Genomic DNA, 57,671 nt, shown 5'->3' with positions numbered 1-57,671 from the left:
TAGATATGCAACTGGCTGATCTGGGTACTGTCAGCGTGTCGGGTAACATGCACACCGCAGGTTTTGGTAACCTTGATCAGCGTGTGAATGAACGCTTCCGTGATAACTACCTGCAGTACGACGCCGCCGCTAACCTCGACCTGGGAAAACTGTTGCCGAAGAAAGCCAGTCTCTCCATTCCAGTTTACGCCGGTTATTCACGGGCAGTCAGCAGACCGGAATACGATCCATACGATCTGGACATCAAACTGAAGGATAAGTTAAGAATGGCCCGCAGTGCGTATGAACGTGATTCCATCCGCAAAGCGGCTGAAGATTTCACCGCTATCAAGAGTCTCAACTTCACGAACGTGCGCCGAATGAACCTGAACAGGAAGAAGAACCACCTCTGGGATATTGAGAACTTTGATATCAGTTATTCTTATACACAAACCTCCAGTCATAGTCCGATCATTCAAAGTGACGAGCTGACGAAACATCGTGGCGGCCTGGGATATACCTTTACCGGTCAAAGTAAGTTCATTACGCCATTCAAGAAATTGTTCAAGGCGAGAACGCCATGGCTGGACCTGATCCGTGACTTCAACTTCAACTATATACCATCGCTCATTAGTTTCAGGATGGACATCACCCGCCAGTTCGGTGCTACCCGTATCCGTAACGTGGGAGGAGATGGTACGTATAAACTACCGGAGACTTTTAACAAGTACTTCACCTTCGACCGGTACTATGGCCTGAAGTGGGACCTGTCAAAGAGTCTCAGTATTGACTTCAATGCAGTAAACAACGCCCGTATTGACGAGCCGAGAGGCCGCCTGGATACCAAGGAGAAGAAAGACAGTGTATGGAACAATTTCTTCAAACTGGGCAGAACCACCAATTACTATCATACAGCCAACATTACTTATACACTACCGATGGGCAAGCTGCCTTTGCTGAACTGGACAAGCATCGCCATCGGGTATTCAACTGACTACCGCTGGACGGGTGCTTCCCTGCTGGCAAAGTATCTGGGTAATGCCATTGAGAACTCCAATCAGAAAACGTTGGTCGCGGAGTTCAAGTTCTCGGAGCTGTATAGTAAATCGGCCTTCCTGCGTGCCATCACGGGGGTACAACAGAAGAAGAAGCCACAACCTAATAATAACAACAGACCTGGTACGGCAGGCAATCAGCCGAATAAAAAACAACCTGCCAAGCAGGACAACAATCCGGAAATATCGCCTATCCTGAAAGCAGTGCTGAAACCGTTGTTGTCACTGAAACGAGTTAGTGTAGACTATTCTGAAAATGGCGGTACCCGCTTACCAGGTTATATCGACAGTACCAAAATACTGGGTATGAACTGGGCCAGCTGGGCGCCGGGTGTACCATTCGTGTTTGGTAAACAACCTGATAAGGCATGGCTGGACAACTTTGCGAAGAAAGGACTCGTTACACCTGACACTACTTTCAACATCCAGTTCCAGCAGCAATTCACACAGCGCTGGCAGATACAGGCACAATTGGAACCAGCGAATGATCTCCGGATCGATCTGAGTATGACCAAGTCATTTACCAAGACGCATACGGAGTTGTTCAAGAACCTGTCTGATTCCGGTTTCCAGCACCTGAGCCCTTATGACGCGGGTGGATTTGAGATCTCTTATATGGCTATCAAAACCATCTTCGGCGGTATTGATGCAGAATCAGGTACTACCAAAACCTTCAGGGATTTTGAGCGTTACCGTCAGACGATCTCCAACCGCCTGGGAGCGGCGAACCCATACAACAGCGATCCAGGTGTGCCGACCAACAACCCGAAAGATCCGACTTACCGCTATGGCTACGGCCGTTATGCACAGGATGTACTGGTACCAGCATTCCTGGCAGCATATACCGGTAAGGATCCTGAGAAGATCGGCCTGCTGAAAAACGCCGGCTTATCCAATGTGCGCAGCAATCCATTCAGTAACTATATCCCTCGCCCGAACTGGCGTGTGGCTTATAACGGATTGACAAAACTGGAACCATTCAAATCCATCTTCACCAACGTATCGCTCACACATGCTTACGTAGGTAACCTGAGCATGAGCTCTTATAACTCAGCGTTGCTGTATGAAGATCCGCGTCTGGCTGGTTATCCGGGATTTGTGGACACCGTATCGGGCAACTATATTCCATACTTCCTGATACCAAACATCACGATGACCGAACAATTCGCGCCATTGCTGGGTATAGATGTGACCTTCACCAATAGCCTGAACCTGCGTGTGGAATTCAAGAAGAACCGTTCACTCAGTCTCAGTCTGATCGACTACCAGCTGACGGAGCTCCGTTCTACAGAGCTGACCCTGGGAGGTAGTTACCGTCTGCGTAACGTAAAATTCGCGTTCCTTGGACAGCCTCAGGATGGCAAGAAGGTGCAGAATGACATGAACTTCAGGCTGGATATGAGCTTCCGTGATGACCGAACGGTGAATAACAGGTTGGATGCTGACCTGGTGATCCCGACGAGTGGTCAGAAAGTGATCGGTATCTCGCCGTCCATTGACTACGTGTTGAACAACCGTCTGAACCTGCGTTTCTTCTACGACCGCAGGCAAACCATACCTGTTATTTCCACGGCATATCCGATCACCAGTACGCGAGGCGGATTGACATTGAGATTTATGCTGGCACAATAACAGCGTTTCAATATTATTTTCAGAAGGGGTGTCTCAAACAGAGGCGCCCCTTTCTGTTTTTATGCCCCTGGTACTTTGGTGACCATATACTCTCGGTCAAGTACCGCTTAGATACCTCTTATCCTCCCTTAATCCTCCCTTCTAAAGGGAGGATTAAGGGAGGATAAGAGGTATCTAAGCGGCAAAGAAGGGGCATATGAACAGGATATGACTTGCATATGATCAGGATATTCCTCCGTTTTTAACGGAAGAAGAACGGAGGAATATCCTGATCATATGCAACTTTGGAGCAACCCGGAAGGAAACTAGGATCTCCCGGGAACATGATATAAATCATTTGAAATTGGTGGATTGATGACCTATTTTTGCAGCCAATGAGATACTTTTTCGTCATATCAGTATTCCTGGGCCTGCTGTTGCAAAACTTCAGCCAGGTAGTGATTATGGTGAAGTATAAGATCGATCAGGCATATATCGCACGTGTATTGTGCGAAAACAGGGATAAACCTGATATGCACTGTAATGGTAAATGTTATCTCAGGAAGAAGCTGCGCCAGGATGAACAACAGCAGCAAAATGGCACTACAGGCAAGGAAAAGTATGAAGTGTCTTTTGTAAATGCGCTGCAGGAGTTTGATTTTACCCCGATAGCACCTTCTTCAAAACTCATCGTCTATTATCAGGATCCTGAACTGCATACTCCTTTATTCTCTTTCTTTCACCCACCTCAGGCATAAGTACCACCACAAGTACAGCACATTTATTGTGATGCAATTTCATATGAGTTGATGACACGGCATGCAGCTGTGGTCAATCTCATTGATCAGTTATTCCTTCTATTTACCATTTGAAAACTATTGCCCATGAAGGCAATTGTACAGGCAGTGATATTATATCACCTGTCATGCAGTTGCATGCCCTATTGCGGCAATTGAACTTATTGCACCCATGAGATATTTAATACTGATAATAACAGGAGTATTGTTTTTTGTACAATCACATGCGCAGATGCAGGGCCGTGTGATTGACGCGCAGACAGGAGAAGTATTGCCAGGCGTAACCGTGCAGCTGATGCATGCAGACAAAGGTTGTCTGACCGATGCCGCCGGACGTTTTGCGCTGCAGAGCAACAAAGCGGATGATTCTATCAAGGTATCTTTTGTAGGATATCGGCCACAAAAACTGGCAGTAAAGACACAGGAACCATTCATTGTTTCGCTGACGCCTGACATTGCCAGCCTGAATGAAATAATAGTTACCACCAGCCGCGACAAACAATCCCGTACAGATGCACCAGTGGCCATCAGTACCATCTCCACACAGGAGATGAGGGATACAAAGGCTACTTCCCTGGAACAGTTGCTGAATAAGGTCAGCGGGGTATACATGGTAGACCTGGGCAATGAACAGCATACCATGGCAATCAGACAGCCGATTGGTTACAAGAGTTTGTTCCTTTACCTGGAAGATGGTATTCCTATCCGCACGATCGGCGACTTTAATCACAATGCGCTGATCGAAATCAATATGGCGGCATTGCGGAATATTGAAGTCGTGAGAGGACCCGCATCTTCCTTATATGGTAGTGAAGCGGTAGGAGGAGCAGTCAATTTTATTACTACAGCGCCATCCCTGAAACCTACCGCCAGGATTCAGGCAGAGATCAGTGACAGGGGATATAAGCGTACTGATTTCAACGCTTCCAGCACATTTAACAAAGTAGGTATCAGCTTCGGCGGTTATTATGCAGATCAGCGCAATGGTTACATGGACCACAGCGATTTCCATAAACTGGCTTTTACATTGCGGGCAGATTACCAGATCAATGAACGGACGAAATGGATTAACTCAGCTACACTGACCGACTATTATACCGACCAGGTGGGAGGATTGGATAGCGCTCACTTTTACGGAAAAGATTACCGCAATTTCCAGACGTTCTCTTATCGTAAGGTCAATGCATTCCGCTACAGAAGTACATTGGAACATAACTGGAGCAGCACCGACAGAACTACGGTGACTGCATTCTTCCGCAATAACAGCATCGGACAGAATCCATTTTATGCCATTAAAAACAACTTACAGAATCCGCTGAAAGCTACCGGAGAGATCAATGATGACAGCTTTAACAGCTACGGATTGATCATACAACATAAGAAACAATTCCCCTGGCGACATGCATCTTTAATTGCAGGTGTGAGCGCCGATTACAGCCCTGCTGCTTATTATTCAGAGTTTATAGATATCACCCGCGATGCCGCAGGTTATTATACAGGTTACACAAAAAGAGATTCATTACTGACAGATTATAATGTAGGTCTGCTGAATACCGCTGCCTATGCACAGTTTGATATGGAACTGCTGCGTGGCATGAAACTGGTAGCAGCGCTCCGTTACGACAGGATGGATTATGATTTTGATAATCATCTTACACCTTCTGCTTTCACAGGTGCTCCTGATGATCGTAACAACTTCAATGCACTGACACCAAAAGTTGGACTGACATACGACTTCGGTATGAACCGCGGATTATACGCCAATTACAGTGTTGGTTTTGCACCGCCTAATATCTCTGAACTATACAGAGGTGTGAAAGTACCGGTGCTGGAGCCTGCTACTTATCGCAACTATGAAGCAGGCGGTTGGTTTGGATTCGCGAATGACAAAGGTTATGTGGATATAGGTGTATATAACATGCAGGGTACAAATGAGATCATCAGTGTGAAACTGGATGATGGCTCTTATGAAAACCGTAATACAGGTCGTACTACACACCGAGGAATAGAATGGAATGTGCGTTATGCACCACTACGTTCAGTATGGATCCGTTGCAGCGGTCAATATGCGGAACACTTTTTCAATCGGTATGTGGAGAAAGGCGTGAGCTATAATGATAACCAGATGGGTGGTGCACCTAAGGTGATCACGAATACAGAGATCACCTGGAAACCTGCATTCCTTCACGGTTTCCGTCTGGCAGGTGAATGGCAGCACGTAAGCCGTTATTATATGGATCCGCAGAATACACGGTACTACGGTGGGTATGATCTGTTGAACTTCCGCACTGGTTACAGCTGGCAGAAATTCGAGTGCTGGCTGAACTGTCGCAATGCTGCGGATGCGATCTATGCTACTACTGCAGAGAAAACAACTTACAGCACTACTTACAGACCAGGACCGAAACGTACTTTCAACATAGGCGTTGCTTATACATTTAATGGTAAAAACTAATGACGATGGGGATAAGACAATGGATGATATTATTGACGATGTGCACTGTCGCGTGTAACAGTCAGGAGAAGAAGATACAGGTATTGTCGCATGCTGCGCAGGATGCTTCATGTCCATATCTGACAACTACTGCCGATGGTAAAACAGTGATCAGTTGGGTAGAGGCTTCAGCCGGCGCTGATACAGGCACATTGTATTATGCAGTATCTGACGATAAGGGGAAAACATTTTCTACTCCGCAACAGGTACCTACCGCCAATGGCATATTACCGCATGCGGAGAACATGCCTAAAATGGTATTTAAGCCCGATGGAGAGATCATTGCTATCTACGGAGTAGAACAGAACGACCCACGTAACAAATACGCAGGAAGGGTATTTTATACGCGTTCTTTGAACGGTGGAAAAAACTGGTTGCCTGCACAAGCGCTGGTAACAGATACGGGCAGTTATGATCAGCGGTATTTTGATATCGCCTTATTACCTGATGGTGAAGCAGCTGCTATCTGGCTTGATAACAGGAAAGATGTGGATGCAGAAGGTTCGTCTCTCTACTTTGCTGTTACCGCAGGTCATGATGGTTTTAAACAGGAGAAGTCATTGGCGGAAACAGTTTGTCAATGTTGCAGAACAGATCTTTATACCGATGGAGATGGTGGTATCCATATCGCTTTCAGGGATATTATCAATGATTCTATCCGCGATATGGTACACATGGTATCTACAGACAGAGGCGCTTCTTTTTCGACCATGAACAGGATCAGTGCTGATAACTGGGTAGTGAGAGGTTGTCCGCATACGGGGCCAGCGATGGTGAAGAACAAAGACGGAATGCACTTTACCTGGTTTACGATGGGAGGAGGAGAAGGGGTGTATTATTGCCAGTCGGCGGATAATGGTCAGACTTATACCCATAAGCAGAAGGTAAGTTCTGTACCACTTGCCAAACATCCGCAAATCACAGCGTTGGCAGACAATAAGATCATGCTGGTGTGGGATGAACCGGTAAAGGTGAAGAATGCGTTTAACAGCCGTGTCGGTTTTCAGTTGAGGGATGGCGCAGGGAAGGTGCTGGATACAGGATTATTGACGCCTGATTCGGTGTATGCGAGTTATCCGGTGATAAAGGGATTGGATGGGAATACGGTGTTGGTGGCGTATACGCAAAGGGAAGGGGAGTTGCAGCGGGTGTGTTGTATGCGGATGAGTGAATAAGGACTTCATAAACAAAGGCGAATGATACAGCTATGAAGAATGAAGCAGCCTTAATAAATCAATAATACCGCATAAAAAAATCCCGCCGGCTTACACCGGCGGGATTAGATTCATTTCTCAGTAACTAAAAGCTCCGGCCCAATCCTGGCGAGTTGCCCAGCGACCGTAGTTATTTCTCTTAGTTCTGTCGGAGTAGAAGCGCCATTCTGCTTTCCACCTGGGATAGTAAAGGCGCAACAAATACAGTGTTGCAAATGTAAGCATAGGGATATGGTTTTTTAGGATAGATAGTCGGCATCATCAAAACGTTAAAATAGTTAGTTAGTGTCACCTCCGCGTGGAGGTATAAAGCAGCACTCCTCAATTACTTACAGCACACTTGGTCCTCATATACGTTAATTGTTTCAAATATAAATACAAATAGCTTTATTCGAAATAACATCTAAGTGTTATATGAGCATTTTTTACTCTTTATCAAAGTAATATGCGTTCGCCTGCTGTACACAAGTCATCACCAGATCGTTGATGCATACATGTGGGGGTAGGGTAGCGCAATAGTAGATGGTATCTGCTACATCTTCGCCTGTCAGCGGCTGGAAGCCTTTATAGAAGTTATCCGCCTTTTCCTTGTCGCCTTTAAAACGTACTTCTGAAAACTCGGTAACTGCTGCTCCGGGATGTACGGCCGTTACTTTAATACGGTGGGGAAGCAGGTCAATACGCATGCCCTGTGAGATGGAATCTACGGCAGCTTTGGTGGCGCAGTATACATGTCCTTTGGCATAGACCTGCTTGGCGGCAGTAGAGCCCAGGTTAATGATATGCCCTTTACGCTGTGCCTTCAGCCAGGGGATCACCACTTTGGATACATAGAGCAGCCCTTTTATGTTGGTGTCGATCATAGTGTCCCAATTGGATACATCATCGTCTTCAATGGAGCTCATGCCAAGGGCCAGGCCGGCGTTATTGATAAGGATGCTGACAGCCTTCCAGTTGTCAGGTATATTACCAAGGACGGTATTAACCGCCTGCTGATCTCTTACATCAAAACAAAGGGGGAGTACGGCAATCTTGTGTTCCTGCTGCAGCTGTTCCTGTAATGCTGTTAATCTTTCCTGTCTTCTTCCGGTGATAATTAAATCATACCCATTCGCTGCGAACTTCTTTGCGCACGCTTCACCAAAGCCAGACGTAGCTCCGGTAATTAAAACTATTGCCATAATCCGATTTTATTTCACCAAAGTTACAGTGCCTTTCTTTAAAATGCTTTTACCGGTTAAATCTTTTCCGGCCAATATCCAGATATAGGTGTCTACTGGTGCAGGCATGCCTTTGATGGTACCGTCCCATCCCTGGCGGAAGTCGGTGGAAGAATACACTTCCTGTCCCCAGCGATTGAAGATGCGGAAGTATTCGTATTCCGTGATCCCTACGGGGATAAAGCGGAAACGGTCGTTCTGTCCATCGCCATTGGGGCTGAAGGCGGTGGGGATATATACTTCCGGACCAACGTAATACTTCACGTTGATGGAGTCATAGCCGAAACACCCCTGGGAATTGGAGACTTTCAGGAGATAAGTGATGTCCCTGTTACCGCTGGCAACAGGATTCGCAACATTGATATTGTTTAAACCGTCGGGTGGCGACCAGGCATAGAATTCCCCTCCTGTGGCATTCAGTTGCAGGGATTGCCCTTTGGCAAGGATGGTATCATTGCCAGCGAACGGATTCACCTCGTAAACGGTGATCTCCTTCGAGATGGTTGCACTGCACGATCGGTCGGTAAGCAGGGAGAGGGTGACTGTATACTTGCCTCCGTCGTGGTAGATATAATTGAGTTGAGTGCTGACAGCACTGGTTGGCTGTGGCGCATCCGGTATACCAATATCCCAGCGTCTGCTGGTAATTTTGCCATAGGTATAGGAAGAAATATCGTTGAAGAGGATCGGTTCTCCACGACAGAGACCCTGTACTGTAAAATCGGCGTTTAAGCCCGGATAATTGTGCACAAAGCCGGTTACACTATCCGTACAGGAGAGGCCCCGGTTTACGACCAGTTTCAGCTCGTAAACGCCCGTATCGGGGTACAGGTGATTGAAGACAGTCTTGTCGAAGGTAATAGTGTCTGTACCGTCGCCAAAATCCCAATAGTAGCTGGAGGTAAAACCTGCATTGCTGTAGTTGGGGATGGTCACACTCAGTTCAGGACTGGCCACACAATTCATCAGTACAGAAGGGAAGCCGGCCTGGATATTGGTCTTACAGTTGAAGACCGTCAACAGCAGATCTTTCTGGTGAGTGCCCAACAATATTTTGGTACGGCGATCATATTCACTTACGCAAACGGAGATCACGTACTTACCTTCACGGTTAGGCGTACCTCTGAGTATGCCATGATTGTCTATAGATATCTGGGGGGCGCCCCCCATGGGATTAGCCCCCGAATATGGGGTGACATAATTGACGATGGAATTGTAGGGTGGTGGATTGGAGCCTACACCTTCGCTGCGTGTAGAGCCACCTGTAAGCGCATTACACAGGTTGTAGGTAAGGCTGTCCCCATCAGGGTCGTAGGCGGAATAGTCAAAGGTAAAAGGCAGGCTGTTACAAATGACGATCGCACCGTCGTGTTTAAAATAGACGCTGCTGTTGGTAGGCCTTTTTTCCGAACCTGGGATGACGGTATAAAAGGTAGACCCTTCATGTTCTGAATCGTAGATATTGGCCAGCTTTTCCCCGCGGCAGCAACGCTGATAGGTAACGTAATATCCTCCGTAGCTGGCTGGCAGTTCCACCGTATCGCGGTAATAGGCTACTTCCAGGTTTTGTGTACGGGGAGCCAGGCAGGGATTTTTAAGCGTATCGCGCAGCGGTTTCGTTTCGCGGATATACAACTGCCGGGCGTTCATAACACGGAAACCGCTGGCATTATAGATATTGACAGGAACAGGATTCTCGAAATGATCGAGACATCCCTGTATGGGGCCACATGTAAAATCGGCATCCCTGTATAGCTTGAGGACGATCTCGTACCTGAATATCCCATCCCCTGCAGTGCCGAGGTACGCATAGTAAATTTCGCCGCCAATTATATGGTAAGCATCTGCTCTAACGTGGACAAAGGTGCAGCAAATAGCCAGAATAAGGAACCTGTACATTCAAAGGGGCGCGTAACTGTAAAATGACTTTCGTATAGGAATTTACAAAAAAATCCACCGTTAATAAAATCATTTTTTCCAGTGTTCATGCGACTTTGGAAGTACCTGTACAGTAGTTCATTACAGTTGATAGTATGTAATTAGATGAAGTATTTTCTATCTGACGAGTGTTACTGTTCCTTTTCTTTGTACGGTTTCGTTGTTGATGTTTTTACCTTGCACCACCCAAACGTAGGTGCCTACTGCTGCCGGCGATCCGTTATAGTAACCGTTCCATCCCTGCAAATACTTTGTGGTGCTGTACATCAGCTTTCCCCAGCGGTCATACACACGGAAGAACTCCATCTCTATGATACCTACGGGTAGTGGGCGGAAAATGTCGTTTTGCCCGTCGCCGTTAGGAGAGAAGCCGGTCGGTACATAGATATCGGGACCCGCTATAAAACGGATCTTGATATCGTCCTTGCCAAAGCAACCTTCTTCCGTATAGACAGTAACGGTATAGGTAATATCGTGGTTGATGGTAGTGACAGGGGTGTCGATATTCGGATTATTCAGTCCGTCCACGGGCGTCCATACGTATTTAACGCCGCCGGTAGCCTTCATCGGGAAGGGACGGTTCAGGATAGCGATGGTATCGTTGCCTGCAAAAGCGGGGACTGGAGGTACTACATTGACCAGTACGGTGTCGGAAACGGGTTTCGGACAACCCTTTATATCCCTCACGGTGACGATATATGCCGTGGAGTCTTTCGGACGGGCAATAGTAGTGGCGCTTTGCGGAGCCGTCAGTGTTGCCGCAGGCGTCCATTGATAGTAAGTGCCTCCCGATGCGTTCAGTGTTAGCTGGTCACCATAACAGATGGTGGTATCTTCACCGGCATAAGCCACCGGCGGATCTACTAACTTCAACGTAGTACTATCCTCACCGAAGCAGTCGCCAAGGTCTCCCCGTACCCTGTAAGTTGCCGAAGGGGCGGGAGGAACGATGGTCAGGACAGCACCACTGCCTACTACCGTATTGGCGGAATTGTACCAGGTAAGCGGATAATTGCCGTCAGGGAATGCCCGGATATTCACTTCGTCGCCTGTACATATAACACTGTCCGGTATCGTTTTCACAACCAGCACAGTCCTCACGTCAATGGCAACCCGTTTGCTGTTGGTGCAACCTGTTCCATCTGTGAAGGTGACAGTATAAGCGGTATCCAGTCTTGGGAATATTGTCGGATCGGGCGTATTGGCGTTATTGATGTTATATGACGGCGTCCATGTATATGATCCATTTACTACATTCCCGTCCACAAGGCTTTCTGCGTGTAGCTGAATGGAGTTCAGGATACACAGTAGTGTATCTGGCGTAGTGGCCAGCGGCGGTTTATCATATATAATAAGGTCTGCGGTGTCAAAACGTTCACAGCCCCGTTCTGTTTTCAATTGCAATACTACCTGGTAATTACCTGGTCCCGGGTATTGGAAGCGCGGATTTTTCACCAGGGAGGTATCATCTTCGGAAGTTTCAACGCCAAAGTCCCAACGGTAATAATTGATATTATCGTTAAGGCCGGAGGTGGTGGAATTGTTAGTGAACGTAGTAGTTGTATTGCTACAAAGTCCGGCGAAGCTCATATTTGGGCGCAGCAGAGGATACACATAGGCCGTAGCGGTCGCGCTGTCGCCACAGTTACTGTATCTGTCCACCCATAATTTAACAGTATAAGTGCCTTGCCGGGTGTAAGTATGCTGTATCGGGGCCGTACTGTTGGTATGCATCGTGTCGCCGTCTCCAAAGTCCCATTCATAGGGTTTACCTTCAGTACTGTTATTGAGGAAGGTAATGGTGTAACCAGAGCAATCGTTATACTTGTCTGGCATGGAGGCGACGACTAATTTCACGCAGGTCGTCACTGTCAGGTGGAAATCTTTTCGATGGATGCCCAGTAGCACGCCGTTCCTGTATTCAGAGGCACAGACGGTCAGCACATATTTTCCCGGACCGGGTGCAATGCCGGAAATAATGCCCGTTTTCGGGTCTATGGTAGCTCCGGCTCCCAACGGACTGCTACCGGAGTAAGGACTTTTATAAGGCACCGTTCCGTAAGGGGGGGCAATAGCGGGAGGTGGTATACTTCCCTGTGGGGTGGTCTCTCCGCCACCATAAGCATCACAGAAGGAATATACGATCTGGTCGTTGTCGATATCGGTTGCAGAAAAATCGTAAACGAATTTTTTATTGGCACATACCAGCACTGCCTCATCTTTCGTAAAAGTAGGGCTTGAGTTATTCAGTATGCCGTTCAGACCTGGTAGCTCTGTAAAATAGGTTGCGCCATTTCCTGGCCTGCCTTGTTCGTTGTTCGGATCTCTTGTGTCGATGAGATTGTCTATGGTATTATCGCGACAGCAACTTTGGAAGGAGACGGTATATCCCATTGAACTGACAGGAACAGTAATATTCTGCACATATATACCTATCTGGAAACAAATATTAGGAGGATTGACAATACATGGATCGACCTTTCCCAGGTCCCTTTGTTCTTTACTTGCGCGTGGTACACGTATAGGGGCGCCATATGCCCCATTGTCGGCCTTACTGAAAAGAGTGAAATAAACCGCCTCTGGTAATTCTGCTATATTTCCCCCGCTTTGACAAATACGGAATAGCTTCAATGTTACCTGGTAAGTCAGGTTGTCACCATCGCGGCTGATGTACTTATACGACATTTCTCCTCCGATGATATGGGAGGCGTGTGTCGCGTATCCTAGGGAAAGAATAATTAGCAGTAGAAGGGTTCTTTTCACGTTCAATATTGTTGGCAAAAAAGAATAAACTGTTCCAATAGTTGTTCGCTGGCTTCCGGCACCTCCCACATACCCATATGTCCGGTTTCTTCAAATATGTAAATGCTGCTGATGCGCGGCAGAGATACTTGTGGCAGCACATTCTGCATGGGTACGGCGGTATCATCTTTGCCAATCACAAACAAAACAGGTACGGAGATAGATGATAACACTGCAGTCCGGTCAGGGCGTTGCATCATGGCTTCATAATAAGCCACCTGGGATGATTGCGGGCATTGCAAACACATTTGAATATACGACTCAATTTGTTCCGGATGTTGCTTTTTATAGGCGGGACTGAACATATTAGGCATTGTCTGTTTCACAAAGGCCTCATTGCCATATTGCTCAATCATATTAATAGATTTCCGGCGGGCTTCTTTTTTTTCTTCGTTGTCTGGCGCGGCGGTAGAATGGAATAATCCCAGTCCCTGTACAAGGGAGGGATACTTTTCTGCCAGCGCCAGGGCTACGTAACCACCCATGGAATGACCTATCACGACTGCTTTTGAAATGTCTTCCGCTATTAAAAGATCCTTTACATATTCAGCCATGTTCTCCATGCTCAGCGTGCCTGTTGCCGGCGTATTGCCTGTACCGGGAAGGTCAGGCGCTATTACATTGAATTGTTCGCTCAAGGCTGTCAGCTGTTGCTGCCATATCTGGTTGTTCTCAGAAAAACCATGTATCAGCAGTACTGCCGGTTTGCTCTTTAGATCAGTATTTTGGGTAGAAGGTTTAGTGGCCACGTGAAATAATTTTTGAATCAGGAATTGGGCATTGAAAATCTGAATTTCAGATAGAAACTATATAATATCATCACAATACAGAAAGCAACGGCCGCTTTGGATATAAGATCCCCAAACCGTACGTAGAACGTAAATGTATTGCCCGGTGTTACATTTGCGTCAATAACTCCTTCTTTCCAGTATGGTAATGGCTGCTGTATGTCGCCCATAGGGTCAATGATACAGGAAATGCCGGTATTCGCGCTGCGTGCTACCCAGCGCCGGGTTTCAATAGCCCTCAGGCGGGCATATTGTGCGTGCTGCCGATGGCCTTCCGTATCACCCCACCAGCCATCGTTGGTGATGACAAAGAGCAGATTGGCGCCCCGTCTTACATTTTCTGCTACAAACTCGCCATAGACGGACTCATAACAGATAGCAGGCAATACCTTAATGTGTGTACGGGTGTCTTCCAGTAGTTCAACACCGGGCGTCACTCCATATCCTCCGGTAATACCACCAAAATCCAGGGCCAGTTTTTTCATAAAGGACAGATACCGCGCATAAGGTATAATTTCCACACCCGGCACCAGCCTGGATTTATGATATATCTGGGTTACGTAAGAAGTGTCCAGCTGGATCGCCGAATTAAATGCGTCATACCTGAGCGTTCCATCTTCTGTGCTGCGGGCCATTTGGGGGGCTTCATCTGCTACATCATAACGTTTCAGGGTAGTAGCGCCGCTGACCAGCGTAGCCTGTGGGTAGCGTCTCAGGAATTGCCTGATCAGCGCTGTTTCGTCCTCATACGCCAGTTTGTTTTCCCACACGCCATGTGTAAATAACGCGGTTTCCGGCCAAATAATATATGCGGTGGTACCGTTGACTTTCTGAGCGGATAAAGCCAGTAATTTATCCAGCTGCATCCTTTCATGCTCTTCGGCAAATTTATCGTAAGGGTCAATATTGGGCTGCACCACCACCACCCTTACGGTAGGGCCATCCGGCGCCTTGAAATTATATTGTACCAGGGAACTGAGTAAGAAAGGGATCACCACAACCGCCGCAGGCAACCAGGCAGTTTTCCACAAAAAGGTACCCAGCGGAACCGGGTATTGCTTACGCAGCAGCCAGGCCTGGTAGATCAGGATATTACTGAGCAGGACCCAGAGGGTACCACCGCTTACACCGGTGTATTCATACCATTGTACCCAGGAAGGATGCATGGCAAAAACATTCCCCAGACTGAGCCATGGCCAGCTGAATTCCCAGTTAAGGTGGATGTATTCAAACGTTAACCAATATACTATCAAGGCAAAATAACCCGCTGTCTGACCTACCCGTGCCCGCGTGCGGTGATATCCCAGCAGGGGAATACTCATCAGCAGGGTATTGATCAGGTTCGCTGCCACACCGCTGATAGGTACGGTTGTATTACCCACCCACCAGGTAGTGGCCACATTCCAAAGGAACAGTGTCAGGAAGATACAGCCGAAGTATTTACCCCGATGCGGTACGAGGTCTGCTATCCGCAACAGGGGGATAAAAGCAATGAATATCAGGAAGGTAAGGGGAGAGGTTGGCCATGCGGCCCATAACAGCAATGCACCGGCAAGGCTTAGTAGTATGGGTAACCAGCGGTTCATAGTTCATTGATTTTGTAAACAGTTATCCATAGATGGATAACTGTAATATGATTTGTTAGTTCGCCCGGTTTGACGGACTAGAAAGAGCGAATATAAAAGTAGTACAGGAAATAAATTATTAAATAATAATAAAAGCCCCCTGGCGCTGTTGCAGGAGGCTTTTATCATTATGTTTGGCAGTGATGAACACGCATCAGTACGTATCGTGTATCGTCAGCTGTTGCCGGTTATTATTGTTGCTTGCCGTACTGTTTATCAGCGGATAATTATCTGCTGTAGTTCGGTGCTTCTTTAGTGATCACCACGTCGTGCGGGTGGTTTTCTTTCACTGTAGCCGGAGAGATCTTGATGAACTGTGCCGCTTGCAGCGTCTTGATGTCTTTGGAACCGGTGAGGCCCATACCTGCACGCAGACCGCCAACGAATTGCTGGATCACTTCAGACAGCAAACCTTTATAAGGTACGCGGCCTACGATACCTTCCGGTACCAGTTTCTTGATATCATCTTCTTCCTGGAAATAGCGGTCCTTGCTACCTTCTACCATTGCTTCCAGAGATCCCATTCCACGATAAGATTTGAACTTACGGCCTTCGTAGATGATCGTTTCTCCGGGGCTTTCTTCCACACCTGCAAAGATGGAACCTGCCATGATGCTGGATGCGCCTGCAGCGAGGGCTTTTACCATATCGCCTGTGTAGCGGATACCACCGTCAGCAATTACCGGTACACCTGTTTTCTTCAGTGCTTCTGCTGCCAGCAATACTGCGGAAAGCTGAGGGAAACCAGCACCTGTTACTACGCGGGTAGTACAGATGGAACCGGGTCCTACACCTACTTTTACGGCGTCTGCGCCTGCATTAGCCAGTGCCAGTGCACCTTCGCCGGTAGCTACGTTACCAGCTATCACTTCCAGTTTAGGGAATGTTTTCTTGAGTTTCTTGAGACTGTTGATAACAGCGATGGAGTGACCGTGTGAGCTGTCGAGACAAACCACATCCACACCTACATTGATCAGTGCCTGTGCCCTGTCCAGTACATCAGGGGTGATACCGAGAGCAGCGCCTACCAGCAGACGGCCATAGGCGTCTTTTACAGCATTTGGATAGCTGGATACCTGGAGGATGTCCCTGTAAGTGATCAGACCTACCAGTTTACCATTCTTGGCAACTACAGGCAGTTTCTCGATCTTATTCTGCTGAAGGATCTTTTCTGCTTTCTTCAGGTCAGTGCCTTCAGGAGCAGTGATCAGGTTTTCGGTGGTCATTACTTCACTTACCAGGCGTTTGTGGTTTCTTTCGAAACGCAGGTCGCGGTTGGTGAGAATGCCTACCAGTTTGTTGGCATCATCTATAATAGGAATACCACCGATGCTGTTTTCTTTCATCAGGCGGAGTGCTTCTCCTATGGTAGCATTGGCATGCAGGGTAACCGGGTCGAGTATCAGGCCGTTTTCACTGCGCTTTACTTTTCTCACCAGTTCTGCCTGTTTTTCAATGCTCATGTTTTTATGCAGAATACCAATGCCTCCCTGACGAGCCAGTGAAATGGCCAGGTTAGCTTCAGTAACAGTATCCATGGCAGCAGACACCATCGGTATGTTAAGGCGTATGTTTTTGGTAAGTTGCGTTGAGATGTTTACGTCTCTGGGTAGAACTTCAGAGTAGGCTGGAACCAGGAGTACGTCATCAAAAGTAAGTCCGTCCTCTACAAATTTCGGTTTCGATTTTCCGGCAGGCATGTTGCAACTATTTGTCAGTTATTAAATAATTGCACGCAAATGTACACCTATTTGAGCAAATAGAAAAATGTTGATGAAACAGTCAATGTGAAGATTACTTTAACACTGTTAGTAAATAACTGCTCAGCAGCCCTGTCATGATGGCGATGAAGAAGCTCAGGAAGGTGCCTATCACCACATATTCAGTTAGTTTGGTCTCTTTGGGTGCTTTCAGATCTCCGAACCTGAACACAGATTTCGCGGCCAGCAGGAAACCAACTCCCTCCCATCTGCCCAGTAGTATAAATGTTAATATCATCAGTCGTTCCAGGAATCCGATCCATTCGCCGGCATCTTCCAGTGACTCTATGGTTGATATGTGCTGACCGGGAGTACTGTTGGGCGTCCAACGGGATATCATGTTTTTCGTAATAATGGATGCGGGTTTCAGCACAAACAGGACGGCAATGCAGATGATAAGACTTTTGACAGTAATGAGGTCTGTATAGTGCCATGTTATCTTTTCGTGAAATGCCCAGATGATACCGATAACAAGCAGGTGCGCCAGCTGATCTCCGAAAAACCATGCTCTTTGATATGCCGGTTGCTGGAATTGCAGTTTTATGCCATCTATCAGCAAGTGGGTAAGCATGATCAGGAAGGCTATCTGCCAGTTATCAAAATTCCAGGTCACTAGCAATATGAGCCAGAAATGAATAAGGATGTGTATATAGAGGTAAGGAGAACGCCATTTCAGTGCTTCTTTGTTGCTCACCCATTTGTTGTTCTGCAGGAAAAAATCACCCAGGATATGTGCTAAAAATAGTTGCAGAAAGAGTATCATATCATGTATGTGTTTTTGAGATACAATCTTTAATACATTTTCGGTAGAAACTCTCCAATGCCATTATTTCCTCATAATGAGCCCTCTTCTGGCCCTCACTAATGGTAGATTGGGTACGGCCGATCTGATCGCCCAGCTCTTTCTGTGAAAGTTCACGGTTCGCAATAGATATGGCTACAAGTTGTGCCGTGGCAGGCGTCCATTTATCCAATGCAATGGAGGCCAGCCGGAACATCAGGTTTAACTCCGTATCCAGTTCCGGCCACGGGCTGCTGATACTTAAACGTTGCTTTTGCTTTTTTAATGCTTCAAACGTTTCCCCCGAATAAACAAAAACCGGTCCGTTTGATTCAGTAATATGCGGCGCGCTGTAATTTTTCTCACCTATACCGATGCCCATCCGTACATCCAACGTATCTATCGACCTAATACAGGCCTTAATACGAATAGCTGCCATTAATGCCTTCCAGGGTTTACTGACCTCCAATTGGAAGCTATCTCCTCTGAATATCTCCCATGTTTTGGGCGCCTTACCCCATTCTCCCAGCAGCTCTTTTAAAGGATGCAGCCAGATACCCGGATCGCTCTGACCCCGTGAGTTGATAATATCGCCTGTAATGATACTGGTCATACTATAAATATCGGTTATTTAGCCGATATTTTAAAATATCGGTCCATTTGCCGATAATGAGTGTATCGGTTATAAAGCCGATAATTCGAAATATCGGTTAATTAACCGATCGAAGTGTAGACATCTCCTCCTTTCCTGGGATAGATTAAAAGAACAGGAGGGAAGAGGCTGCTATATTAAGCAGTAAAACAAGCTGAGAGAACAAGCAGAGAATAAGCAGAGAAGACGGAGAGAACAAGGAGAGATGAAGAAGGTACAAAAATGGGACAAAGAAGCTTATCTGAGAAACCCGCCTTGATATCAACGCTCTGGTAGGAGCGCCGGGTTTATAGCCCTGATTTTCAGCCCGGGGAGCGTGTGGAATCCCCCGGGAGAACACAGGACGGCGAAGCGTCGAACAAGCATCGAACTAGCATCGAAGAAGCGACGGCGAACATCCCTCAATTTATCACCTGGTATTTCTGTCCGGGCAACCCTCTCAGCACATGCTGCATTTCCAGTTTTAATACCAGGGAAGCGACCTGACTACCGGGCAAATAACTCTCCCGGCGAAGCTGATCGATATGTTTTTCATCATTCCCGGTAAAAAGTGTCAGGATGTGGCGCTCTGCCTCATCCAAGGTCAAAAACAATCCCAGTTGAGGATCCGCTTGTACTTTAGACGGATGGTGGTGGTCCCATCCCATCACCTGTACGAGATCCGTTGCACTGGTGATCAGCATGGCCTGATTCGTTCTGATCAGTTCATTGCAGCCGGCAGCATGTGGATCGCCTATCCGGCCGGGAACAGCAAAGACGTCTTTGTTGTAACTATTGGCAATATCCGCCGTGATAAGCGAGCCTCCTTTCAGGCCACTTTCTACCACAATGGTGGCATCGGCAATGCCGGCCACAATACGGTTGCGCATAGGAAAATGCTGTTTGTCGGGCTGTGTCTCGCTGAGGAATTCAGTGAGTAATCCGCCGTTTTCAACCATTGCCATAGCGGTGCCTTTATGCTGTGGAGGATAGATGCGGTCCAGACCATGTGCCAGCACGCCAATGGTGGGGATGCCATGCAACAGTGCCTGTCTGTGGGCTATAATGTCTATACCATACGCCATACCGCTTACCACCATTACATTGTGTGCAGCCAGGTCTTCCACCAGTTTTGCACATATGGTCTTACCATAATCTCCCGGCGCACGTGTACCCACAATACTGACTATCCTGCCGGCATTGAGATCAGCATTACCCTTGTAATATAGCATCACAGGGCTGTCTGCGCAATGCTTCAGCCGTTTCGGATACTGTGCACTGGTATAAAAGATAGGTTGTATATCGTACTGTGCTATGTATTCAATCTCTTTGTCTACCTGTTCATAGTCGTCGAATTCCAGTATGGCAGCAGCCCTTACAGTGCCAATGTCGGGAATATGCTCCAGCTCGTGTTTACTGGCTTTAAAAACAGCACTGGCTGAATGGAAGTGTGCGAGCAATTTTTTGGCGACAATATCTCCTATCTGTGGAATTTGCGTAAGCGCAATCTGGTGGCGTAATTCCTCCTGCATATTGCATATTTTTGCGGTTAACGTGTCTAAGTTAAAACTTCTTCTGTTTACTCCCATGCAATACAAAAACATTTTACTCACATGTGCATTGCTTGCAGGAATGATTGCCTGTAAGACTACACAGCCGCCTGTTGCACAGGGGCCATCATCTACGACTGTTCTGCAGCCTTATGGTCCTGCCTGGGCTGCCCTCTGGCAGCAGAAAGCAGCGGAATACAAAGCGCTATGTTTTCAGGCTTACAACATTGCAAGAATGAGGTTGGACGAAAGCCTTACGCAACCGGCTACACTACCACCTGCAGTTGTTACAGACATCGATGAAACTGTGCTGGATAACAGTCCATACACAGTGCATACTGCTTTAAGAGGAGAAGGATATGCTGATAAAACATGGATGGAATGGACTTCAAAAGCCGCTGCTGATACAGTGCCTGGCGCTTTGTCCTTCCTGCAGTATGCCGCATCGAAAGGTGTAGAGGTATTTTATATCACTAACAGATCAGAAACAGAACGTGCTGTAACCTTACAAAACCTGCAACGCTGGCATTTCCCCAATGCAGACAATGAGCATCTGCTGCTGAAAACAACCACCTCCGGCAAGGAAAGCCGCCGCCAGCAAGTAGCACAGGCACATCACATCCTGTTATTGATGGGAGATAACCTGAGCGATTTTGCGGCCATCTTCGATAAGCAACCAGTTGCCGAACGTGAACAGGTTACACAACAATCTGCAGCCGATTTTGGTAAACGGTTTATTGTATTGCCCAATCCAATGTACGGCGATTGGTTACCGGCGATGTTCCAGTATGATTATAAGCGGCGGCCAGGGGAGATTGATTCCTTGCTGCGAGGCCAGATGAGGGATTATAAATGACGTCAGTGATTGAAAAAAAAATCAGGAATAACACAAGCCATCCGCTGCATTATTCCTGATTTTTTAATTTGTATTTGCTGTCGCTACAGCTTCAATATCTTGAATTCCGTTCTTCTGTTTGCGGCCCTGCCTCCCGGCGTATTATTCTCTGCTACAGGCATCGTTTCTCCATAGCCTTTTGCCTGCAATCTTTCAGCTGATACTCCTTTATACACCAGGTATTTCACAACAGCCTGTGCGCGGCGTTCAGAGAGGATCATATTATCCTTGTCATTACCGATATTATCGGTATGTCCGCTGATCTCTACGATCAGGGTTGGATTTTCCTGCATCAATCCTACGAGTCTGTTCAGCTCAATTTCAGAACCTGGTTTAAGGTTGAATTGTCTGGTGTCAAAGAAGATGTTGTACAATACCATTACAGCGTTTGTATCCAGTGGTACGAGCGGAATATCACGCACGAACATGGAATCGTCTGTTTTATTTTTCAGCGAGAAATTATCGGAGTAGAACAGGTAGCCTTTACGGTTTACGTTAAAGGCATAGTCTTTCCCGATAGGGAGTGGTATCAGGTAGTTGCCTATTCTGTCGGTACGTACTACAGCAGCTGTTTTTCCTGTTTCCAGGTCAGTCAGTTCAACATTACCTATGAGGCGACGTTTGGTCTTGGCATCATACACATAACCTCTTACAAAGAGTGTTCTCTGCGGACGTGCTTCCGGGTACAGTTCGAAGCTGTAGATGTCCAGTTGTCCGCGGCTGTCAGATCTGTCTGATGCGAAATAAGCAGTTTTACCGTCCGCTGCTACTATCAGGCTGGCGTCTTCGTCTACAGTGTTGATCGGGTAACCGAGATTGACTGCCGGGCCCCAGCTGCCATCAGGCTGACGGCGGGAGAAGAAGATATCCATATCGCCAAAACCCTGATGGCCATTGGAGGCGAAATACAGGGTCTGGTTATCGGGATGTATGAAAGGAGTGGTTTCACGACCGGGTGTGTTGATGTTCGAATCCAGTCGCTCCGGGAATCCCCATTTGCCATTAGGCTGCAATTTGCTCATGAAGATCTCTGAACCGGCATCCGCAGTTTCACGGGCAAAGTACAGGGTTTGCCTGTCGGCAGATAGGCTGGGCTGCGATTCCCAGTCGCGGGTATTGATAGGAGAGCCCATGTTCATCGGTTCCACCCACAATCCTTCTTCTGTTCTGATAGTGTAGTATATATCGCAGCTACCTCTTCCCCCGGGGAAGTCGCAACCGGTGAACACCAGCATATTCCCGTCCTGCGAGATATTCTGTGCACCTTCGTTATTGGCCGTGTTTACGGGAGACCCGAAACCATAGGCAGGCAGCCAGCACCCAAGACTATCGTCCTTTTCAGAGACATAGAAGTCTTCATTTTTGTTGTTCACACGTCGGGTGAAAACGAGTGTCTTACCATCAATGGTCAGGGATGGGAAATATTCCGGGTCCTTGGTATTGATGCTGTCTCCCAGGTTGCGTGGTTTGAAAGGAACTGGTTTGGCAGCTGCGGCGGCAGCGAAAGTGTATGCTTTCTGGAGCGCTTCCGCTCTTGCACTTTTAGTTTTGTTGGTCTGAATGTATAGGGTAACTGTGGCCAGTGCTTCACTGAATCTTCCTTCGCCCGCCAGCGCTTTGGAATAAGATAGCATAGCAGGTCTTGTGGAAAGACTGTCAAGCCTTTTCAGCGTTTCGTAGTTGATAATGGCTTCCTTATACTGTTTCATCTCAGCATACGTGATGACCATCTGCCCGTAAGCATCTGTAAATCCAGGTTCTTGTCTTACAGCATCTTTCAGCAGGTCGATAGCATCCGTCATACGGTATTCCCTTACTGCCATCTGGGCGTCATCAAAAGTTTTCTGTGCTTTTTTCTTCGCGTTCTCATACGTTATGACCTGGGCGCTCAGTTCCAGGCATAACAGGAAACAACTGCTCGTCAATAGGAGGACTCTTCTCATAACTTTAGATTGGCTAGGCCGCCAATATATGAAAAAAAGCACAAATGTAAGGCCTTAAAATGATGTAGGGAACAGGCTTTACGGTACGTTAATGTACTTATGCACCTGTAGGGAAAGCTGCCATTGAGGATTTTCCTTGATGTAATCGATGATCAGGGGAGTGATCTCCGCTGCACGGTCCCATTCAGGTTGCAGATAGAGTTTGCAATGAGGACCTGCCAGTGCGGCATATTTTTCCGCCCAGGCGAAGTCAGTTTTGTTGAATATGACCACCTTCAGTTCATGTGCCAGCCCACAGATCTCCGGGAGAGGAGCTTTGAACTTCTTGGGGGAGAGGGTGATCCAGTCCCAGTGCCCGCTTAAAGGGGAGGAGCCGGAAGTTTCCATATGGGTACGGAAGCCTTCCTTGTGCAGGGCGTCTGTCAGCGCATCCAGGTTGTGCATAAGGGGTTCTCCACCGGTGATCACGGCAATACGGCCGGGATGTACGGCTGCATCTTTGACCAGGTCACTGATAGCGAGCAGCGGGTGACGGGAAGCGTCCCAGCTGTCTTTTACGTCACACCAGTGACAGCCTACGTCGCATCCGCCCAGGCGTATGAAATACGCCGCCTGGCCCTGGTAGTTGCCTTCACCCTGCAGGGTGTAGAAACGTTCCATTACAGGAAGCTGAAGAGATGTTGCGATATCGGCTGTTGTTGTTGACATTTTGCAAAGGTACGTAAATGGGGGCGATTCACTGACGGATCGGCTCCCCGGAAATGCAGAACGCTTAACACTTTGTACCGTACAAGACACAAAGTGTTAAGCGTTTTACAGGATATTCTTTAGTTCATGTTTACTTTCTGACCCAGAGAGGCATGGTAGGTGTTTTTCAGCAATGCTGCGATGGTCATAGGACCAACACCGCCCGGCACCGGAGTGATAAAGCTGGTTTTAGGCGCTACAGCGTTGTAATCCACGTCGCCTACCAGTCTGAAACCGCTCTTTTTAGTAGCATCCTCGATACGGTTGATACCTACGTCGATCACAACCGCTCCTTCTTTCACCATGTCCGCCGTCACGAAGTTCGGGCGGCCAATGGCTGCCACGATAATGTCGGCCTGCAGACAGAGCTCTTTCAGGTTGGCTGTCTGTGAGTGCGTGAGCGTTACGGTGCAGTTACCGGGATTAGTATTCCGGCTCAGCAGGATGCTCATTGGCGTACCCACAATGTGGCTGCGTCCGATCACTACTGCATGTTTCCCTTTGGTAGGGATGTTATAGTGTTCCAGCATCAGCATAATGCCGTAAGGAGTGGCGGGAATATAAGTAGGCAATCCTGCTACCATTTTACCGACGTTCATGGGATGGAAGCCATCTACATCCTTGCTGGGATCAATGGTGTTGATCACCAGTTCTTCGTTGATATGTTTGGGAAGAGGAAGTTGTACGAGTATACCGTCAATATCTGCGTTTTCATTCAGCAGTGTGATATTGTCCAGTAAATGCTTTTCAGAGATCTTCGCATCGAAGCGTAAAAGAGTGGAGTGAAAACCGATCTCGGCGCAGGATTTTACCTTGGAGGCCACATAAGTTTCGCTGGCTGGATTGTTGCCAACCAGGATGGCTGCCAGGTGGGGGACTTTTTCGCCCAACGCTTTCAATTCAGTTACCTTATCTGCCAATTGGGCTTTAACAGCCGCTGAAACAAGTTTACCGTCTAAAATTTGCATGCGCAAAGGTAGGATTTTCCTTTCAAGTTCCGCAAAACAAGTTCCCTGTCATCAATAGTCAAAATAATGATAGGTTACTTGTTTTGCGACAGGTACAGCCTGCATCGGTGAACTTGTATTAAAGTAGTGGAAATTTTAAAGGCGTGGAGAATGCCAATATAGCTAAATTCTTGGAGATGCAGATAAAATTTCCGGCGTTGCCTGATCGGCATATTTCTCAAAGTTGTGTACAAACTTGTGTCCCAGCGCAATAGCCTGTTTGTCGTATGCTGCCTTATCGGCCCAGGTATTACTTGGGTCCAGCAGTTCTGCCGGTACACCCGGACATGATTCGGGGATGGAAAAGCCAAATACAGGATGGTCCTTGTACGCCAGCTTGTCCAGCTGTCCTTTCAGGGCAGCAGCTACCATAGCGCGGGTGTAGGACAGTTTGATACGCTGTCCGGTACCGTATGCGCCTCCTGTCCAGCCGGTATTGACCAGCCATACTTTCGCTTTGTGATGACGTAATTTCTCTCCTAGCATAGCGGCATATTTTACCGGATGCAAAGGCAGGAAAGGTGCGCCAAAACAGGTACTGAAAGTAGTTGTAGGTTCGGTAATACCTGCTTCCGTACCGGCCACCCGGGCAGTATAACCAGAGATGAACTGGTACATGGCCTGCTCCGGCGTCAATCTGGAGATAGGTGGCAATACGCCATATGCATCACATGTCAGGAGGAATATATTTTCCGGAATGCTACCTATGGATGGTATCAGGGCATTATCGATGTAATGCAGGGGGTAAGACACACGTGTATTTTCTGTGATACATTTATCCGCATAGTTCACGTCGGCAGTGCCCGGGTAACAGATCACATTCTCCAGCAGCGCACCTTCACGGATGGCATGGAAGATCTGCGGTTCCTTTTCTTCACTCAGGTCTATACACTTGGCATAACACCCGCCTTCGAAATTGAAGACGTTGTCTGCAGACCAGCCATGTTCATCGTCGCCGATCAGCTTACGATCCGGATCTGCGCTGAGGGTGGTTTTGCCGGTACCGCTCAATCCGAAGAAAATAGCCGTATCCCCATGTTCTCCCTGGTTGGCCGAGCAGTGCATGCTCAGTACACCATGTTCATGCGGTAGTATATAATTGAGGATGGTGAAAATACCTTTCTTGATCTCGCCGGTATAGGCAGAGCCACCGATGATGATCGTTTTCCTGGTGAAGCTGACCATGGCGAAATTCCCCTGGCGGGTATCGTCTGTGGCAGGATCTGCCAGGAAACCCGGCGCCTGGATGACGGTCCATTCCGGATGCATGTTTTCCAGCTCCTCTTCTGTAGGGCGGAGGAACATATTGTAGGCGAACAAGCTGGCCCAGGGCGTTTCTGAGATCACTTTGATGTTCACCCGATAAGCCGGATCAGCGCAGGCATAACCATCTCTTACCCATACATCCTTACCTGTAAAGTAACGGGTGATCTTGTCATACAGCTTATCAAAGCTGGCAGGGTTAACCGGAATGTTGAAATCATTCCAGTTAACAGTCGCCGCTGTGAGCTCATCTTTAACAATAAATTTGTCTTTGGGAGACCGGCCTGTAAACTGACCGGTGTTGACGGCAAGAGCGCCGCTGCTGGTGATGACGCCCTGTCCTGCAGCTACTGTCTGCGCGATCAGTTCTGCTGGCTCCAGTTGATAATAAATGTGGTTGGGTTGCCGGATTCCTAGCTCTAGTAGGTCGGCAACAGGATTCCTTACACTGCTGACTTGCATAGTAAGATTGTTTTGGTGTAGTAAGCAAATCTAGTGATTTTTTGATATTATCAAATTAAAGGCTGCAGAATTGTCCAAATTTAGAAATTGTACCTGCTAAATGGATACTTGTTTAATAAATATCTAAAATGGATCTGGTTGTTTTGCAGGAAACGGTAAAGAATTAAGAGGTTACTATACACTTATTCTTACATCGTATAATGGTATATTTCATTATATTATGTTTTTACCGGTATAGAACAGGCAGCCTTATCACACGATGTAAGGGGACAGGCCTCCGCCTATAAAAGACAAGGTGGCGCTTATTGTGAAATTTCAGTAGGTTTGACGCTCTTTTTGCATACACCAACGTAAACTAAGAACATGAAAAATTTACCATTAGACTCTCAGATCTTTATAAAGAATCGTCAGCGCTTTATTGCAGAAATGCAGCCTCAGTCCATCGCTATCATCAATTCCAACGATGAATTGCCTACCAACGGAGACGCATTTCACAAGTTCCAGCAGAATGCAGATCTGTATTGGCTAACCGGTATAGAACAGGAGGATACGATGGTTATATTGTACCCCGACAACCCGGACCCGAAATACAGGGAAGTGCTGGTATTGGTACGCCCTAACGAGCTGAAAGAGAAGTGGGACGGTCACCGTTTAAGAAAAGATGAGGCTTTCGCCGTTTCCGGTATCTCAACCGTAGTATGGCTGGATTCCCTGGATGCTTTGTTGCAACCCTGGATCCATGATGCTACCAATATTTACCTGAACACCAACGAGAATAACCGTAAGTCTAGCCTGGTGCCTGTAAGGGATTACCGCTACGCAGAAGATCTGCGCAGCCGGTACCCGCTGCATAATTACCTGCGTGCCGCCGTTATATTCAAGAAACTGCGTGCCGTTAAGTCTGCTGAAGAGGTAAAGGTGATCCAACAGGCAATCGACATTACGGAAAAGACCTTCCGCCGCTTGTTGCAGTTCATCCGTCCCGGTGTATGGGAACATGAGATCCATGCCGAGATCCTGCATGAATTCCTGCGTAACAGGGCAGATGGAGAGGCGTACGGTTCGATTATCGCCAGTGGCGACCGTGCCCGTATCCTCCATTACATCTTCAATAACCAGGAATGTAAGGACGGGGAGCTGATACTCATGGACTTTGGGGCAGCCTACGGTGGCTACAATGCAGACCTTACCCGTACCGTACCGGTAAACGGGAAGTTCACTGCCCGTCAGCGGGAAGTATATGATGCCTGCCTGCACCTGCACAATTATGCGAAATCTATCCTCAGACCAGGACTGACTATCGCAAAATACCATGATATGGTAGGCGTGGAGGCTGGAAAGCAGTTTGTAAAGCTCGGTCTGCTGAAGGAGGAAGACGTCAAAAACCAGGACCCTGAAGCGCCTGCTTACCGTAAATACCTGTATCATGGTATCTCCCATCACCTGGGAGTAGGTGTGCATGACCTGGGACCATCCTTTTTCCAGCCTATTCCGGAGAATTCCGTGATGACAATAGAACCTGGTATCTATATAGAGGAAGAAAAAATGGGTATCCGCATTGAGAACAATGTCTGGCTGACCGCAGGTGGAAATGTGGATCTCATGAAGAATATTCCTATCACTGCTGAGGAGATAGAATCGTTGATGAAGAAATAGTGTATATATTTACTAAATATTTAATGCTAAAAATGTGCGATCGTCTATGGATCTAATTTCCATAGGCGATCGGCTTGAATACAAATGAAGCAACTACCTAACATCCTTACGCTCAGCAACCTTTTTTGCGGCGCCCTGGCCGTTATTTATATCCTGCATGCTCCGCAGTATATTGCGGAGTTCAACGGCGTAGAGTATACTATCACCAACCCGGAGCCTGTGTATTGGGCGTCTGCCATGGTGGTGCTGGCCGCTTTGTTTGATTTTACCGACGGACTGGCAGCGAGATGGCTCAAATTACAGTCGCCCTTCGGCCGAGAGCTGGATTCCCTGGCAGATGTGATCAGCTTTGGGCTGGTACCGGGCCTGATGTTATTCCGCCTGTTGCGCAGCGCTTATATGCGTATGCCGGATGTATTCGACGTTTCTTATATAAACCTTGCGCCAGCCTTGCTGGTGCCCTGTTTTGCCGCTTACAGGCTGGCTAAGTTCAACCTGGACACCCGGCAGTCGGAGAATTTTATTGGTATTCCCACACCTGCAGTAGGATTGCTGGTAGCGTCTTTCCCGCTGATCATATTGTACAATCCGTTCAACCTGGCCCACTGGCTGCAGAATATATGGGTGCTGTATACTATCATAGCCCTTTTATGTTACCTGATGGTAGCAGAAATACCTATGCTTAGCCTGAAGTTTAAAAGCCTGCAGCTCAAGCCTAACTGGGCTCGTTTATTGCTGGTGGCATTGTCGGTAGCAGGCATTCCTGTGCTGAAATTTGCTACCGTACCTTTTGTCTTTATCTGCTACGTTCTGCTGTCTATTGTGTCAAAACCTTCTACCGGTAATGCCGTTAAGTAGTTGTTTTTTGCGATTTAAATCTTAGGTTTGCGTCAAAATTTTTAAAAAATGACGTTTACTGCACATATTAATGTGATGCCGCTGAAAGAATTACTGGACCCTCAGGGTAAGGCGGTAATGAGTGGTTTAAAGAACCTGGGCATCAACAATGTACACGACGTAAGGATTGGCAAACATATTACCTTGCAGATAGATGCTGCTACCAAAGAAGAAGCTAAACAACTGGCTGAAGTAGCCTGTCAGAAACTGCTGGCTAACCAGGTAATGGAATCTTTTGAAGTAAGCATCCAGTAAAAAAAACAGCAATTACGGATTACGAATGTCGAATTAGGAATGAGCCCGTAGCATCTATGATCATCGCTGCATGTCATTCGTAATTCGTAATTTGTAATCCGTAATTGTATGAAGTTATATCTTGTTCCTTCTCCCATAGGCAATCTGGCCGATATCACCTACCGCGCAGTCAAAGTACTTGAAGAAGCGGACCTGGTGCTGGCGGAAGATACCCGCACCTCCGGGGTGTTATTGAAGCACTACAACATCAATAAGCCCATCACTCCCTACCATCAGCATAATGAACATAAAATACTGCAACACCTTGTACAGCAGTTGCAGGCTGGTAAGACCATGGCCCTCATCACCGATGCAGGTACGCCCGGGGTTTCCGATCCGGGATTTCTCCTGGTACGTGAATGTAACAGGGCAGGCGTGCCCGTAGAATGCCTGCCAGGTGCTACTGCCTTTGTACCGGCACTGGTCAACAGCGGTATTCCGATGAACCGTTTTGCCTTTGAAGGATTTCCGCCCCTGAAAAAAGGACGGCATACGCTGTTTACCCAACTGGCTACGGACGAGCGTACACTGGTATTTTATGAATCTCCTCAACGGCTGGTCAGAACACTGGCCGATCTGATCGAATACTTCGGGGCAGACCGCCAATGCTGCGTTAGCCGGGAACTGACCAAAATGTTTGAAGAAAATAAAAGAGGTACCTTACAGGAAGTACATGATTATTTCAACGAAAAAGGAGTAAAGGGGGAAATCGTCCTTATTGTAGAGGGTAAGTCATAAAACCCGCTTGTTCGGTAACGTAAACAAGATCAGCATAAACTAAGCTTAACGTAACTCAAATTCAGAATTTAGGATGAAGCAACCGAGCATAAAAAAAAGCCTGCTGGCATGTCTGCTCATCGCCGGCTGGCATAGTACACAGGCGCAGTCTGACCGCTGGCAGCAGAGAGTAAAGTATGTAATGGACATCGATATGGATGTCGCTACTCACCGTTTCAGCGGCAAGCAGAAACTACAATATACCAACAACTCTCCTGACACACTTTTTAAGGTATTTTATCACCTCTACTGGAATGCGTTCCAGCCTAACAGTATGATGGACGTTCGCAGCCGCGAACTGGGCCAGACAGTGTTATTCCGAGATAAGAACGGTAATGAAAGACGTGACTGGGATGGCCGTGTGACCGACCGCATTTCAAAACTGCAGCCCGACCAGATCGGTTATCAGAAAATACTCTCCCTGAAAAGAGATGGCGCAAACCAGGAATATAACGTCATCGGTACCATTCTTGAAGTGCCTTTAGCTAAGCCCATCCTGCCTCATACCACCACTACATTTGATATGGAGTTTGAAGCGCAGGTACCGGTACAGATCCGCCGCAGCGGCCGGAACAACTCCGAAGGTGTGGATTACTCCATGGCACAATGGTATCCGAAGATGTGTGAATATGACTACGAAGGATGGCATCCTACACCGTATATCGCCCGCGAATTCTATGGCGTATGGGGTGATTACGATGTGAAGATCGCTATCGATAAAAAGTTTGTCGTGGCAGCTACCGGATATCTGCAGAATCCTAATCAGATCGGGTATGGATATGAAATGACCGGCAGCAAAGTACTGCGTCCGGCAGGCAATAAACTGAGCTGGCATTTTGTAGCACCTAACGTACACGACTTCGTTTGGGCGGCTGATCCTGATTACAAACACATCACACAGCAGGTGGATGGTTTTACTGCGCACTTCTTCTATATAGAGAATGAGACCACTAAGGATACCTGGCCACAATTAGCCAAAATGATCCCTGATGCCTATAAGTATATCAAAGCGCATTATGGTCCTTATCCTTACAAGAGCTATTCCTTCATCCAGGGAGGAGACGGCGGTATGGAATATCCAATGGCGACCCTCATTATGGGTAACGGCAAAATAGAAGGCTTATACGGCCTGGCTGCACATGAATGGATGCATACCTGGTACCAGGGTATGTTGGGTACAAATGAAAGCCTCTATCCATGGATGGATGAAGGGTTCACTACCTTCGCGGAAAACAATGTTGTATACCATACACTGGATTCCCTGAGAGCGCCTTCTCCTCAGACAGGCTCCTACAACGGTTATTTTGCATTGGTAAAAAGCGGTTATGAAGAGCCTTTAAGCACGCATTCCGATCACTATAACAGCAACTATGGTTACAGCCTGTCTGCCTATTCAAAAGGCGCTGTATTCCTGGAACAGCTGGGTTATATCATCGGTGCTTCCGCACGCGACAGAGGACTTTTAAGATACTATTGGGAATGGCGTTTTAAACATCCCAATGTCAATGACTTCATCCGTGTAATGGAGAAGGAAAGCGGTCTGCAGCTGGATTGGTACAAACAATACTTTGTATATACAACCAAACATATTGATTACGGTATCGACAGTGCATTCGAGAACAATGGAAAGACAATTGTAAGACTGCGCCGCATCGATTATATGCCTATGCCGATTGATCTGCTGATCACCGGCAAGGATGGTAAGAAAGTAATGCATTATGTACCGATGTCTTTAATGTTTGGTTCCAAACCTAGTGAAGACAGCAGTACCCCTCGTGTAGTACATGACTACTGGCCCTGGACTAACAGAACTTATGATGTGGAAGTAAATATGCCATTGAGCGAGATTGCGGAGATCGAGATTGATCCGAGTGAAAGAATGGCGGATACGGACAGGAGGAATAATCTGATGAAGAGATAGTAGTAAAATAATTGCTGATGAGAACAGGTTGCTTTTGAAAGAAGGCAACCTGTTTTTTATTAAAAAGGCCGTTCCATCAGGAACAGCCTTTCTATGACAATAGTCTATCTATCTAAAAAACGGCTTACTATTCCAGCACATCACAATAAAACCCCTGTTTCTTCACAAATGCTATCATATCATCTTCCTGCACTTTCATTTCCGTGATGCGTAACACTTTATCGCAGTCTTCGAGGTCAACGTGGCAATGACCTACTTCAAATCTGTTACGGATAGCCTGCAGTATATTTTGCCTGTCTTCCTTTGTAGCTATATTGGTTTTGAATATACCTATCATGGCAAATGGTGTTAAGTAGTTTACAGCTAAGCGTTGCATTAGAGATTTGTTTCTGTTTTCTGTTGATCTTTTGGTTCGTTGAAAAAGCCTTCGTTTCCCCAGCGGTTCGGCATACCACAGCGACGCAGTTTGTCGCGTAGTTTCTCTCTTTCTTCGTCTGACATATGCTCCATTCTCTCCATCATTTTCCTGCGCCATTGGTTTTTGGCGCGCATACCCCAGGGACCGCCACCGTTACCATGCCATCCGAAGAGCAACTTACCGAGCAGGCATAGGCCGATGGCCTGCCAGAAGGTAATGATCGGACCGTGGAAAAGGTCTGGTATCAGGCAGTTCCAGAGCAGTTGTACGGAGAAGCCAATGAAACAAATGAAGAGGGCACCAAGTACTAAAAACTTGAGAACATGCACAATCTTCGGAGTTCGACGTTTCATATATAATGTTTTAATCTTTTAAAAGTTCTTTGTACAGTTCCGCCAGCCGTTCACGTAAGTACAGCACTGCATATCTTTTTCTGGATAATAAGGTATTGACGGATATACCCGTTTCGGCAGACATCTCCTTAAAGGACTTACCTTCTATTTCATGTTGCAGAAACACGTTGCGCTGATCCTCGGGCAATTCATCAATAGCTTCCATAATAGACTCGGCTATTACTTTACGGGTCATGGGCGCATCACTTAGCGCACCCGGGTCAGCTATCATTTCTGAAAGGAACAGGGTTTCTTCTCCGTCTTGTTCGCGGGTATGCTCGCTGAAGGTGGATTCACGTTTCTTACGGAACCAGTCGGTGATTTTATTACGGGTTACAGTGAACAGCCAGGCGGTAATAGAGTCTATCTGACTACCCACGCGGGAATATTCTGTAAACTGGTAAAAAACGTCCTGTAATATATCTTCCGCATCAGCTACGTTATTTACCCGTTTCCGGATAAAATGAAGTAAGCGCTTGCGCTCCTGCCGCACCGTTTCCTGGATGCGCTCATTTTGTTCTGCAGCCATAGCCAGAGGCGTTTGTTTAAGGAGCAATTCTTTCATCTTACTAAGGGAGACGAAAAAACAGGATGGATATTTTACAGTTTACGCAATTTTTATAATATTTCCGGGCCTATTTTGAGACAGATGTTGATTTTCAGTTATTTATTCACGACAACAATATATTTTTCCTGGAAAAATTCTTCGGGGAATAGTTTATAGAGTTCCGTCAGGCGGGGACGCACGCCGCTATCTGCTATTTCCTCGGTCAGATCACCGCCTTTCAGACAGATCAGTCCGGGCTGCTGCTCATGAGCGGAGGCTTTCTTTAAAACCGGCTTACTCCAGCGCCAGAGATCTTTTAAGGGCGCTACCGCACGGGATACCACAATATCGAACTTACGGTCTTTAATATCTTCTACCCGGGTGTGGGCGGAGGTCACGTTTTTCAGGCCCAGTGCTTCGGATACGCCCTGTACCACTTTGATCTTTTTGCCGATGGAATCCACCAGGTGGAACTTTACCTCCGGAAAGAAGATCGCCAGGGGAATGCCGGGGAAGCCGCCGCCTGTTCCCAGGTCGAGTACCTGCATACCTGCCGGAAAGTCGGCAATGGCCGCAATACTGAGGGAGTGCAGCACATGTTTCTCGTACAGGGCATCAATGTCTTTACGGGAGATCACATTGATCTTTTCATTCCATTCCTGGTATAAACCTGACAATGCCTTTAATTGCTCCAATTGTGTATCCGTAAAGTCTGAGAAGTATTTGAGTACGATATCCATGATGTAGTGATGGTCTGTAAATTGGTGCAAATGTAACGAAGGATGTACCAATAAAAAACGGCTGCCTCTTTTGAGACAGCCGCTGGTATATCTTTTATCCGGATTACCACCTGTTCTTTGACTTGAACAGCAGGGCAGGAGTGAGGATGATGTAATAAATGAACATGAAAAAATCCATGAACAGGCTGTATTTGAAAAGATCAGCCTCGTCCAGTTTACGCATGGCCATATATGAGATCACAGATTGCAGCAGCAGCTTTCCTCCCAGAATGGCCAGTGTATACAAGCGGAGTGGTTCGTAGAAGATGCTGGCAAAAAAGAAAGGATAGAATAAGAAGTGGCTCAGGGAGAACAGTCCCAGCAGGAGCTTATGGCCGAAGCGGTAATGCTTGCCGGTAGACATGTGCCTGGTTTTCTGCTGGAACCATTTCTTCCAGCTGGTCTTTGGCTCTGAGTAAGTAAACGCCTGTTTGTTAATAACTACCCCTACGTTGTGACGGTTGGCAGCTGCATTGACGAACAGATCATCATCGCCGGAGGCAATATGATGGTGTGCTGTAAAACCTTTGTGGCGGTTGAACAGCTCCCGTTTATAGGCCAGGTTACGGCCTACGCCCATATAAGTAACACCGCTGAGGGCGAAAGAAAGGTATTGTAAAGCACTGAAATAGGTCTCATAACGGATCACTTTGTTCAGCAGGCCTGGTTTCTTCTCGTAAGGGCTGTAACCCAGTACGATCTCTTTGCCATCGGTAAATCCCTGGCTCATCAGCGACAGCCAATAGGTGCTGGACGGTTTACAGTCGGCATCTGTCAGCAGTATGTGTTCGTGTTTGGCGCTTCTGATTCCCATGGAGAGCGGGAATTTTTTTCCGGGGATGAATTTGGCGGCCTGTTTGATCTCGATATGGCGGTAATGAGGATATCCGGGTTCGATAGAGCGGAGGTAATACTTGGTGTCGTCTTCAGAATTGTCATTGACCACGATCACCTCATAGGCCGGCTCCTTCTTGCCGTGATACCGCTGTAACAATACCGAGGGCAGGTTCTTCTGCAGGTTCAGCTCCTCGTCTTTCGCACAGATGATAACGGAGCATTCCCTATCGGGATCGATATCATTTTCGAAGGTACGGCGATAAAAAGCTACCCGGGAAAAGAAAAACAGGTAATACAATATTTGTATGGCTGCAACGGTAGCAAAGGCGTAAAAGGCTAATAAGCCCAAGTTATACAACATAGCAACGACAAATATATACGTTTTTAGTTATCTGTATGAGCCTGTGGAAAAAAAGATTTTTAAATGGGAATGAAGGGGTTACGTTCTTCCGGGCAGACAGCCGCTTTCCCGGCTCCGAATGAAGGTTTCTGCATAATTCCCCTTATTTTTGCCCCCTGAAAATGGCAGGAATAGCCTCAAGCATTCAGATACCGAGATGAATTTTGAACTGATTACAACAGACAGCAACAGTAAAGCCCGTGCCGGCGAGATTACCACCGGTCATGGAAAGATTGAAACGCCTATTTTTATGCCGGTAGGCACTGTAGGCAGCGTGAAAGCAGTGACGCAGGAACAGTTGCGCGACGATGTGCAGGCTCAGATCATCCTGGGTAATACCTACCACCTGTACCTCCGTCCGGGTATGGACGTGCTGTCGCAGGCAGGAGGATTACATAAATTCAATGGCTGGGAACGGCCCCTGCTGACCGATAGTGGTGGCTACCAGGTATTCTCCCTGGCCGCCAACCGCAAGATCAAGGAGGAGGGAGTATTATTCCAGTCACATATCGACGGTTCCCGCCACCTGTTCACACCTGAAAACGTCATGGACATCCAGCGGACCATCGGGGCCGATATCATTATGGCCTTTGATGAATGCCCGCCATACCCTTCCGAATACCGGTATGCGAAAAAGTCTATGGAACTGACTCACCGCTGGCTGGACCGCTGTATCAAACGTATGGCAGAAACCCAACCCGCTTACGGTCATGAACAGACCTTATTCCCCATCGTACAGGGCAGCACCTATAAAGACCTGCGTACGATCTCTGCTACGGAGATTGCGGCCAGGGAATGTGCTGGCAATGCCATTGGCGGCCTGAGTGTGGGAGAACCGGAACAGGATATGTATGAAATGTGCGGGCTGGTGTGCGATATCCTGCCGGAACAGAAACCTCGTTACCTGATGGGGGTAGGTACTCCCTGGAACATCCTGGAGAATATTGCCCTGGGCGTGGATATGTTCGACTGTGTAATGCCTACCCGTAACGGACGTAATGGTATGCTGTTCACCTGGAATGGCGTTATCAATATCAAAAACAAGAAATGGGCGACCGATTTTACCCCGGTAGATGAGAACAGCGCCTGTTTTGCCAGCAACCGCTATACCAAGGCCTACCTGCGCCATTTATTTGCCGCAGGGGAGATCCTGGGAATGCAGCTGGCCAGTATCCATAATATTGCGTTTTACCTGGAGCTGGTGAAAGAAGCCAGGAAACAGATCCTGGCCGGTAACTATGCCAGCTGGAAAAATACTATGGTGCCTCAGTTGAAACAAAGACTTTAGATTTATATTATCTTGCCGTTATATGACAAAGATAGACTGGTATATCCTGCGTAAGTTCATAGGTACCTTTATTTACTCCCTCATGATCCTGCTGATCATTTCCGTAGTGATAGACGTGACGGAGAAGATAGACGACTTCATGAATAATAACCTGTCTTTCTACACGATTGTAGTAGACTACTACTTTGGCTTTATCCCGCATATTGCTGCATTGTTGTTCCCGCTCTTCATTTTCATCTCTGTGATCTTCTTCACTTCCAAGATGGCTTATCGTACAGAGATCATCGCCATCCTGTGTAGTGGGGTCAGCTTCCGTCGCTTTTTACGCCCTTACTGGGTGGGAGCGATCCTTTTCGGAGGGCTGTTATGGCTGGGGAACAGGTGGACCGTGCCTATTGCCAATAAGATCAGGACCAAGTTCGAAAATGCCTATGTGCATAAACAGTCGGCTCAGCAGAATATTTATGATAAAACCATCCGCGTGGACAGTTTTACCTATGTAACCTTCGGATCTTATGACCCTAACTATAAAAGCGGTGGTAACTTCCTGCTGGAAGATGTACGTGGGCAGAACATTATGTTCAAGATGAAGGCCGACAGGGTGACCTGGGACTCTACTAACAGGATGTGGAAACTGGACTATGTGACGATGCGCTCCATTAATGGGCTGAAGGAACACTGGTGGACAAAATCAGATACTTCGATCAAGCTCGCCCTGAACCCTAAAGAAATGTACGAGGAGTCAAATGTCCAGGAGGCTATGACCACCCCAGAACTGAACAAATTCATTGCCAGAGAGAAACTGAGAGGGGCTGAAGGGCTGAATATATTCTATGTTGAAAAATACAGGCGTACGGCTTCCTGCGGGGCAGTGATCATCCTTACACTGATTGGTGGGATTATTGCTTCTAAAAAGGTAAGGGGAGGAAGCGGATTACACCTGGCTGTCGGAATAGTGATCAGCGCCAGCTACATTATCTTCCTGCAGTTTGCTACGGTATTTTCTATTAAAGCAGACCTCAACCCCTTGCTGGCCGTGTGGATACCTAACTTTTTGTTTGGGGGCCTGGCCTTCTGGTTGTACCTGAGGGCGCCAAAATAGAAAATTTCACATTTCTTTAATTTATTCCGTTTATATTAATATTTGCTTATTTGTATATTGGAAATCAGTTGTTTGAAAGTTATGTTGTTTATAGCTACCTGTAATTCTATGATTGTAAGCAGCTAAGTTTTTCAACAAATCATTACTTTTGACAATTGATCCGATTTTTTGTTATCATTACCTAATCAACAGTTTAAAATGGGGTATATAAAAGAAAAATTCAAGGTAAAGGCCGATGAGCTCAATGCGGAAGTGAAGGACCTCGTGAAGAACCATGGCACTAAGAAGATAGAGGATGTTACATTGGCACAGGTATACCAGGGGATGCGTGGCATAACTGGTTTGGTGACAGAAACATCATTACTGGACGCTAACGAAGGGATCCGTTTCCGTGGATATTCCATTCCGGAACTGAGGGAGAAAATGCCGAAAGTTAAAGGTGGCGCTGAGCCTTTGCCAGAAGGATTATTTTACCTGATGTTGATAGGAGAACTGCCAGCAGAAGCAGACGTACAACACCTTTCTAACCAGTGGGCACGCCGCTCTCATGTGCCTAACCACGTTTTTGCTGCTATTGATGCCCTGCCGGTAAGTACCCACCCGATGACCATGTTCACCGTAGGTGTAATGGCCATGCAGACAGAATCTGCTTTTGCGAAAGCATATGCAGAAGGCATGAACAAAAAAGACTACTGGAGCGTGATGTACGATGATGCAATGGACCTGATTGCACGTCTGCCACGTATCGCCGCTTATATCTACCGTCGTAAATACAAAGGCAATAACCACATACAGCCAAACGGTCTCCTGGACTGGGCTGGTAACTTTGCGCACATGCTGGGTTATGAAGATGAAGGCTTCAAAGAACTGATGCGTCTCTACATGACCATTCACGCAGACCACGAAGGTGGTAACGTAAGTGCACATACTACTCACCTGGTAGGTTCTGCATTGAGCGATGCTTACCTGTCATTTGCAGCAGGTATGAACGGTCTGGCTGGTCCGCTGCATGGTCTGGCTAACCAGGAAGTGATCAAGTGGATCCTCGATATGCGCGAAGAACTGGGTGGCGGTATGCCAACCAAACAACAGATCGAAGACTACGTGCGTAAGACCCTGGCTGAAGGTAAAGTAGTACCAGGTTACGGTCACGCGGTACTGCGTAAAACAGACCCACGCTTCACCGCACAGATGGAGTTTGCAAAGAAACACCTGTCTGACGATGAGCTGGTACGCATCGTATGGCTGGTATATGAAACCGTGCCACCGATCCTGGAAAGCCTCGGTAAGATCAAGAATCCATGGCCTAACGTAGATGCACATTCCGGTGCGCTGCTGGTACACTATGGCCTGGTGGAATATGAATTCTATACAGTACTATTCGGTGTTTCCCGTGCCCTGGGTGTACTGGCTTCCCTGTGCTGGGACCGTGCACTTGGTTTCTCTCTCGAAAGGCCTAAATCCGTTACTACAGAATGGATGAAACAGTTCGTGGAAGGCAAAGTAGAAGCTGAGTAATCACTACGTATCAATAATATTTCAAAAGGTAAACAGTGTATGCTGTTTACCTTTTATTTTTGTACCCTGCTTATTGAGAAAAGCCAGACCTTTAAAACAAAAAATAGCGTATTCGCGGGCCGGGAATTTCCTTGCTGCCTGTGTAGTCTATGGATTTTAAGAACGCCATATTATCAAATCCGATCGAGTATCTGAAGGGAGTAGGTCCCCAGCGGGGAGAACTGCTGCGTAAAGAAATAGGTGTCCACACCTTCAGGGACCTGCTGTATTATTTTCCTTTCCGCTATGTGGACCGCACAAAAGTGGAAAAGATCATCAGCCTGCATATGCAGATGGATTATGTGCAGATCCGCGGAAAGATCACCCGTATGGAAGTGATAGGAGATAAGCGCGCCAAACGGCTCGTGGCCACCCTGCGGGATGAAACCGGGGAGATCTCCCTGGTATGGTTTCAGGGCTGGCAATGGATGGAAAAGTCGCTGCAGCAGCAGGCGTCTTACCTGGTGTTCGGGAAGATCTCCGTATTCAATGGTTACCTGCAGATATCCCATCCGGAAATGGACCTGCTGACAGAAGAGATAGCCAGTGGAAAACCATTCCTGGAACCGGTGTATTATACGACCGAAAAACTGAAAGCACGGGGACTGACAGCCAAAGCTATCGGTAAGCTCACAAAGGCCTTGCTGGAGCAATTATCCCCCGGGGAAATACCTGAAAATATTCCGCAGCCCATCTTACAACAATACCGGCTGATGGAGAGGTCAAAAGCCTATTTTAAGATTCACCTGCCAGCCGGAGAAGATGATGCCAACCAGGCCCGCCGCCGGTTGAAATTTGAAGAGCTGTTCATCGCCCAGATCAGGATCTGCCGGCTAAAGTTCAAGCGACAGCAGTTGTCGCACGGTTTTGTCTTCAATACCGTAGGCGACGCATTTAACACCTTTTACAATCATCACCTGCCTTTCTCTCTGACGGGAGCGCAGAAACGCGTACTGAAAGAGATCCGCCAGGATACGACCACCGGCAGGCAAATGAACCGCCTGATACAGGGGGACGTGGGCAGCGGGAAGACCATGGTAGCCCTGCTTACCATGCTGCTGGCGGTAGATAACGGCTTTCAGGCCTGTCTGATGGCGCCTACCGAGATCCTGTCCCAGCAGCACTATAAGAGCATTGCTGGTCTGCTGGAAAACATGCCGGTGAAAGTGGCACTGCTTACAGGGAATGTGAAAGGGAAAGCCCGTAAACAGATCCTGAAAGAGGTGGAAGAAGGAGAGATCCATCTGCTGATCGGTACCCATGCCCTGCTGGAAAACCAGGTGGTGTTTAAAAACCTGGGCATGGCGATTGTTGACGAACAACATCGTTTTGGGGTGGCACAACGTGCCCGTTTATGGGAGAAGAACGTGATACCTCCTCATATCCTTGTTATGACGGCAACTCCTATTCCCCGTACCCTGGCAATGACCGTGTACGGCGACCTGGATGTGTCAGTCATTGACGAACTGCCACCCGGCCGTAAGCCCATTACGACTGTACACCGTACAGAGTTCCAGCGGCCCCAGGTCATGGATTTTATTAAAGAGGAGATCCGTAAAGGCCGACAGGCATATATCGTATATCCGTTAATTGAAGATTCTGAAACGCTTGACTATGAGAACCTGATGAAGGGGTATGAAGAAGTGAAAGCGTTTTTCCCCGAGCCACAGTACTATATCAGTATGGTGCATGGCCGCCAGCCGGTGGATATGAAGGAGGCCAATATGCAGCGTTTTGTAACCGGCGATACGCAGATCATGGTGGCAACCACGGTGATAGAGGTGGGGGTGAATGTACCCAATGCCTCGGTAATGGTTATTGAAAGCACAGAAAGGTTTGGCCTTTCCCAATTGCACCAGTTACGCGGACGTGTGGGGAGGGGAGCGGAACAGTCCTTCTGTATCCTCATGACAGGCAATAAAGTAGGCGCTGATTCAAAAGAACGTATCCAGGTAATGGTACAGACGAATGATGGTTTCGTGATATCTGAAAAAGATATGGAACTGAGAGGACCGGGCGATATTGAAGGTACCCGCCAGAGTGGGTTGCTTGACCTGAAACTGGCTGATATTGTGGAAGACAGGCCCATACTGGAAGCCGCCCGCGCCAGTGCAGAGAAAATATTACAGGAAGACCCGGAATTGTCAACACCTGAGAATCAATCCTTACAGCGGTTTCTCGCCGTCCTGCAAGGAAAATCTCCATGGAGTAAAATTTCCTGAGCCACTTTTACGTTTATTATCTAAATGCGCCCCGGCAAGCTGGTATATTCACTTACTTTAAACTCCGGCCCGTTTCCGCCATCTAAATTATTACCGCCGGCGTTTGTTGGGATGATACTACTAATTGATTGAATTGGCGCTGTTCTTGCGGTAACAAATGTACCGCTTGCTGCGTTATTACGTATTATAATAGTGATAAAGAACTAGGAATAAACATTTTAAATCTACTCCGTTGAATTTTACTTTCCCTATAGGCTGCTTAGCTTTCCTTCTTTCGCTTTTTACAGGCGTGACAGCCCGTGCGCAGGTGCAGGTACAGGAAATCTATGACAACAAACCCCTACAGTTTACTGAGAACAAAGGACAGTGGAACGGTGATTTCCTTTATAAAACTGACATGGGTGGAGGTGCTGCCTTCCTGAAACGCACCGGCTTTACATTCCTCCTGCAGGACAGAAAACAACGCGATGAGCTGGCCGAAAAGGTACATGGTCATGCACATGGTGGTAAGGACTCCATTATATGGGTGCCTGATCCCAGCTACGCTGCCAACGCAAAAGCGGGTGCTGCCAATGCAACTGCCGGAAAAACGGATGGTGATGCCAGCGCCCCGCTGACGCTCCCCGTGGTAAAAGGACATGCATACGAAGTGACCTTTCTGAATGCAGGAACACCGGAAATTATTCCTGAAAAAGCAGATGAGAGTTATGCCAACTACTTCATCGGCAATGACCCGAAGAAATGGGCATCCAATGTAAAATCTTATCAGCTGGTGAATTACAAGTCTTTGTACCAGGGCGTTGATATGCAGGTATATTCAGACGCTGGTGTGCTGAAGTATGATCTCATCGTAGAACCAGGCGCTGATCCTTCCCAGATACAACTGCAATATACCGGTGTGGACAAACTGGAGATCAAAAAAGAACAGCTGATCATCACTACTTCTGTAGGTACCGTTACAGAGCAGATGCCTTTTGCGTATCAGTACATTGACAATCAGCGTGTATCCGTAAAAGTATCATATGTACTGAGCGGCATGAAACTGAAGTTCAAGGTATCCGGTAAGTACAACAACAATTATCCGCTGGTTATAGACCCTTCTTATATCTTTTCTACCGTATCCGGTTCCCAGGCTGATAACTGGGGTTTCACCGCTACATATGACAATGCCGGCGCCTTTTATGGTGGCGGTATCGTATTCAATGTAGGATATCCTGTTACGCCTGGTGTGGTACAGAACACTTATGCAGAAGGTGGTTTTGATATTGGTATCAGTAAGTTTTCTGCGAATGGCCGTAACCTGATCTATGCTACCTACCTTGGTGGCGGCGGTAAGGAACAACCGCATAGTCTCTTTGTAGATCCTGCCGGTGACCTGGTGATCTCAGGAAGAACTACTTCCGGCAATTTCCCTGGTCCAGCTTCCAATAATGGCCAGCCGGTGGTGGTGGGCAACCGTGGCGGATGGGATATTGCAGTTACCAAACTCAATCCTACAGGTTCAGCTATTATTGGTTCTATCATTGTGGCCAGCACCGCTGACGATGGCGTAAATATCCGTGAAGACAGGACGCTGGGCGCTTCAGTTTTGCTCCGTAACTATGGCGACGATGCTCGTAGTGAAGTAGTGATAGATAACACCGGCGATATCTATGTAGCCAGTTGTACCCGATCAGACAAGTTCCCCGTCACACCCGGAGCATTTCAGACCAGCTTCGGTGGTACACAGGATGGCGTGGTAATGAAAATAGACCCTAACTGTTCCAGCCTGTTGTGGGCTAGCTATATTGGCGGCAGTAAGGAAGATGCAGCTTATGTACTGGCACTGAACGGCGCTACATTGTATGTTGCCGGCGGTACTGCCAGCAATAATTTCCCTATCAGGGGAAATCCTATCTACGGCACTTACCGAGGCGGGATATGCGATGGTTTCATTGCACATATCAGCGCAGATGGTACGTCCATCTTACAGAGCACCTACATGGGCGCTAATACGGTGGCGGCCGACCAGATATATGGTATCCAGCTGGATTCCAAAGGTTTTGTGTACATCATGGGTACTACCGAGGGTACCTGGCCTGTACAACAGCCGCCTAATACGGGTAGTTTCTACAACGACAACTCAAAACAGTTTATCGCGAAACTGCAGCCTGACCTGTCAGCGTTCGTATACTCCACTACTTTCGGTAAAGGCTCTTCTACGCCCAGCATTTCACCGGTGGCTTTCCTTGTAGACCGTTGTGAAAATGTGTACGTATCCGGATGGGGGGGTGGTATCGACATTGACCTGCATTATCCGAATTCTAATACATCAGGATTACCGCTGAAAAATCCTTTACAGCGTACTACCGATACCCAGGATTTTTACTTCTTCGTATTACAGCGCGATGCTACGGACATCCTGTTTGGCAGTTACTTTGGTGGTAATGGTACTTATGAGCACGTAGATGGAGGTACCAGCCGCTTCGATCGTAATGGCGTGATCTACCAGGGTATCTGTGCATGGTGTCCAACCAGCAGAACCGACTTCAGGCCGCGTTATCCGACTACGCCGGGTGCATATGCCACCACGGCTCCGCCTAACTGTAACTTCGGTGCATTGAAGATCGCCTTCAACCTCGATGGTGTAAAGGCAGGTATCAAAACACTGGAAAGAAGAACGAACTACTGTGTACCGGCTACTATTACTTTTGTCGATACTACACATATACCTGCACAGACCTGGACATGGAATTTTGGCGATGGTTCTGCACCTGTAGCCGGTAAAGATACCATTCAGCATACTTACAGTAGTCCGGGCAACTACAAGGTGACCCTCATCAAATGTGACCCTGCTAGTTGTAATGGTTGCGATACCGCTACGCTGGACCTGCGCATCCGTACAGACAGGGCAGATTTTGATATGACTGCGCAGCGTCTCCCGCCATGTGAAGACCTGAATTACCAGTTCAATTTCACCGCACCAACGCCACCGAGACCTTTCACTGCTACTTCCTTTGAATTGAATTTTGGTGATAATACACCGAGTGTCAGCGTAGGTCCGGGTAATTTCCCATATACACACCGCTATGCGGCAGAAGGTGTGTACAACGCAACATTGACACTGGTGGATACGAACTATTGTAACGCACCGCATATCGATACTGTACCATTACGCGTAGCGCAGAATGTAAGGGCTTCCTTCACGGCGCCTGACAGTACCTGTGTGCCTGCAACGATTGATTTTGTGAATACAACCATGGGTGGTGAAACATTTGCATGGAACTTCGGTGACGGTGCAACTTCCACTGAAGTGAGCCCTGTACATGTATATCCTAATGCAGGCAGCTATACAGTATCATTACATGTAGTGGATAATAACACCTGTAACAAAACAGATGACACTACAATGGTGATCAATGTATTCCCGCCGCCAACAGCCGACTTTATTTATGCACCGACGAAACCGGTGGAAAATACGCCTATCACTTTTACCAACCAGTCCTCTCCGGATGCTGTAACTTTCCTGTGGGAATTTGGAGATGGAGATGGCTCTTCACAAGTGAACCCGGCGCACCAGTACAACAAGACCGGCGTATTTGATGTATACCTTATATCCTCAAACAGCGCGGGTTGTACGGATACAGCCCACAAGCAGGTGAGTGCTATCGTAATACCGCTGTTTGATATCCCATCTGCGTTCTCACCGAACAGAGATGGTGTCAATGATGTATTCCTGGTAAAAGGATTTGGTATCGACAAGTTTAATATGAAGATCTATAACCGCTGGGGCCAGCTGGTATTTGAATCAAATAGTCCAACGGTAGGATGGGATGGAGGTTTCAAAGGTGCATTACAACCGATGGACGCCTATGCATATGTGATCAACGTAGAGTTTAGTGACGGTACCACAGCCACCAAGAATGGAAGCGTAACCTTGTTAAGATGATGATATGAAGCAAATTTTTAAACATATCGCAGGTTGTATAATGTTGTTAACCGCAGCATTTGAAGGAAATGCACAGGATATGCATTTCTCGCAGTACTTCAATTCACCGCTTCTTACAAACCCTGCTAATACAGGCTTCATACCGGATGGTAATTACCGTATCGGCATCAATTACCGTAACCAATGGGCCAGTATTCCGGTTCCCTATAAGACGATGTCAGCCTTTGGCGATTTCCAGTTGTTCCGTGACAGGCTTGAATATGGCTGGTTAGGTATCGGTGGTGTAGTATTAAGGGATGTGGCAGGCAGTGGTAACCTGACCTCCACTAAAGCATACGCATCTATCGCCTATCACCAGTTGCTGGGGCAGAGCAGCCTCTTGTCGCTTGGCTTCAATGTAGGATCTGCCAGTAAACGGGTGGATGTAACAAAACTAACCTTCGGCGACCAGTGGAATGGTAAGTTCTTTGACGCCCAGGTGCCTACTGCAGAACCTTTCAGTCAGACGAAGATCTCTTACTTTGATATGCAGGTAGGGATGAACTATGCCTATTTCCCCACAGACAATATTTACGTCAATGTCGGTGTATCAGCACAACATATCAATACACCGAGGGAAACATTTTTCGCAGGAAATAACGAGATCGCACGCCGGTATATCGCTTTCCTGAATGGAAGCTTTAAGCTGAGTGATAGGGTGATCGTGAATCCTTCTGCCTACTATGCAAGGCAGGCTGGTGCAACAGAAAAGGTGCTTGGTGGTAACATTGCTTATAACCTTTCTGGCGATGGCGGAACACAATTGTATGGCGGCGCTTATTACCGTATGAGTGATGCAGCGGTATTCCTGGTGGGATATCAGCTGAATAGGGTGAAGATCATGTTCAGTTACGACGTGACCACATCATCACTGGGCCAGTTCAATAATCGCCGTGGCGCTTATGAGATTGGTATTGTCTATACCGGATTGTATCCCAACCGTAGTTTTACAGGCGCCAGAAGGTCAGTTATCTGTCCTTCTTTTTAACAGGATGCTTTTTCCTATTTTTGTTACATGATCGATTTCGCGAAAGTAAATACCCGCCATCTCGAAGCTTTTCGTGAGATAATAGGAGCGGCACATGTGATAGTTGAGGCAGAAAGCCTGGATAACTATGCACATGATGAAACAGAAGATTTGCATTATCTCCCTGAGGTGGTGTTGAAACCGGATACAACGGAACAACTGAGCCGCATTATGCGTTTGTGCCAGCAGGAAGGCCTGCCTGTCACTCCCCGTGGCGGTGGTACAGGACTTAGTGGCGGCGCATTACCACAATGGGGTGGTGTGCTGATCTCCATGGAACGGTTCAACCGGATCCTGGACCTGGACGAAAGGAACCTGCAGGTGACCACAGAACCCGGTGTGATCACTGAAGTATTGCAGGATGCCGTAAAAGAAAAAGGTTTATTCTATCCCCCCGACCCCAGCAGCAGAGGCTCCTGCTTTATCGGGGGTAATATTGCAGAGAACTCCGGAGGGCCAAAAGCTGTTAAATATGGAGTGGTGAAGGACTACGTGCTGAACCTGGAAATGGTGCTTCCCTCAGGGGATGTGATCTGGACAGGGGCTAATGTATTGAAAAACGCCACCGGCTACAACCTGACACAGCTGGTTGTGGGTAGTGAGGGTACCCTGGGTATTGTCACTAAGATCGTGCTCCGCCTGATACCATTGCCTAAATTCAACCTGCTGATGCTGGTGCCTTTCCGCTCGGCCGAAAATGCCTGCGCAGCGGTAAGTGCTATCTTCCGTGCCGGCTTCACGCCTTCTGCCATGGAATTTATGGAAAGGGATGCACTGGATTGGGTGAGTAAGTATGTGGACAGCAGCACGGTCAAAATAGAAGATGATGTACAGGCCCACCTCCTGATAGAAGTGGACGGGAACTATCCCGATGTGCTGATGCAGGAAATGGAGGGCATTGCTGGTGTGGTAACAGAATTCGACTGTGGGGAAATCCTCTTTGCAGAAGATCATCAGCAGAAAGAAGAACTCTGGAAATTACGCCGCAGGGTGGCAGAAGCCGTAAAGGCCAATTCTGTTTACAAGGAGGAAGATACGGTAGTACCAAGAGCAGAACTGCCAGTATTGCTGAAAGGTGTAAAAGACATAGGACGTAAATATGGTTTCCATTCCGTGTGTTACGGACATGCAGGCGATGGCAACCTGCACGTGAATATCATCCGGGGAGAGTTGACAGAAGAGCAATGGAACGGAACGCTGAAAGAAGGTATCCGCGAGATCTTCCTGCTGGTGAAACAGCTGGGAGGCACCATCAGCGGAGAACATGGTATAGGCCTGGTACAGAAAAGTTATATGGATGTGATATTTGATAACACCTCTATGCAGCTCATGCGGCAGATCAAGCAGGTGTTCGATCCTTCCAATATCCTGAACAGGGGAAAGATTTTTGATTGATGATAAACCATTTAAAAGGACAGTAATATGAAACGTTTATTGTTGTGTTTTTTACTGCTGACAGCTGTACAACTGGTACATGCACAGTATTACAAAACAGATACAACCAGGAAAAAGCAGTTTGACGGTTCCCGTCTCATTATAGGAGGCTCCCTGGGACTGGCATTCGGAGATTATACCAATATCAACATATCCCCGATGGTAGGTTATCGTATTTCCCAGTTATTTGCGGCAGGTGTGGCCATTAACGGGCAATACGGGTCTGAGCGTTTCCGTGATTATTACGGTAATACCGGTCAGCGCAACCAGTACAGCATTTTCGGTGGCGGCGTATGGGGCCGTGTTTACCCACTTGACTTCCTTTTTGTACATGTCCAGCCGGAATATAACTACATCAATCTGAAAAGCACTTACTACGATACTGATCCCAAAACGGTTGTCAAGGATAACTATGGCGTAGCCAGTCTCCTGATGGGTGGTGGTTATACGCAGCCTATTGGTGGCAACGCAGCATTCAGTATTATGGCTTTATATGATGTGTTGCAGGATAGCAGATCACCCTATCAGAATGGGCTGATATTGCGTGTGGGCGCTACTCTGGGGTTCTAGGAAGAAATTATTATTCATTAAAGGGATCGGGTATTAAAGGGAAGTATGTCCTTTAATACCTGATCCCTTTCTTTTTTCAGCAACATTGCGACAATGTTACACCAATGGCTGCGTGTTTATACAGTATGTTTGTCCGTGTAAGCCAACAGCATTAATTGTTAGTTACCAATTGTTTTTATCATGTTAGGAATTAACAAAGATTATCTGTATTTTAAGTAAAAATTGGCCACCCTCAAGGCCGGTAAGATGAAACTAAACCACGTTATATGAAAACACTGTACTGTTCACATGCCTGTACATGCAGGCAAAAACTATTACATCGCTACTAACCTGGAAGAAAAAAGCATTGAACGTTATGCGTTATGGCCAGCTATGGATAAAAATTATGTGGTATGTCAAACAACGGCAACTACATGTTCATAACGTGTTAAATGTTAAGCGGGTTTCTTTCAAGTTACCTGCTTCCTTTTAAAACTGTGGCCCTATCAGCTACAGCAATGTTTCCGCAATTGCCGCTATCGGTATACGCCCACTTCTCATGATTTGGGAGGGATCTGTCCTTAAAATGCCCTGCATTATATTCGCTGTCGTATTCACGGCAGTTTTTCAGTATTTTAGCCAATTATAGAACAAACAACTCTCAGTAATGAACGATCGTTTAATGCATTTGAAGGAGAGAGACTGGACAGAAACAAAAGCGCATTCCAGCTGGCAGATATTCAAGATCATGGCCGAGTTCGTGGATGGCTTTGAATCTCTCGCAAAAATGGGCCCCTGTATCTCTATATTCGGTTCTGCACGCACCAAACCCGGAAGCAGGTATTATGAATTAGCATACGACATTGCCAAACGTCTGGCCGATGAAGGCTTCGGCATCATCACCGGAGGAGGTCCGGGTGTAATGGAAGCTGCCAACAGGGGAGCACAGGAAGTAAAAGGGAAATCAGTAGGTGTGAATATCTCTCTTCCACACGAACAGAACCCCAATTCATATATTGACCATGACAAGAACATGCACTTTGACTACTTCTTTGTACGTAAAGTGATGTTCACTAAATATTCCCAGGGCTTTGTTATGATGCCCGGAGGCTTTGGCACCATGGATGAATTCTTCGAAGTAGCCACCCTTATCCAGACCAAGAAAATGACGGAAACCCCGATGGTATTGGTAGGAAAGGAGTACTGGAGTGGACTGCTGGAGTGGATCCGCAGCACCATGATGGAGAAAGAAAGCAATATTTCCCCGGAAGATCTGGGCCTGTTAAAGCTGTTTGATACAGCCGATGAAGTGGTGGAATACTTCAGGGTATTCTACACAACGAACAAGTTGCGACCTAACTTCTAGGATTTATTGCCATATTTTTGCAAAAATTATACAACATGGATATAATTCCTGCTGCTGTAGAAGCGTTTGCAGAAAAGTATACAAGTCCTGAAACAGATGTGTTGAAGCGGTTACACCGGGAAACATACCTGAAGGTCGAGCAGCCGCATATGTTAAGCGGCCAGTTGCAGGGGCAGTTCCTGAGCCTGGTCAGCCATATGCTGCAACCATCAAAGGTGCTGGAGATCGGGACATATACAGGTTATTCGGCGATCTGCCTGGCACAGGGATTAAAGGAAGGCGGTGTATTACACACCATCGACATCAATGAGGAAAGAGAAGAAATGTGCCAGCGCTATTTTGCAGAAGCAGGATTATCCGGAAAGATAAAAATGCATATTGGTAAGGCAGCAGATATTATAACACGACTGGATGAAGTATTTGACCTGGTATTTATCGATGCAGATAAAACAGGTTATGAGCACTACTACGATCTGGTCTGGGAGAAGATACGCCCGGGAGGATATATACTGGCGGACAATGTACTCTTTCATGGAGAGACACTATTAGCACCATCAAGACAAAGTAACAATGCCAAAGCAATGATCAGCTTCTGCGAAAAGGTAGCAGCTGATGGAAGAGCGGAACAGTTATTGCTGACGCTCAGGGACGGCCTGATGATCATCAGAAAGATCAGCTGATCCACTTACACGAACCACACCCATTAAATTCAACATACATGCAACTAAGGAGATTTGTTTTAGTGTGTAGCTTTCTGTTTGGCTGCATGCCCGTGCTGAAGGCGCAACAAGTACTGATCACTCAGCAGTATATTGCAAAGTACAAGGATATCGCCATCGCTGAAATGCAGCGTAGCGGTGTACCTGCTTCTATCAAGCTGGCGCAGGGTATCCTGGAAACGCAGTCGGGTGGCAGCTGGCTGGTGCAAAACTCCAACAACCATTTTGGTATAAAATGTAAGAATAACTGGACTGGCGAAAGTGTCAGATATGATGATGATGCCCGCCAGGAATGTTTCCGTAAATACCCTTCCGCAGCAGATTCCTACAGGGATCACTCAGACTTTCTGCGGAATAATCCCCGGTATGCTTTCCTCTTCCAGCTACAGGAAGAAGATTATAAATCGTGGGCCTACGGACTGAAGCAGGCCGGATATGCTACCAGCAACACTTATCCGCAGCAGCTCATCAAACTTATTGAAGACTACAACCTGCAGCAGTATACGCTGGAAGGAGAGGGTGTGGCCAAAGCAGGAACAGGCAATGCCAGGACAGGAGATGAAGTGGCGGCCTCCAAACCATCCAAAACACCTGTTGCAGGCACCGGTAAAGCTACCGGTATCACCAAGGCCAATGCGCCTAAAGGCGTATTCCAGATCAATGACCGTAAAGTAATACTCGTACCTGCCGGTACCTCACTGATACAGATAGCCGATCAACGCGATATCAAATTACGTAACCTGGTTCACTACAATGACCTGCCCAACGACGATCCTTTACCGGAAGCCACCTTCATCTTCCTGCAGAAGAAGGCTAAATCAGGTAAGAATGACTACCACACGGTAGCTGAAGGAGAAAGCATGTACGACATTGCACAGTCGGAAGGTATCCAGCTCCGTTGGTTGCGTCGTCGTAACAGGATGAAGGAAGGTCAGGAACCTGAAGTAGGAGAGCGGTTAGCACTGGCAGGTTATGCAAATAAAACACCCCGCCTGGCGAAAAATCCACCAGCAGAAGATCCTACAGAAGGTGATTTTAAACCGGGAGAGATCGTGGAAGACGTCAGAGAAGAAATGGAAAAGCAGCAGGAAATAGCACAGCAGAATGCTGCACAGCAACAACAGAACAATACACCTGCACAGCAGAGCAATCTACCTCCGGGTATGATAGATGATCTGAAGAAGATAGGAGAGGTGAAGACCACCGGTGGTGGCGCCGAACAGGGTACGCCTGTATCACCCAGAACAGCTACACAGCCAACTGCACCGGTGCAACAGGCACCCGCCTCTTCGCAGCCTGTATACGCTTCCAGACCACCTGCAGGCACACCATCAGGTACACAACCTGCAGCACCTGCATCTTCAAAGCCTGCGGCGCAAACCGGTACGCAACCGGCAGCACCTGCACAACCTGTGTCTTCGCAGCCTGTATATTCATCCAAACCAGCACCGGCTGCTACGACACAGCCATCAGGTACACCGCCAGCTGCACCGGCCCAACCGGCGCCCGCATCTGAGGAACCTGCAGCTCCTGTAGTAACGACATCTCCTGCGCAACCCACAGGAACGCCATCTCAGCCGGCAGCTGATAAAGGAGGACCTATCAGGGAAGGCAATTCATTATACCATGAAGTACAGACGAAAGAAACATTGTATGGTATTGCGAAACGTTATAACGTAACAGTAGAGCAGCTACAACAATGGAATCATCTGGAAAGTTTTGATATCAAAATAGGACAACGGCTTTTGGTCGGCAAAATCTAATCACATAAATCGGAATCACATGTCTGTCATACAGGTACATGATAAAAAGTTTGAGCCATACATTACTGCTGAAAAATTACAGGCGCGCATAAAAGAACTGGCTACTGCGCTGAATAATGACCTGAAGGAAGAAAAGCCTTTGTTCATCGCCATTCTGAATGGCTCCTTTATGTTTGCCGCAGATGTTTTCAAGTATCTCACCATCGAGGCAGAAATATCTTTCATCAAACTGGCCTCTTACAAAGGAATGAAATCCACCGGTAATGTAGTGCAGGCCATTGGCCTCGACGAGGACCTGTATGGCCGTACTGTCGTTATCCTGGAAGATATCGTGGATACCGGTAAGACCCTGAGCCAGTTCCTGCCGCAACTGGAGCATCAGCAGCCTAAAAAACTGATGGTCGCTGCCCTGCTCACCAAACCGGAGGCAATGCAGTATCCCATTAAGATTGATTACCTGGGCTTTTCCGTGCCTAATAAATTCCTGCTGGGATATGGATTGGATTATGATGGCTTGGGACGGAACCTACCGGAGATTTATAAACTGTTAGAATAGTTAAACGCAATTATATGACCCGGGGTTAATGCAATCCGCATGGCCCAGGATGATCAACCCGCGCCACAAACACGCCGCTCCTGAACGAGCAGATTCCCCAGGTATCAAACAATTTTTGTTTGCAACAAAACATCAATAGGCTCCAGAGGAGCCGCGTTGTTTGTAGCGCAGGGTGATAACCCCGGGTAATGGTGATACCCCCGGGTAATGGATGATCCCCGTCCCCATTCCCCAATCAAATCCACAATTCCTACCTACCTTTTTCCGTTTTTATTATATTTATGTATAACTGATGCAAAACTGATGCAAAGGCTCCTTATGCTGCTTGCCAGCTTAATTATCCTTGTACCTGGGAGAGCTCAGAAGATATGGATTTCAGGGGCAGTAGAAGACAGCATCTCTCACAGTCCGCTGCAGGGAGTGATCGTCACAGTAAACAATGACACCGCCAGGGTTATTACGAACCAGTATGGACTTTTTCGCATTGCGGTGCCCTCTCAGGACGCGATACTTTTATTCGAACACCACAAATACTTCCCAAAACGTTTGTCTGCGGGAGCATATAGCCGCATGCTCGTTCAGCTGAGTAGCAGGGAAGAGATCCAGGATGATGTGGCAAAAAAGGCCAAAGCCATCGCCCGGGAACGCTCTTCCAATGGCTCCAATCCTAATTATGGCAATTCCGCCATGGGTACCCGTGCTTTCTTTGATGAAACCTATGGGACGCTGTACGAGAATAAGTTCGTCGAAACAGATATAAAGACCGCTTCTATGTTCGCCGTAGACGTGGACAGGGCGGCCTATAGCAACATCCGGCGTTTCGTAAAGCTAAAAGAAAAGATCCCCGTCAATGCAGTACGCATTGAGGAGATGATGAACTACTTCCATTACCATTACCCCTTACCAGCCCCTGGTCAGACATTGGCGATTTACAGCAGTTATGCTACCTGTCCCTGGGCGCCAGACCACCGCTTATTACAGATAGCTGTCCGTGGCAAAGCGGTCAACCTGGATAGCCTGCCTCCCAGTAATCTCGTTTTCCTGATAGATGTATCGGGGTCGATGTCCCTGCCCAATAAGCTACCGCTGTTACAGGCGGCTTTTCGCATCCTGGTCAATAACCTGCGTAGCAATGACCATGTGGCGATCGTTGCCTATGCCGGCACACCGGGTATCATCCTGCCCAGTACTCCCGGCGATCAGAAAGCGAAGATCCTGAACGCGATAGACAATCTCAGCGCCGGTGGGGCAACAGCGGGGGAGGCGGCCATTAAGCTGGCTTATAAGATAGCGGAAGAGAATTTCATTAAAGACGGGAACAACCGTGTCATCATGGCCACCGACGGTGACTTTAATGTCGGCCAGACCAGTGATTACGATATGGAGCAGCTGATATTGGGCAAAAAGGAGACGGGCGTGCTGCTGACCTGCCTGGGTTTTGGCATGAAAAACTATAAGGATTCCAAATTAGAGACGCTGTCCAGTAAAGGGAACGGCAATTTCGCCTATATCGACAACCTGGAAGAAGCCAATAAGATCTTCGCCAAAGAGTTTGGCAGCACCCTGTTCACGGTGGCAAAAGACGTGCAGGCCGATGTACTTTTTAACCCGCATACTGTGAAATCTTACCGGTTGATAGGCTATGAAAACAAAGTCATAAACGATGAGGATTCAGCTACCGATAAGATCTCCGGTGGGATCATCGGATCGGGACATTGTGCGGTAGCCATGTATGAGATCGTTCCGCAACAGGGAAAAATGGAAGCCGACAGTTCCCTGGCCACCATTCAGTTAGGATACCGGGAGGCGATTGATACCACCATGAGATATGTGTATTATAAGGCGCCCGGAGAACTGACTGAGTTCAGGGAGGCCTCCAGTGATTTCAGGTTCGCCAGTGCGGTGGCACTGATGGGTATGTTGCTTAGAAAATCTGCCTACAAAGGCAATGGCTCCTGCAATATGGTGCAGGATATCGCAAGACGGTCGCTGGACGATGATCCTGGCGGCTATCGCAGGGAATTCCTGGCCTTGTTAAGAGAACTAAGGAAATCGAAGAAAATAGAAGATTAACCTCCTTATCGCGTGATTTTATAGCACTTCCTGATCAACTTCTGCTGAAAGTCAAACGGCATGGTCTGGGCCGTAATATCCTTTATTTCGGACGCCAGTATACGGTCGCTCTCCAGTACAAAACGGCGGTAGTTATTACTGAAGTAGATCACGCCACCCGGTTTGGTCGCCCTTAATACTTTGTTCAGGATGGATACATGGTCCCGCTGAATGTCCAGGAAATCCTTCATACGTTTACTGTTGGAGAAGGTGGGAGGGTCTAGCACCACCAGGTCAAACTCGTCGTCAGGAAGGGTATCGAGGTATTGGAGCACGTCGGCATGTACAAAACGGTGTTTGGTCAGGTCAAAGCCGTTCAGCCGCATATTGTCTTCTGCCCATGCCAGATAGGTTTTGGAGAGGTCCACAGAGGTCACCTGGGTAGCGCCGCCTGCGGCCGCATATACCGAGAAGGAGCCGGTATAGCAGAAAAGGTTCAGTACTTTTTTGCCGGCGGCAAGCTCTCTCACCATGCCCCGGGTAATACGGTGATCGAGGAAAAGACCGGTGTCCAGGTAGTCAGACAGGTTCACCTTGAAGGAAAGGCCGGCTTCCTTTACGGTCATTTCATGGCTTTCAAACGATAGTTTTTCATACTGATCCTGCCTGCTGGCCTTACGCTGGCGTTGTTTTACGAAGACCTTCTCCAGGGGTACTTCCAGTACTTTGGAGATCACTTCCAGGCAGAGGTCCAGCCAGTTTTCATGTGCTTCCTCCTCCATGCCATGCTGGCGCTGGTATTCCGCCACATAAACGTGGTCTTCATACAATTCTATGCTGAAGGGAAATTCAGGAATATCATCGTCATAGACCCTGTAGCAGGTAATCTCTTGCCGGCGCGCGGTTTTGCGCAGGTGTTTGAACACCTTTAGCAGGCGGTTTTCCAGCATCTGAAGTTTGGATGGATCGAACATTAACCTGTAAAAATAGAGAATATAAAAGTAAGAAAGACATACAACCTCCTTTCAGTCTCTTTTCAGTCTCCTTTCACTCTGATAAACCAGCCGCCTAAACAGTAGCAGCGACAGCGTTAGTAGCACCCGGTTTCAGATGGGAATGGCGGGCCTTCGGCTCTCCGGTGACACGACCGGTGCTTCCCAATAGATATCCAATGTCCTATTCGCTTGACAACGCCCAATAGTATTCCGGAGAGGCGCCGACCGCCATCCCATACTGAAACCGGCGCTACTTAGCGTTAAAAACTAATAGCATTCCAGAGAGCCGGCGCTACTAAGCGTAACTAAAAAGAGGCTATATCAAAACACTTTTGATATAACCTCTTCTGATTATGTGCTGTATTAATACTTAGCTAAAGATATCCCTCACCTTTTCGAAGAAGCCTTTTTCAGACTTTTCCGGGTTGGGCTTAAAGTTCTCGGAAGACTGGATCTTCTCGAGGAAGGCCTTTTCCTCACTGCTTACCTGCTGAGGTGTCCATACATTGACATGTATCAGCTGATCGCCTTTCTCGTAAGAGTTTACGGAAGGAAATCCTTTGCCTTTCAGGCGGAAGATCTTTCCACTCTGGGTACCGGCTGGTATTTTGATCTTCGCTTTACCGTCGATGGTCGGTACTTCCACGGAGGTACCGAATACCGCATCAGGGAAGGAGATGTAAAGGTCGTACGCTACATTCAGACCATCGCGTTGCAGTTCCGGATGTGGTTCTTCTTCAATAAGTATGAGCAGGTCACCGGGAGCGCCGCCTCTTTCGCCGGCATTACCTTTTCCGCTCATGCTCAGTTGCATACCTTCCTGTACACCTGCAGGGATGTCGATGCTTACCATTTCTTCCCCATAAACGCGTCCTTCACCTTTACAGTGGCCGCATTTGCTGGTAATGGTCTGTCCTTCACCATGACAGGTAGGACAGGTAGTTACTGTCTGCATCTGGCCCAGGAAGGTCTGGGTCACTTTCCTTACCTGACCGGAACCACCACAGGTACCGCAGGTCTGGAACGCATTTTTATCTTTGGCTCCCAAACCACTACAGTGGTGGCAGGGAACATATTTTTTAACCTTGATCTTTTTATTGGCGCCTTTCGCGATCTCTTCATAGGTCAGACGGATCTTGATACGCAGGTTAGAACCACGGGTTCCTCTGCCGCGTCTTCCACCACCGCCGCCGCCACGGTTGCCACCAAAGAAGCTACCGAAGATATCATCTCCGAAGATGTCCCCGAAGTTGGAGAAGATATCATCCATATTCATGTTGCCTCCGTTGAAGCCACCACGGCCTCCCGCGCCAGCATGCCCGAAACGGTCATATTGGGCCCGTTTGTCAGTATCGCTCAGCACTTCATAGGCTTCTGCCGCTTCCTTGAATTTCTCCTCTGCTTCTTTATTGTCGGGGTTTCTGTCAGGATGGTGTTGCATAGCCACCTTACGGTAAGCTTTTTTTATTTCATCCTGGGAGGCGGACTTGGCAATACCCAGTATTTCGTAGTAATCTCTTTTGGTAGACATATATCACACTAAGGCCGGCAATTTGCCGGCATGGTTAATGAAAGCATTTCTGTCAGAACGTCA

Annotated in this window: 43 protein-coding genes (1 of these 43 only partly in view); 23 read left to right on the top strand and 20 right to left on the bottom strand. The window is 47.5% G+C overall.

Going from position 1 to position 57,671, the window contains the following annotated elements:
* From sov to CLV42_RS08290, 4 genes are all read left to right on the top strand, one after another.
* On the top strand, positions 1-2,666 hold the 3' end of the coding sequence (sov, locus tag CLV42_RS08305) for a T9SS outer membrane translocon Sov/SprA (protein WP_106601449.1). The gene continues 4,576 nt to the left of window position 1, outside the view; 2,666 of the gene's 7,242 nt are visible here — the last part of the coding sequence; its start codon lies beyond the left edge, outside the window; its stop codon occupies positions 2,664-2,666.
* Positions 2,667-3,040: 374 nt separating this feature from the next.
* Positions 3,041-3,403: a hypothetical protein gene (locus CLV42_RS08300; protein ID WP_106601448.1), complete on the top strand. Its 363-nt coding sequence runs from the start codon at positions 3,041-3,043 to the stop codon at positions 3,401-3,403.
* A gap of 211 nt (positions 3,404-3,614) precedes the next feature.
* Positions 3,615-5,897: a TonB-dependent receptor gene (locus CLV42_RS08295; protein ID WP_106601447.1), complete on the top strand. Its 2,283-nt coding sequence runs from the start codon at positions 3,615-3,617 to the stop codon at positions 5,895-5,897.
* 5 nt (positions 5,898-5,902) lie between these two features.
* On the top strand, positions 5,903-7,111 hold the full coding sequence (locus CLV42_RS08290; RefSeq protein WP_146154340.1) for a sialidase family protein: 1,209 nt from the start codon (positions 5,903-5,905) through the stop codon (positions 7,109-7,111).
* Between the two features lie 464 nt (positions 7,112-7,575).
* Here the strand turns inward: CLV42_RS08290 and CLV42_RS08285 are convergent, their stop codons facing one another.
* The 9 genes from CLV42_RS08285 to dprA all read right to left on the bottom strand — a co-directional run bounded on the left by CLV42_RS08285 (position 7,576) and on the right by dprA (position 20,227).
* Positions 7,576-8,331 carry an SDR family NAD(P)-dependent oxidoreductase gene (locus CLV42_RS08285; RefSeq protein WP_106601445.1) on the bottom strand — a complete coding sequence of 252 codons (756 nt, stop codon included), beginning with the start codon at positions 8,329-8,331 and terminating at the stop codon, positions 7,576-7,578.
* A gap of 9 nt (positions 8,332-8,340) precedes the next feature.
* Positions 8,341-10,269: a PKD domain-containing protein gene (locus CLV42_RS08280; RefSeq protein ID WP_106601444.1), complete on the bottom strand. Its 1,929-nt coding sequence runs from the start codon at positions 10,267-10,269 to the stop codon at positions 8,341-8,343.
* 156 nt (positions 10,270-10,425) lie between these two features.
* Entirely contained in the window at positions 10,426-13,071 is a 2,646-nt protein-coding gene (locus CLV42_RS08275; RefSeq protein WP_146154339.1) for a gliding motility-associated C-terminal domain-containing protein, read from the bottom strand.
* 2 nt (positions 13,072-13,073) lie between these two features.
* Entirely contained in the window at positions 13,074-13,859 is a 786-nt protein-coding gene (locus tag CLV42_RS08270; protein ID WP_170117437.1) for an alpha/beta fold hydrolase, read from the bottom strand.
* Positions 13,860-13,876: 17 nt separating this feature from the next.
* Positions 13,877-15,484, bottom strand: coding sequence for an apolipoprotein N-acyltransferase (gene lnt, locus CLV42_RS08265; RefSeq protein ID WP_106601441.1), 1,608 nt, complete (start codon positions 15,482-15,484; stop codon positions 13,877-13,879).
* A 266-nt stretch (positions 15,485-15,750) separates the two neighbouring features.
* Positions 15,751-17,223, bottom strand: coding sequence for an IMP dehydrogenase (gene guaB, locus CLV42_RS08260; RefSeq protein WP_106601440.1), 1,473 nt, complete (start codon positions 17,221-17,223; stop codon positions 15,751-15,753).
* 94 nt (positions 17,224-17,317) lie between these two features.
* Positions 17,318-18,046, bottom strand: coding sequence for a DUF3307 domain-containing protein (locus CLV42_RS08255; RefSeq protein WP_106601439.1), 729 nt, complete (start codon positions 18,044-18,046; stop codon positions 17,318-17,320).
* A gap of 1 nt (position 18,047) precedes the next feature.
* Positions 18,048-18,677, bottom strand: a complete 630-nt coding sequence (locus CLV42_RS08250; RefSeq protein ID WP_106601438.1) for a transcriptional regulator — start codon at positions 18,675-18,677, stop codon at positions 18,048-18,050.
* A gap of 440 nt (positions 18,678-19,117) precedes the next feature.
* Entirely contained in the window at positions 19,118-20,227 is a 1,110-nt protein-coding gene (gene dprA, locus CLV42_RS08245) for a DNA-processing protein DprA (protein ID WP_106601437.1), read from the bottom strand.
* A gap of 55 nt (positions 20,228-20,282) precedes the next feature.
* Between dprA and CLV42_RS08240 the strand changes: the two genes are divergently transcribed.
* On the top strand, positions 20,283-21,101 hold the full coding sequence (locus CLV42_RS08240) for a 5'-nucleotidase, lipoprotein e(P4) family (RefSeq protein ID WP_106601436.1): 819 nt from the start codon (positions 20,283-20,285) through the stop codon (positions 21,099-21,101).
* 83 nt (positions 21,102-21,184) lie between these two features.
* On the opposite strand, the gene CLV42_RS08235 is transcribed toward CLV42_RS08240, so the two are convergent.
* The 4 genes from CLV42_RS08235 to pckA form a co-directional block, all read right to left on the bottom strand.
* Entirely contained in the window at positions 21,185-23,083 is a 1,899-nt protein-coding gene (locus tag CLV42_RS08235) for an OmpA family protein (protein WP_106601435.1), read from the bottom strand.
* A gap of 78 nt (positions 23,084-23,161) precedes the next feature.
* Positions 23,162-23,791 (bottom strand): 7-carboxy-7-deazaguanine synthase QueE, encoded by a 630-nt coding sequence (locus CLV42_RS08230; protein ID WP_106601434.1) that lies wholly within the window; start codon positions 23,789-23,791, stop codon positions 23,162-23,164.
* A 119-nt stretch (positions 23,792-23,910) separates the two neighbouring features.
* Entirely contained in the window at positions 23,911-24,798 is an 888-nt protein-coding gene (gene folD / locus CLV42_RS08225; protein WP_106601433.1) for a bifunctional methylenetetrahydrofolate dehydrogenase/methenyltetrahydrofolate cyclohydrolase FolD, read from the bottom strand.
* A 162-nt stretch (positions 24,799-24,960) separates the two neighbouring features.
* Positions 24,961-26,562 (bottom strand): phosphoenolpyruvate carboxykinase (ATP), encoded by a 1,602-nt coding sequence (pckA, locus tag CLV42_RS08220; protein WP_106601432.1) that lies wholly within the window; start codon positions 26,560-26,562, stop codon positions 24,961-24,963.
* A 363-nt stretch (positions 26,563-26,925) separates the two neighbouring features.
* On the opposite strand from pckA, the gene CLV42_RS08215 reads away from it, so the two are divergent.
* The 5 genes from CLV42_RS08215 to CLV42_RS08195 all read left to right on the top strand — a co-directional run bounded on the left by CLV42_RS08215 (position 26,926) and on the right by CLV42_RS08195 (position 32,107).
* Positions 26,926-28,218 (top strand): aminopeptidase P family protein, encoded by a 1,293-nt coding sequence (locus CLV42_RS08215; protein WP_106601431.1) that lies wholly within the window; start codon positions 26,926-26,928, stop codon positions 28,216-28,218.
* Positions 28,219-28,302: 84 nt separating this feature from the next.
* Positions 28,303-29,076 carry a CDP-alcohol phosphatidyltransferase family protein gene (locus CLV42_RS08210; protein WP_106601430.1) on the top strand — a complete coding sequence of 258 codons (774 nt, stop codon included), beginning with the start codon at positions 28,303-28,305 and terminating at the stop codon, positions 29,074-29,076.
* A 48-nt stretch (positions 29,077-29,124) separates the two neighbouring features.
* Positions 29,125-29,370: a phosphoribosylformylglycinamidine synthase subunit PurS gene (purS, locus tag CLV42_RS08205; RefSeq protein ID WP_089828235.1), complete on the top strand. Its 246-nt coding sequence runs from the start codon at positions 29,125-29,127 to the stop codon at positions 29,368-29,370.
* A 108-nt stretch (positions 29,371-29,478) separates the two neighbouring features.
* A complete protein-coding gene (gene rsmI, locus CLV42_RS08200; protein WP_106601429.1) occupies positions 29,479-30,147 on the top strand; it encodes a 16S rRNA (cytidine(1402)-2'-O)-methyltransferase in 669 nt (222 codons plus the stop codon).
* Between the two features lie 73 nt (positions 30,148-30,220).
* On the top strand, positions 30,221-32,107 hold the full coding sequence (locus CLV42_RS08195) for a M1 family metallopeptidase (RefSeq protein WP_106601428.1): 1,887 nt from the start codon (positions 30,221-30,223) through the stop codon (positions 32,105-32,107).
* A 127-nt stretch (positions 32,108-32,234) separates the two neighbouring features.
* Here the strand turns inward: CLV42_RS08195 and CLV42_RS08190 are convergent, their stop codons facing one another.
* The 5 genes from CLV42_RS08190 to CLV42_RS08170 all read right to left on the bottom strand — a co-directional run bounded on the left by CLV42_RS08190 (position 32,235) and on the right by CLV42_RS08170 (position 35,441).
* The gene (locus CLV42_RS08190) at positions 32,235-32,483 is read right to left on the bottom strand and encodes a hypothetical protein (RefSeq protein WP_245901561.1); all 249 of its coding nucleotides are present in this window, start codon (positions 32,481-32,483) and stop codon (positions 32,235-32,237) included.
* Positions 32,483-32,878: a hypothetical protein gene (locus tag CLV42_RS08185; protein ID WP_211303413.1), complete on the bottom strand. Its 396-nt coding sequence runs from the start codon at positions 32,876-32,878 to the stop codon at positions 32,483-32,485. Before CLV42_RS08185 ends, CLV42_RS08190 begins: the two co-directional genes overlap by 1 nt.
* Positions 32,879-32,888: 10 nt before the next feature.
* Entirely contained in the window at positions 32,889-33,446 is a 558-nt protein-coding gene (locus CLV42_RS08180; RefSeq protein WP_106601922.1) for an RNA polymerase sigma factor, read from the bottom strand.
* Between the two features lie 134 nt (positions 33,447-33,580).
* On the bottom strand, positions 33,581-34,204 hold the full coding sequence (gene rsmG / locus CLV42_RS08175) for a 16S rRNA (guanine(527)-N(7))-methyltransferase RsmG (RefSeq protein ID WP_106601427.1): 624 nt from the start codon (positions 34,202-34,204) through the stop codon (positions 33,581-33,583).
* 103 nt (positions 34,205-34,307) lie between these two features.
* Entirely contained in the window at positions 34,308-35,441 is a 1,134-nt protein-coding gene (locus CLV42_RS08170; RefSeq protein WP_106601426.1) for a glycosyltransferase, read from the bottom strand.
* A 196-nt stretch (positions 35,442-35,637) separates the two neighbouring features.
* On the opposite strand from CLV42_RS08170, the gene tgt reads away from it, so the two are divergent.
* The 13 genes from tgt (at position 35,638) to CLV42_RS08105 (ending at position 55,103) form a co-directional block, all read left to right on the top strand.
* Positions 35,638-36,768, top strand: coding sequence for a tRNA guanosine(34) transglycosylase Tgt (tgt, locus tag CLV42_RS08165; RefSeq protein ID WP_106601425.1), 1,131 nt, complete (start codon positions 35,638-35,640; stop codon positions 36,766-36,768).
* 22 nt (positions 36,769-36,790) lie between these two features.
* Complete coding sequence (locus CLV42_RS08160) at positions 36,791-37,870, top strand: LptF/LptG family permease (RefSeq protein ID WP_106601424.1); 1,080 nt, start codon at positions 36,791-36,793, stop codon at positions 37,868-37,870.
* Between the two features lie 198 nt (positions 37,871-38,068).
* The gene (locus tag CLV42_RS08155) at positions 38,069-39,388 is read left to right on the top strand and encodes a citrate (Si)-synthase, eukaryotic (protein WP_106601423.1); all 1,320 of its coding nucleotides are present in this window, start codon (positions 38,069-38,071) and stop codon (positions 39,386-39,388) included.
* Between the two features lie 149 nt (positions 39,389-39,537).
* The gene (recG, locus tag CLV42_RS08150; protein ID WP_106601422.1) at positions 39,538-41,649 is read left to right on the top strand and encodes an ATP-dependent DNA helicase RecG; all 2,112 of its coding nucleotides are present in this window, start codon (positions 39,538-39,540) and stop codon (positions 41,647-41,649) included.
* Positions 41,650-41,881: 232 nt separating this feature from the next.
* A complete protein-coding gene (locus tag CLV42_RS08145; RefSeq protein WP_106601421.1) occupies positions 41,882-45,577 on the top strand; it encodes a DUF7948 domain-containing protein in 3,696 nt (1,231 codons plus the stop codon).
* A gap of 4 nt (positions 45,578-45,581) precedes the next feature.
* Positions 45,582-46,604, top strand: coding sequence for a PorP/SprF family type IX secretion system membrane protein (locus tag CLV42_RS08140; RefSeq protein ID WP_106601420.1), 1,023 nt, complete (start codon positions 45,582-45,584; stop codon positions 46,602-46,604).
* Positions 46,605-46,631: 27 nt separating this feature from the next.
* Positions 46,632-48,038, top strand: coding sequence for an FAD-binding oxidoreductase (locus tag CLV42_RS08135; RefSeq protein ID WP_106601419.1), 1,407 nt, complete (start codon positions 46,632-46,634; stop codon positions 48,036-48,038).
* Positions 48,039-48,065: 27 nt separating this feature from the next.
* A complete protein-coding gene (locus tag CLV42_RS08130; protein WP_106601418.1) occupies positions 48,066-48,647 on the top strand; it encodes a hypothetical protein in 582 nt (193 codons plus the stop codon).
* A gap of 646 nt (positions 48,648-49,293) precedes the next feature.
* The gene (locus tag CLV42_RS08125; protein WP_211303412.1) at positions 49,294-49,992 is read left to right on the top strand and encodes an LOG family protein; all 699 of its coding nucleotides are present in this window, start codon (positions 49,294-49,296) and stop codon (positions 49,990-49,992) included.
* A 35-nt stretch (positions 49,993-50,027) separates the two neighbouring features.
* On the top strand, positions 50,028-50,672 hold the full coding sequence (locus CLV42_RS08120; RefSeq protein ID WP_106601416.1) for an O-methyltransferase: 645 nt from the start codon (positions 50,028-50,030) through the stop codon (positions 50,670-50,672).
* A gap of 38 nt (positions 50,673-50,710) precedes the next feature.
* Positions 50,711-52,474 carry a glucosaminidase domain-containing protein gene (locus CLV42_RS08115; RefSeq protein ID WP_106601415.1) on the top strand — a complete coding sequence of 588 codons (1,764 nt, stop codon included), beginning with the start codon at positions 50,711-50,713 and terminating at the stop codon, positions 52,472-52,474.
* 19 nt (positions 52,475-52,493) lie between these two features.
* The gene (hpt, locus tag CLV42_RS08110) at positions 52,494-53,030 is read left to right on the top strand and encodes a hypoxanthine phosphoribosyltransferase (RefSeq protein ID WP_106601414.1); all 537 of its coding nucleotides are present in this window, start codon (positions 52,494-52,496) and stop codon (positions 53,028-53,030) included.
* A gap of 303 nt (positions 53,031-53,333) precedes the next feature.
* Positions 53,334-55,103 carry a vWA domain-containing protein gene (locus CLV42_RS08105; RefSeq protein WP_170117436.1) on the top strand — a complete coding sequence of 590 codons (1,770 nt, stop codon included), beginning with the start codon at positions 53,334-53,336 and terminating at the stop codon, positions 55,101-55,103.
* A gap of 5 nt (positions 55,104-55,108) precedes the next feature.
* On the opposite strand, the gene CLV42_RS08100 is transcribed toward CLV42_RS08105, so the two are convergent.
* The gene (locus tag CLV42_RS08100; RefSeq protein WP_106601412.1) at positions 55,109-56,056 is read right to left on the bottom strand and encodes a class I SAM-dependent methyltransferase; all 948 of its coding nucleotides are present in this window, start codon (positions 56,054-56,056) and stop codon (positions 55,109-55,111) included.
* A gap of 391 nt (positions 56,057-56,447) precedes the next feature.
* Complete coding sequence (gene dnaJ, locus CLV42_RS08095; protein ID WP_106601411.1) at positions 56,448-57,608, bottom strand: molecular chaperone DnaJ; 1,161 nt, start codon at positions 57,606-57,608, stop codon at positions 56,448-56,450.
* Positions 57,609-57,671: the final 63 nt, after the last annotated feature.

The sequence above is a fragment of the Chitinophaga ginsengisoli genome, assembly GCF_003014595.1.
Classification (GTDB): domain Bacteria; phylum Bacteroidota; class Bacteroidia; order Chitinophagales; family Chitinophagaceae; genus Chitinophaga; species Chitinophaga ginsengisoli.
This window is presented reverse-complemented; position numbering and strand designations above follow the sequence as displayed.

Bases quoted from the DNA above. Each gene is read 5' to 3' on its own strand.
- recG (WP_106601422.1), top strand. From the start codon at position 39,538: ATGGATTTTAAGAACGCCATATTATCAAATCCGATCGAGTATCTGAAG.
- CLV42_RS08290 (WP_146154340.1), top strand. From the start codon at position 5,903: ATGGGGATAAGACAATGGATGATATTATTGACGATGTGCACTGTCGCG.
- CLV42_RS08280 (WP_106601444.1), bottom strand. From the start codon at position 10,269: ATGTACAGGTTCCTTATTCTGGCTATTTGCTGCACCTTTGTCCACGTT.
- CLV42_RS08185 (WP_211303413.1), bottom strand. From the start codon at position 32,878: ATGAAACGTCGAACTCCGAAGATTGTGCATGTTCTCAAGTTTTTAGTA.
- CLV42_RS08190 (WP_245901561.1), bottom strand. From the start codon at position 32,483: ATGCAACGCTTAGCTGTAAACTACTTAACACCATTTGCCATGATAGGT.
- lnt (WP_106601441.1), bottom strand. From the start codon at position 15,484: ATGAACCGCTGGTTACCCATACTACTAAGCCTTGCCGGTGCATTGCTG.
- rsmI (WP_106601429.1), top strand. From the start codon at position 29,479: ATGAAGTTATATCTTGTTCCTTCTCCCATAGGCAATCTGGCCGATATC.
- CLV42_RS08140 (WP_106601420.1), top strand. From the start codon at position 45,582: ATGAAGCAAATTTTTAAACATATCGCAGGTTGTATAATGTTGTTAACC.
- rsmG (WP_106601427.1), bottom strand. From the start codon at position 34,204: ATGGATATCGTACTCAAATACTTCTCAGACTTTACGGATACACAATTG.
- tgt (WP_106601425.1), top strand. From the start codon at position 35,638: ATGAATTTTGAACTGATTACAACAGACAGCAACAGTAAAGCCCGTGCC.
- guaB (WP_106601440.1), bottom strand. From the start codon at position 17,223: ATGCCTGCCGGAAAATCGAAACCGAAATTTGTAGAGGACGGACTTACT.
- pckA (WP_106601432.1), bottom strand. From the start codon at position 26,562: ATGCAAGTCAGCAGTGTAAGGAATCCTGTTGCCGACCTACTAGAGCTA.
- hpt (WP_106601414.1), top strand. From the start codon at position 52,494: ATGTCTGTCATACAGGTACATGATAAAAAGTTTGAGCCATACATTACT.
- CLV42_RS08300 (WP_106601448.1), top strand. From the start codon at position 3,041: ATGAGATACTTTTTCGTCATATCAGTATTCCTGGGCCTGCTGTTGCAA.
- CLV42_RS08240 (WP_106601436.1), top strand. From the start codon at position 20,283: ATGCAATACAAAAACATTTTACTCACATGTGCATTGCTTGCAGGAATG.
- CLV42_RS08180 (WP_106601922.1), bottom strand. From the start codon at position 33,446: ATGGCTGCAGAACAAAATGAGCGCATCCAGGAAACGGTGCGGCAGGAG.
- CLV42_RS08160 (WP_106601424.1), top strand. From the start codon at position 36,791: ATGACAAAGATAGACTGGTATATCCTGCGTAAGTTCATAGGTACCTTT.
- CLV42_RS08285 (WP_106601445.1), bottom strand. From the start codon at position 8,331: ATGGCAATAGTTTTAATTACCGGAGCTACGTCTGGCTTTGGTGAAGCG.
- CLV42_RS08120 (WP_106601416.1), top strand. From the start codon at position 50,028: ATGGATATAATTCCTGCTGCTGTAGAAGCGTTTGCAGAAAAGTATACA.
- CLV42_RS08250 (WP_106601438.1), bottom strand. From the start codon at position 18,677: ATGACCAGTATCATTACAGGCGATATTATCAACTCACGGGGTCAGAGC.
- CLV42_RS08100 (WP_106601412.1), bottom strand. From the start codon at position 56,056: ATGTTCGATCCATCCAAACTTCAGATGCTGGAAAACCGCCTGCTAAAG.
- CLV42_RS08125 (WP_211303412.1), top strand. From the start codon at position 49,294: ATGAACGATCGTTTAATGCATTTGAAGGAGAGAGACTGGACAGAAACA.
- CLV42_RS08255 (WP_106601439.1), bottom strand. From the start codon at position 18,046: ATGATACTCTTTCTGCAACTATTTTTAGCACATATCCTGGGTGATTTT.
- CLV42_RS08135 (WP_106601419.1), top strand. From the start codon at position 46,632: ATGATCGATTTCGCGAAAGTAAATACCCGCCATCTCGAAGCTTTTCGT.
- CLV42_RS08115 (WP_106601415.1), top strand. From the start codon at position 50,711: ATGCAACTAAGGAGATTTGTTTTAGTGTGTAGCTTTCTGTTTGGCTGC.
- CLV42_RS08170 (WP_106601426.1), bottom strand. From the start codon at position 35,441: ATGTTGTATAACTTGGGCTTATTAGCCTTTTACGCCTTTGCTACCGTT.
- CLV42_RS08295 (WP_106601447.1), top strand. From the start codon at position 3,615: ATGAGATATTTAATACTGATAATAACAGGAGTATTGTTTTTTGTACAA.
- CLV42_RS08210 (WP_106601430.1), top strand. From the start codon at position 28,303: ATGAAGCAACTACCTAACATCCTTACGCTCAGCAACCTTTTTTGCGGC.
- purS (WP_089828235.1), top strand. From the start codon at position 29,125: ATGACGTTTACTGCACATATTAATGTGATGCCGCTGAAAGAATTACTG.
- dprA (WP_106601437.1), bottom strand. From the start codon at position 20,227: ATGCAGGAGGAATTACGCCACCAGATTGCGCTTACGCAAATTCCACAG.
- CLV42_RS08155 (WP_106601423.1), top strand. From the start codon at position 38,069: ATGGGGTATATAAAAGAAAAATTCAAGGTAAAGGCCGATGAGCTCAAT.
- CLV42_RS08215 (WP_106601431.1), top strand. From the start codon at position 26,926: ATGAAAAATTTACCATTAGACTCTCAGATCTTTATAAAGAATCGTCAG.
- dnaJ (WP_106601411.1), bottom strand. From the start codon at position 57,608: ATGTCTACCAAAAGAGATTACTACGAAATACTGGGTATTGCCAAGTCC.
- CLV42_RS08105 (WP_170117436.1), top strand. From the start codon at position 53,334: ATGCAAAGGCTCCTTATGCTGCTTGCCAGCTTAATTATCCTTGTACCT.
- CLV42_RS08130 (WP_106601418.1), top strand. From the start codon at position 48,066: ATGAAACGTTTATTGTTGTGTTTTTTACTGCTGACAGCTGTACAACTG.
- CLV42_RS08230 (WP_106601434.1), bottom strand. From the start codon at position 23,791: ATGTCAACAACAACAGCCGATATCGCAACATCTCTTCAGCTTCCTGTA.
- folD (WP_106601433.1), bottom strand. From the start codon at position 24,798: ATGCAAATTTTAGACGGTAAACTTGTTTCAGCGGCTGTTAAAGCCCAA.
- CLV42_RS08235 (WP_106601435.1), bottom strand. From the start codon at position 23,083: ATGAGAAGAGTCCTCCTATTGACGAGCAGTTGTTTCCTGTTATGCCTG.
- CLV42_RS08195 (WP_106601428.1), top strand. From the start codon at position 30,221: ATGAAGCAACCGAGCATAAAAAAAAGCCTGCTGGCATGTCTGCTCATC.